Here is a 57671-nt window from a genome sequence, read left to right on the forward strand (position 1 = left end):
CTATGAAAAACAATAAAATACCTTTCGGTTTTGCAATATTAATGGCCATTATACTGGGCTCTTGTAAAGAAAATACATCGGCTGGACCAGGAACGATGGGCCCTAAGCAAGTTCCGGTTACAAAAGCAATCACTAAAACGCTAACAGGCTATCAAACTTACCCTGTTAGCATAGAAGGCACAATCAATAGCCAAGTTAGACCAAAAGTAACGGGATATATTACCCAAGTAAAAGTTGATGAAGGCCAGCAAGTAAAAGCAGGAGAGGTACTTTTTAGGTTAGAAACCGAAAGTTTATCACAAGATGCCCAAGCAGCTAAAGCTAATGTAAATGCTGCACAAGTAGAGGTAAATAAATTAAAACCACTAGTTGAAAAAAATATTATTAGTGCCGTACAACTTGAAACCGCAAAAGCAAAATTAGCACAAGCAAAAGCCAATTATAACAGTGTATCGGCTAGCATAGGTTATGCGACTATAAAAAGTCCGGTTAACGGGTATGTGGGTTCTATTAATTATAGAAACGGCGCTTTAGTTTCACCAAACGATGTCTTGACTACGGTTTCACAAACCGATAATGTTTATGCTTTTTTTAGTATGAATGAAAAGCAATATTTAGATTTTATCGCTAATGCGGAAGGAAAAGATTTACAAGACAAAATAGATAATTTTTTACCTGTAAAACTGCGTTTAGCCAATGACGAAATCTATAGTGAATCTGGAAAAATAGAAACGGTTTCGGGTCAAATCAATAAACAAACAGGTACGGTAAGTTTTAGAGCCCAGTTTCCTAATTCTAATAGAATTTTAAGCAATGGTAACAGTGGGAAAATATTAATTCCACAAAAATATGAAAACAAGGTTGTAATACCTGAATCATCAAGTTTTGAAAGACAAGGGAAGGTTTACGTATTTGGCGTTCAAGGAGACACTTCAGCGGTAGAAAAACCTATTGAAGTGCTTGATCGCGTATCTAACTTGATTGTGGTAAAAAAAGGAATTAAGGAAGGTGATTCATTTGTAGCAAAAGGTACCGGGCAGCTTAGAAACAATATGCCTATCAAACCTATGCTTGTGCCATTCGACAGTATTGCCAAGCCTATTGAAACTATATTTAAATAATTAATAGCTCAGCTCATTATGTTAAAGAAATTTATAGAGAGACCTGTATTAAGTACAGTAGTCTCCATTGTAATTGTGATTTTAGGAATTTTAGGGATTATAAGCCTTCCTGTCTCACAATATCCAGATATCGCACCTCCAACCGTACAGATTACCGCTAATTATCCAGGCGCCAATGCAGAGACCGTTCTTGAAAGTGTTATTATTCCTATTGAAGAGCAAGTAAACGGGGTAGAAGGTATGGACTATATTACCTCTACCGCCAGTAATTCAGGAAGGGCAGAAATCCAAGTGTTTTTTAAGCAAGGTTACGACCCAGACATCGCTGCAGTAAACGTACAAAACCGGGTAGCGAGAGCTAATCCTTTATTGCCGGCAGAGGTAGTACAATCTGGTGTTATCACGCAAAAACAACAAACAAGTGCGTTAATGTTCTTGGCTGTTCTATCTAAAAATAAAGACTATGACGCTACGTATATTCAAAATTATTTAAATATCAACGTGCTACCTGCTTTAAAAAGAATTGATGGAGTGGGAGATGTAACGGTTTTTGGAACACGTAATTATGCGATGCGCGTGTGGTTAAAACCTGAAAAATTAGCTGCTTATAATTTGATGCCTTCAGATATACGTGCTGCGATTAACGAGCAAAGTACCGAGGCAGCTGCAGGTAGTTTGGGTCAAAACAATGCCGAGTCTTTTGAGTACGTTATCAAATATAGCGGAAGATATAAAACAGAAGAGCAATACAAAGAAATCATTATAAAAGCCCTAGACAACGGGGAGTACCTTAGACTTGCCGATGTAGCCGAAATTGAGCTAGACGCCGAAGGGTTTAATGTTCAAGCTACCACAAATGGCTACCCAGCAGTTAATATGGCAGTCTACCAAACGCCAGGTTCAAATGCACAAGAGATTATAAAGCAAGTACATGAGAATTTAGATGAATTTGAGAAAAGTTTCCCAGAAGGATTAGAGGTTTACATCAACTTAGATTCAAACGAATTTTTAGAAGCTTCCATAAGCAAGGTAATCAGTACGCTAATTGAAGCATTTATTCTAGTTTTTATCGTTGTTTTTATCTTTTTACAAGACTTTAGATCAACGTTAATTCCTGCCATAGCAGTACCTGTTTCTATTATTGGTACCTTCTTCTTTTTAAATTTATTTGGTTATTCTATTAACCTACTTACCTTATTTGCTTTGGTTTTAGCTATTGGTATTGTGGTAGATGATGCGATTGTGGTAGTTGAGGCTGTACACGCCAAATTAGAAGAAGGGGCAAAGTCAGCTTTATCGGCTACACGTACCGCAATGGATGAAATTACAGGAGCAATTATTTCAATTACCCTAGTAATGGCCGCGGTATTTATTCCAGTAACCTTTATAACGGGTCCTACAGGTGTTTTTTATGAGCAATTTGGTATTACCTTGATTGTAGCTATCGCCATTTCGGCAGTAAATGCCTTGACATTGAGTCCGGCGCTGTGTGCTTTATTTTTAAAGACCAACCACGAAGAGCACCAAAATAAATCTTGGTTACAGCGTTTTTACCATAAATTCAATACGGCTTTTGAAGCTACTACCCAGCGCTACGTTAAAAGTTTATCTTTTCTCTACAAACACAAATGGATTACCCCATTTATATTGGTTTTGGCTGTAGCCGGAATTTACTTTGCAGCAGAAAAAACACCAACAGGATTTGTTCCTAATGAAGATAGAGGGGTGCTTTTTGCTAATATAGAGTTGCCAGCAGGTGCTTCTTTAGACCGTACTGTAGCGATTACCAATCAATTAAAAGATAAGGCCAATCAAATTCCTGGAGTAACGGGAGTAACTGTTGTAAATGGTTTTAGTTTAATTAGCGGACAAGGGAGTAACTTCGCAATTGCCTTTGTACGCCTAGCTCCCTGGGATGAGCGAACAGATGATGCTTTATCATCTGACGCAATTACCGGACAACTATTTGGTATAGGTGCTCAAATTCCAGGGGCAAAAATGATATTCTTTGCACCTCCTAGTATACCAGGATTTGGCGTTTCCTCTGGTTTTGAGTTTAAATTACTTGATAAAAGTGGGGGAAGCTTCAATGATTTAGACTTAGCTGCTCAAAATTTCTTAAGCAAACTAAATCAACGTCCAGAAATACAGTATGTTCAGAGTTCGTTTAACACTAATTATCCACAGTATGAGCTCAATATAAATGTACCTAAGGCAAAAGAAGCAGGGGTTTCAATTGCTAACATATTTAATACACTACAAGGTTATATTGGTAGTATTTATACCGCCGATTTTTCGCGCTACGGTAAACAATATCGTGTTTTCTTACAGGGCCTTCCCGAAGATCGAGCCAGTATTGAAGATTTAAACTCTATATACGTACGAAATAATACAGGTGAAATGTCACCAATTACTACTTATATCGATTTAAAACGTGTTTATGGTCCGCAACAAGCAACTCGATTTAACCTATTTAATTCTGTGGGCGTAAGTGGAGCTTCGGCTCCAGGATTCTCTTCTGGTGATGCTATTGCAGCCCTGCAAGAAGAAGCTAGTCAACTTTCAACAAAATATGGAATTGGATATTCTGGTTTAACCAGAGAAGAAGTAAATGCAGGATCACAGGCTTTCTTCATTTTCTTATTAAGTATTGTTTTTGTGTATTTTATTTTAGCAGCGCAATACGAAAGTTATTTTATACCATTTGCGGTTCTATTATCATTGCCAGTGGGGGTATTAGGAGCCTATATGGTTACCTATTTTGCAGGATTGCAAGCCAATATTTATTTTCAAATTGCATTGATTATGCTGGTTGGTTTACTAGCAAAGAATGCCATTTTGATTGTAGAATTTGCTATGCAACGTAGGCAACATGGTATGCCCATTGTGGAAGCGGCTTTAGAAGGTGCAAAAGTAAGATTAAGACCAATTCTAATGACTTCCTTGGCTTTTATCATAGGTTTATTGCCTTTGGTTTTTGCCTCTGGTACAGGTGCAGAAGGTAACCGTTCTATTGGTACAGGTGCTGTAGGCGGTTTACTAATAGGTACTATTTTAGGGGTATTTATTATTCCTATACTTTATATTTTCTTTCAGTGGTTACAAGAAAAAGTAGTAGGGAAAACCATGCTTGAAAAAGAAAAAGAAGCACAAGAATTAAACGAAAAAAATGCATAATGAAAAAAAATAGAATATACAATCTTTTGCTAATTGCCAGTATGCCCTTTTTGTTGGTTTCCTGCTTTGCAGCAAAAGATTATCAAAAGCCAGAAGTGCTTGAAGAAACTCACTTTAGAACAGATCAAATAGCTAAAGACTCTACATCTTTGGCTCAGCTATCCTATCAAGATTTATTTACTGATAGTATTTTGCAAGACCATATCAATACAGCGCTTAAAAACAATATCGATATTAGGGTGGCCTTGCAGCAAATTATCGCTGCAGAAGCTTATTTAAAACAGGGTAAAGCAGGTTATTTACCTAGTTTGAATGCTAATGCACAATGGACCCATCAAGAATTGGCAAGAAACAGTCAATTTGGTAGTTTCTTTAATGGTGCTTTAGATCAATATGAACTGAGTGCTGGCTTGTCTTGGGAGGCCGATATCTGGGGAAAAATAAGGAGCCAAAAAAGAGCATTTGAAGCTTCTTATTTGCAAAGTGTGGCCGCACACAAGGCTGTAAAAACCCGATTAATTGCCTCTGTAGCGAATATTTACTACCAATTACTTGCCTTAGATGAACAGATTAAGATTACCGAGCAAACCATAGAAAACCGACAAAATAGCTTATCAACTACCAACGCCTTAAAAGAAGCGGGAAATCTAACAGAAGTTGGGGTTCAGCAAACCGAAGCGCAATTATATACCGCTCAAGCCATATTGGTAGACTTGCAAAAACAGGTACGCTTACTAGAAAACAGTATGTCTATTCTTTTAGGGGAGGCGCCACAATTTATTCCTCGATCTGCATTAAGCGAGCAACAAATTACAACCGAATTAAAAACTGGAGTGCCAGCACAACTTTTAAGCAATAGACCCGATGTAATCGCAGCCGAAATGGCTTTTAGAAATGCTTTTGAGCTTAGTAATGTTGCTCGTAGTAACTTTTACCCATCTTTAACTTTAACCGCCAATACAGGCTTTCAGAGTTTAGATTTAAGTGAGTTGCTTGATGCCAACTCATTATTCGCAAATGTAGTTTCTGGCTTGGCCCAACCTATATTCAATAAACGCCAAATAAAAACGCAATATGAAGTAGCTCAAGCCCAACAAGAACAAGCAAGATTGCGTTTTAAAGAAGCTATTTTGCAAGCGAGTAAAGAAGTTTCAGATGCCATGTATGCCTACCAGGCTGCTGAAAAAAAGCAAATTCTAAAACAAAAAGAATTTAATGCTAACCAAAAGGCTACAGATTATTCTGAAGAACTGTTAAATAATGGGTTTGCTAACTATTTAGAAGTGCTTACCGCTAGTGAAAATGCTTTAAATTCTCAATTAGGAATGATTGATGCAAAATACAGTCGTCTTAAAGCCGTTGTCGATTTATACCGTGCCTTAGGAGGCGGATGGCAATAGAGAGAATTGTATTACAAGCAAAAAAGCAAATCGAAAAAATCGATTTGCTTTTTTTTTACCAGTTTGTATAGGGTAATTTCATTAAGGAGGCGTTATAATAAGCCTTATTACCCGTCACTTCTTCTCCTATCCAATCGGGTAAAGCAAGTGGTTGATTTATATTTTCTAATTCAGCTTCAGCTACCACTAATCCGCTATTTTCTCCTAGAAATTCATCTACCTCAAATAACTGATTTATAAATTTCACGTAATAGCGATATTTTTCAATTTTACCTGGCTCACAAATTTTCAAAAGTTTTTCTGCATCAGCTACAGCTATAGTTTGTTCCCATTCAAACCGACTCAAGCCTTTTTCATCAGATTTACCTTTAACGGTTATCCATGCTTTTTGTTCTTGAATTCGGATACGTACACTGCGTTCAGGATGCGTATTTAAATAGGCTTGAATGGTATATTTTTTCTCAAAAGCCAAAGCTTTATACCGACTATTTTTTACTAAAAATTTACGTTCTATTTCGCGCATTGGTGTGAACTGCTTTTAATGATACTTTGAAGCAACAAAGGTATTGCTAAATGCATTGTTAGCAAATCATTATTTCTTATTCTAACTTTGTAGCATGGTAAAAGAGCGCAAAATAATACATATAGATATGGATGCCTTTTACGCCTCTGTAGAACAGCTAGATCATCCAGATTTACAAGATAAACCCATTGCGGTAGGCGGTGGCGGTAAAAGAGGTGTGGTGGCCGCTGCCAGCTATGAAGCCCGTAAATTTGGGGTACGAAGCGCTATGAGTGGTAGGTTAGCTAGTAAGCTTTGCGCGGATTTAATTTTTATAAAACCACGATTTGAACGTTACAAAGAAATATCTGGACAAATACGTAGCATCTTTTTAAATTATACGCCTTTAGTAGAGCCTTTATCGCTTGATGAAGCTTATTTAGACGTTACTGAAAACTTAAAAGGCTTAAGTAGTGCGTCACAAATCGCCCGCTTAATACGAGCAGAAATAAAAGATAAAACCGGACTAAATGCATCTGCAGGCATTTCAATTAATAAATTTGTTGCTAAAATTGCTAGTGATATAAACAAGCCTAACGGGCAAAAAACTGTACCTCCCGAGGAAGTTGAACAATTTTTAGAAGATTTAGAAATAAAAAAGTTTTTTGGTGTTGGTAAAGTTACCGCACAAAAAATGTATCAGCTTGGAATTTTTAAAGGTTCAGATTTAAAATTAAAATCACTAGAATTTTTAGAAAATCATTTTGGGAAAAGCGGTAAATTATATTACCAAGTTGTAAGAGGGGTGCACCTAAGTGAAGTGAAGCCAGAGCGAATACGTAAATCTGTGGGTGCCGAGCGCACTTTTTCAAACAATATTAGTTCTGAAATTTTTCTTGAAGAACGTTTAGGCCATATTGCTGCAGAAGTAGCTCAGCGCCTAGACAAAAATAAATTCTCAGGCAAAACCATTACACTTAAAATAAAATATGGCGATTTTAGTGTACAAACCCGAAGTAAAACCCTGGCTTTTTATATTCGAGATAAAGCCCTCATTCTCGAAAATGCAAAGTCACTGTTGTACCAAGAAAAATTGCATAACTCCGTACGTTTAGTAGGAATTTCGATTACTAATTTAAAAAAAGCTGGACATGAATCCGTAAAGCAAGAACCAACAACATTTATGGGTAAACAACTTAAATTTAAATTTTAATCTGGGTAGCTTATTTACTTGTTATATTTACAACATGAAAAAAACCTTGGGAAAAGATCAACGTTTAAAAAGTAAAACAGCTATAAAAGCACTTTTTGAAAATGGAGAAACGCAGAAAAAATTTCCGCTCAGAATGGTATATAATCCTGCTTTTAAAAAAAATCAAGATGCTCCAAAAATAATGGTTAGCGTTCCTAAGCGCAACTTTAAACTTGCAGTTGACAGAAACCGTATCAAAAGACAAATACGCGAAGCTTACCGGTTACAAAAAGATCAGATTAAGCTGCATAAAAACTATCATATCTTGTTTATTTTTTTAGGTAATAGAAAGCAGACTTCTACCACTATTTCAAAAGCAATGCAGCAGCTTCTAATCGAATTTAATAAAAAAGTTTAGCTTTAAGAGCCACTAAAAATCTAATCTATACTTGAATTTTATTTGCTTATATTTACCCGACAGGTTTACTCCTGCAATCAACTTTTTAAAGCAAAACATTCATGAAAAAAGGAATAATAGGAATAACGCTGGTAGGTATTTTTATACTTACATCGGGATTTAAAAATGATTTTTTTGCTATAGCCAAGCAAATAGAACTTTTTACTTCTGTTTTTAAAGAGATAACCATGAATTATGTAGATGAAACCAATCCTGCAGAATTAATGGATACAGCTTTAACTGCTATGTTGCGTGAATTAGACCCTTACACCCAGTATTATAATCAGCAAGAGGTTGAACAAGCCCTTATCAATCAATCTGGTGAGGTGGCCAGTATTGGGGCACGTATAAAAAGTAACAAAAATAAATTAATTGTTGTAGCCTTAACCCAAGATGCCCCAGCAGATCAAGCCGGTCTAAAACCTGGTGATGAATTGGTGCGAATAAATGATATTACAATAAGTGAATATGCAGAAAATGCAATTAACTTACTCAATGGGGCGGCTAATACCAGTGTGAATATTGCGTATAAACGCCAGGGTAAAATTTATGAGGCTCAAATAAAAAGATCTGCTCGAAAAGAAAAAGCGGTACCGTTTTATAATTTAGATAAAGAAGCCAACGGATATATTGTACTTAAAGAATTTACGAGAACTGCTTCTTTTGAAGTAGGAATGGCAGCAAAAGATTTAATAGATCAAGGCGCAAAAAGACTGATTTTAGATTTACGCAACAACCCAGGAGGATTATTAAGTGAAGCAGTAAATGTTGCTAATTTATTTGTCCCCAAAAACACCTTGATTACCTATACCCAGTCTAATATTGATAAATACAATCAGAGTTATAAAACTAAAAATGAAGCTTTAGATACGCAAATACCCTTAGCAATTCTTATAAATGCCAAAAGTGCCTCTGCAAGCGAAATTGTTGCGGGTAGTTTACAAGATTTAGATCGGGCAGTGATTATTGGAGGCAAAAGTTTTGGTAAAGGATTGGTACAACGCCCTAAAAATTTAAGCTATGGTTCTCAGGTTAAAATAACCATTTCGCGGTATTACACCCCTAGCGGAAGATGTATTCAAGCCTTAGATTATAGCAAAAACGGACAGGCTATAGAAAATAAGAAGCACAAAGCATTTAAAACCAAAGCAGGTAGAATAGTTTATGATGCGGGAGGTATAACACCAGACGTAAGTTTGGCTTCTTCTTTAGTAAGTCCTGTCACCCAAGCACTACTAGACCAAGGTTTGATTTTTGATTTTAGCACTCAATATTTCCTTAATAACAAAGGGGTAAATATGGATTCTTACCCTAAAAATGCTGCTATTTTTAAAGCATTTGACCAATTTCTTAAAAAGGTTGAATTTAATTATGAGACCAACACTGAAAAAGATTTAAAAAAGCTTAAAGAACAAGCTGAAAAGGAAGGAATGGCTACTAAACTAAATGAAGCACTAAGCAATTTAGAACTTCAACTTAAAAACACAAAAGCCGAAGCTATTGAAAGACAAAAAGAAGAGATACTATACTGGATAAATAAGCAGTTATTATCGAATTATTTTTATGAAAAAGGAGCCTATGAATATTTTTCAAAACACAATTCCGAAATTTTAGAAGCCAAACGCATTTTAAGTGATACTAAAGCTTACGCCGATATTTTAAATAAAGCTTAATTTATAAATATGCGCGAGAGGTATAAAAATCAATTACAATTCTTGGGTTATCAAAAAGCTCATCATTTAATTTTACCAGATTCCTTTTACGGATTAGATTTTTTTAAACTACCCGCTAAAGAAAACCCTATTCAAGCCGTAGAATTAGCAGCACTTCCCGATAAATTGATTTTAGGTAAACGAGCAGAAGCTTTTTTTGAGGCAGAGATAAATCAATCTAACCGCTATGATGTACTAGTTAGTAATCTTCAAATAATCGATAATAAAATAACCCTAGGTGAGATCGATTTTTTACTAAAAGATTTAAGATCTGGTGATATTTCACACGTAGAACTAGTTTATAAATTTTATTTGCTTGATATACGTATTAAAAATCCGCTTGAAGCTTGGGTAGGAGCCAACCGAAAAGATTCGCTATGGCGAAAATTAGATCACTTAAAAAACCATCAGCTTCCGCTTTTACAAAAGCCTAGTGTTCAGTATTTTTTAAAAAAATTGGGGATTAACCCTAATCAAATTAAGAATCAATATGCCCACTTTAAAGCACATCTTTTCTTACCAAAGGGATATAATAAGCCCATTTTACCAGATTTAAATCCTAACTGTATTTCGGGTACTTACGTAGATTTAAATAGCTTTAAAAGTGATACGTATTTTAGAGATAAACTGTATTATTCTCCGTTTAAAAAAGACTGGAGTATAGCTCCTCATTTGGAGGTAAATTGGGAAGATTACAACAAACAATTAGAAGAAGTTGAATATCTTGCTCAAAACAAAAAATCATCTTACTTATGGGTAAAAAATAAGCTCGAGCAAATCGAGCTTATCTTTGTAGTTTGGTGGCCTATTGACTAAAAATTAGCTTACTTCGCTACTCCCCATTACGGTATAAGAGGGATCTTCAATAATATTCACCTGTATAATTTTCTCTGCATTATGTAAAAGTCTTCTACAGTCTGGACTCAAATGCTTGAGATGTATTTTTTTACCTTGTTTTAAATAGCGTTCGGTTAATTTGTTTACGGCGTCGATTGCACTCATATCTGCAATTCTACTTTCGGCGAAATCAATAATCACTTCATCAGGATCATTTTCTACATCAAATTTACTTGTAAAAGCCGTGGTCGAACCAAAAAACAAAGGTCCGTACAATTCATAATGCTTCACTCCATTTTCATCTACATATTTTCGTGCACGTATGCGTTTAGCACTTTCCCAAGCAAATACCAATGCCGATATAATAACACCAATAAGTACAGCTAAGGCTAAATTATGCAAAATAATGGTTATAAAAGTTACCACGAGCATAACAAATATATCGTGTTTAGGCATTTTTGAAAGTGCCTTAAAACTTGCCCATTCAAAAGTACCAAAAGCCACCATAATCATAACGCCAGTTAAAGCCGCCATTGGTATTAATTCTATTACAGGAGCTCCCACTAATATTATTACTAATATGGTTAAGGCCGCTACAATACCCGATAATCTTGCTCTAGATCCAGAAGATAGATTTACTAGAGTTTGAGCAATCATTGGGCAACCTCCCATTCCAAAGAAAAAACCGTTGGTAATATTGGCAGCCCCTTGTGCTAGGCATTCTCTATTGCTATTTCCTTTGCTATTGGTGATTTCATCTACAAGGTTTAAAGTAAGGAGCCCTTCGGTTAAACCTACTGCAGCCATTATTAGTCCATAGGGTAAAATTATCTTGAGTGTTTCTAAAGTAAATGGAATATCGGGAATATGAAAGGGAGGCAAACTACCGCTTACTGAGGCAATATCTACAACCTGTTTAGTATCTATATTGAAGACTAGTACCAAGATAAAAACAACCAAAATAGCTACTAAAGAAGCAGGAACAGCTTTTGTTATTTTTGGTAAAATTAGGATAATACCTATGGTTAATGCGGTAAGACCCGCCATAATTAAAAATGGTGTTCCTGTGAGCCAAGTATATTCTCCATTCATTTTAATTTTGAATTGCTCTAGCTGCGACATAAAAATAATCACCGCTAAACCATTTACAAATCCAAACATAACGGGTTGTGGAACCAACCGAATGAATTTACCTAGTTTAAAAAGCCCTACCAAAATTTGTATAAAACCTGCAATAGCTACCGCTCCAAAAACGTATTCTAAGCCATGCGATTGCATTAATGCGATTAATACCACTACGGTAGCCCCAGCACCGCCAGAAACCATACCTGGTCTACCTCCAAAAATGGCGGTAATTAATCCCATTATAAAAGCCGCATATAAACCCACTAGCGGAGGGAAATCTGCTAAAATGGCGAAAGACAGCGATTCTGGAATCATTGTCATAGCTACGGTTAAACCGGCTAATATTTCTGTTTTATAGTTTACTTTTTGCTTAAAGTCAAATAAATTGAGTACTTTTTTCATAAGGTAATGGGCTTTATCACTTGAAAATCAACCTGAAAGCTCGTTTTTTAAAATAGTTTGCAAAAGTAAAAAAAATAGATGACTTCATGGGTCTATATAGCTTAAGCTATTTATAGTAAAGCATATTGATATGCGGTATCCCATCTTCTAAGTAAGAGTCTCCTGATTTTACAAATCCTAAGGAGGTATAAAATTCTAACAAATAAAGCTGTGCTGAGATTCGAATTGAAGAGGTAGAGTAGTGTGATGCTATTGCCTTTATGGCTTGATGCATAAGTTGTTGACCAAATGCTTTTTTACGTTGATTTTTTGCAACCAAAACCCTGCCAATACTAGCTTCAGTAAAATAAAGTCCGGGTTTAAAACAACGAGCGTAAGCTACCAATTCATTATTTTTATAACCTAGTATATGCAAAGCCTGTTGATCTTTATTATCTAGATCTGGATACAAACAATTTTGTTCGAGAACAAAAACATCAGCTCGAAGTTTTGCAAGCGCATACAGCTGATTTAAAGAAAGTTGACTGAAATTTTTTTGATAAAAAGTAATAGGCATATTTAGTCTTGTACAATTATTTCTTTGGTATCGTTCTTATTAAATTCTGGTTGAAGATTAAAATGATTAATACCGTATTTTTGGTTCAGTAATACTTTTAGTTCTTCTAATATTTCATTAAAACTTGAAAGCGAAATATCGTGATGAAAATCAAGATGAGCTTCGAGATGAATTTCGGTTTCATTGAGTGACCAAATATGCACGTGATGCATATTTTTTATTTCGGGAAAACTACAAGCTGTTTTTACTAATTCTTCTGTTCGAATAGATTCTGGGGTAAAGAGCATCAAAATATTAAAAGAGGATTTTAATAAATCATAACCCATTACAATTAAGTAAACAGCAATACCAGCAGTAAGCAAACTATCTATCCAATAAAATCCGTAAAAACGCATTAATAAACCTCCTAATAATACCGCTACGGAAGCTAACATATCGGTTAATAAATGAAGATATGCCGATTTCATATTCATATTTGCTTTACTGTCTTTTTTCATCAGTAAAACACTAAACCCATTACCTAAAATGGCCACTGCGGCCAACACGATTACTATAGTAGAATCTATGCTTTGTGGATTTATAAATCGATCTATGGATTCTTTTATTAAAAGGACAGAAATAACCATAAGGCTAGCGGCATTAACAAAAGCTGCAATAATTTCTGCCCTTTTATACCCGAATGTTTTACTAAAAGAGGCACTTTTTGAAGCCATTTTGTTGGCCCAAAAACTTATAATAAGACTCACCACGTCTGTAAAATTATGTAAAGCATCAGACAATAAAGCGAGGCTACCGCTAATAAGGCCTCCTATAACCTGTGAAATGGTTATGAGTATATTTAAAAAAATAGATATTTTTAAATTCTTACCTGAAAGTACAGGATGTTTATGATCGTGGTGGTGACTCATATTATTGGCAAGCGATTTTATTTACCCGGTTTTGATGTCTTCCGCCTTCAAATTGAGTACTTAAATAAGTGTCTACCATTTCAATTGCTTGCGGTAGACTGGTAAAACGAGCAGGAATACTTAATATATTTGCATCGTTATGTGCTCGTGCTAGTTCTACTATTTCTTTGGTCCAACATAAAGCGCATCTCACGTCTGCATGTTTATTAGCGGTCATAGCAGCACCATTACCGCTTCCGCAAATAATTATTCCTAAATCTACCTTTTGCTCACTTACCGATTGAGCAACAGGGTGAATAAAATCTGGGTAATCTACACTCTCTTCGTGGTCTGTACCATGATTAATTACTTTTACTCCTTTATTCTCTAGATGATTAATAATGGCTTTTTTGTATGCCGTACCGGCATGATCGTTTCCAATTGCGATGGTCATAATAAAATTTTGTGTTGTTGATAGAGACAAAGGTATGAAGTTTTTCAGCCAGAATGATTATTTACAGGTGTGTTAATTAAAAATGATAAACACTTCAGCTTAAAGCAATTAATAATTCACTCATTTTGTTGATAAGTGCTAATATTTTCTTAAAACTAATTTTTGCTTATTCCATATTTATTTCCATATAACAGTTTATTTAGCGAAATCAAGTGAAGTTATTGATTTTTTAAAAAAAGTTTTGGGTTAGAATTTCACACTTATTAACATAGTATTTAAAAATCTTTAATAAACATTCTCTTGTGAATTGACTTTTTAACAGTTGTTAATAAATGTATCTAAAATAATATAAATCAATATTTTACTATTAACAAATGAATTAAAGATAGTTTAGAATATGTGCTTAACGAATAATCAAAAAATTGATATGTAAAATTATACCGCTATTCACAAACAATAATAATCATCATTTTTTTTTTTTAATTTAAATAAGAAGAAAATAATAATACTATAGAATGTTGATAAGTTGGCTAAAGCGAAAAAGAACCCGAATTAAACTTAAAAAAATAGATAGACTAAAACTACCTATTTAGAAAATGGCATTAATCGAAAAGAAAATACTTAGATAGCCCAAAATAAAAATGAGCATAAATAAGAAAAGATATTTTTTACTTTTAGACATCAAAAATGGATTGTTAGTAATGTATACCTCAAAAATACAATATTTTTGCATTTATTTAACATTATTGTAATGTTATTTAATGGTTAGCTTTATGTAAAGTAGTAAAGTTGTGCTATTTTTTATATTTTAAATACAAAAGTTTATATAAAATACACTTAGCATTCGTTTATATACTTTACTTTTATCCAAGTAAATAGATACTATGACAAAAAGAAAAAAGAAAAAATCCTCTCAAAATAAAATAAATAATCTCTCTCAAAAGATTTTAAGCATATTGCGGGAACATCCTGAAAAAACTTTTAATTACAAGCAAATTGCGGCTAAATTAAAGGTTAATGATGCTTCAGGTAGAAATCAAATAATTAAAAAACTCAATCAATTAGCTGGGAAAAAAGATATTTTGTCTGTTGATCGGGGTAAATTTAAGATCAATTTACAACATAATTACTACCAAGGTGTGGTTGATATGACCTCTAAAGGTGATGCTTACATAGTATTAGAAAATGAGGATAATGATGTTTTTGTACCCAATAATCAATTGAATAAAGCTTTAGATGGAGATTTGGTGAAAATTTATATCTATAACAAAAGAAGAAATAGAAGAAGTGAAGGTGAGGTAGTTGAAGTGATAGCCAGAAATAAAACAAAATTTGTAGGTACCTTGAGCAAACAAGAGAATTTTGGCTTCGTTGTAGTGAATGATCCTAAAATGTATACCGATATTTTTATAGGGAAAGATCAATTGGATAAAGCTGAAGATGGAATGTTGGTTTTGGCTGAAATAAAAGAATGGAAGAAAAAAGGAGATTCGCCTCTAGGTAGTATTGTTGAAGTTTTAGGTAAGCCAGGAGAACACGAAACAGAAATGAAAGGAATTCTGGCAACAAATGATATTGCGGCTGAATTTCCAGAAGAAGTAGAAACATTTGCGCAACAGCTAGATACAAGTATAAATACACAAGAAATTAAAAAGAGAAAAGATTTACGGGAAGTACTTACTTTTACTATAGATCCTAAAGATGCTAAAGACTTTGATGATGCTTTGAGTTTTAGAACTTTAGAAAATGGCAATGTAGAAATCGGCATTCATATTGCAGATGTTTCGCATTATGTAAAGCCCGGCACGCCATTAGATGATGAAGCATACGAAAGGGCTACTTCTATTTATTTAGTTGACCGCGTAATACCCATGTTACCCGAAGTTCTATCAAATAAAGCTTGTTCCTTGCGACCTCACGAAGAAAAATTTACTTTTTCGGCTATTTTTGAACTCAATGCACAAGCCAAAGTTATTAATCAATGGTTCGGTAGAACGGTCACCTATAGCGACGCCCGTTTTTCCTATGAAGAGGCACAGCATATTATTGAAACTAAACAGGCTAATATACCGGCAGAGATTGCAATTGAAGGCGAAAGCTATGAAGCCGATTCAAGGGTGGTTGAAGCGATATTGAGTCTAGACAAGTTAGCTAAAATTTTACGTAAAAAACGTATGCAATCGGGTGCGATTTCTTTTGATAAAGTTGAAGTTAAATTCAATTTAGATGAAGATAATGAACCTTTAGGTGTATTTTTCAAAACCGCGAAAGACGCCAATAAATTAATCGAAGAATTCATGTTATTGGCCAATAAAAAAGTAGCCGAGTTTATCGCTAAACAAGAACCAAAGAAAACTTTTATATACCGCTGCCATGATGAACCTAACGATGAAAAATTAGCTTCTTTAGAGACCTTAGTCGCTAAATTTGGTTACAAACTTAATTTGAGTAGTCCTAAAGCTATTTCTAATTCCTTAAACGGATTGCTAGAAGAAGTACAAGGTAAAAAAGAACAAAATCTGGTTGATACGCTTACCATTCGAAGTATGAGTAAAGCATATTATAGTACAAAAAATATCGGGCACTACGGCTTAGCTTTTGACGCATATAGTCACTTTACCTCGCCTATTAGACGATACCCAGATATTATGGCACATCGTTTATTGCAGCATTATTTAGATCAAAAATCGAGTCCAGACGATGAAGTTTATGAAGATCGATGCAATCATTGTAGCGATATGGAGAATTTTGCCACACAAGCAGAACGCGATTCCATTAAATACATGCAAGTAAAATTTATGAAAAATCATCAAGACGAAACCTTTTTAGGTGTTATTTCTGGTGTAACCGAATGGGGTATTTATATTGAAGTACAAGAGAATAAATGTGAAGGAATGGTACGCTTGCGCGATTTAAATGATGACCACTACGATTATGACCCAGAAAATTTTGCTGTGGTTGGGAGAAATTCTAAAAAGGTGTATCAATTAGGAGATGATGTGTTGGTAAAAGTTAAAGAAGCCGATGTAATTAAAAGGCATCTTGATTTTCACTTATTAGGTCATGTCGAATCTTAATTTTATAAGTATGAAAAATGTTATAGGAATATTTAGTATTTTATGGTTGGCAATTTTGCAACCACAAATTTTAAATGCACAAAGAAATTTTGAAGTAGATGACTTTAAAGAGGTAAAAGTCTTTAGTAAAATTCACGTACAAGTAAAAATAGCAGAAACCAATCGCGTTGAAATAAAAACTGGAAGTCCAGATGATATTTCAATATTTGTAGAAGAAGGAATTTTAAAAATTAAATCGGCCTTAAAAAATCTTTGGGAAGATGAGGATATACAAATTGATGTCTATGCTAAAAATCCGGTTACTTTAGATGCTAATGAAGGTGCTTATATCTATGCAGAAAAGATAAATCAGCCAGAGCTACATCTAAAAGTACAAGAAGGTAGTGAAATCAAAGTAGTAGATATTAATGTAAAAACCTTAAAGTTAAAAGCGGTAACAGGTGGAATTTTAATTGCCAAAGGTTTAGCAGAAGACCAGATGGTTAAAGTAAGAACAGGGGCAGAGTATGATGGCCAGGGTTTAATAAGCAAAAAAACTACTGTAGAAATTAATGCCGGGGGATTGGCGCACGTGCATGCCACAGAAGCTTGTGATGCAAAAGCCAGCACTGGGGGTAGTATCTTAATTTATGGTAAACCCAAAAACCTGAATAAAAAAGCAAGCTTTGGCGGAAGCATCTCCTTAAAATAAATCAGTTGCTTACCTTTGTATAAGATAGATGCTTCTAAGTATGATAGATATTATTCTAAAGGCCATACCCTTAGGCTTTTTTTTAGCTTTTTTATTGGGTCCCGTTTTTTTTGTTTTACTCGAAACAGCAGCCTTAAAAGGATTTAAAGCGGCTATATCTTTTGATATAGGCGTAATAGTAGCCGATATTGTCTTTCTATGCATTGCTTATTTTAGTACCAGTAAGCTTTTAAACAGTATTAAAGACGATCCTGCTCTTTTTATTTTTGGCGGAGGTATTCTTATTACCTATGGATTAATTACTTATATAAAAGGCAAAAAAGCAGTAAATACACATAATGATAATGAGGTACGCCAATTAAAAAAAAGTGATATTGCTGGGCTTTTTGCAAAAGGATTTCTACTCAACTTTGTGAATATTGGGGTGTTGGGATTCTGGCTGGGATTAATCATAATTTTTGGACCCCAATTAGATATGCAACCCGATAAATTATTGGTTTTCTTTGCCAGTGTATTATTGAGTTATTTTGTGGTGGATTTGTTAAAGATTCTATTAGCCAAAAGACTGAATCATAAATTAACCCCAAAAAGAATTATTTCTATTAAAAAAATAATAAGCTTACTCATTATAGTTTTTGGATTGGTTCTAGTGGGTAGAGGTATTTTCCCCGAAGAGCTTAATAGCTTTGAAAAGGATGTTGAATATAATTTACCTCAAGAATAATGAAATAAAAACAAAAAATGCAACAATTTAAATTGTTGCATTTTTTTGAGGTGCCGAGCGGATTCGAACCGCTGTAGATGGTGTTGCAGACCACTGCCTAGCCACTCGGCCACGGCACCTTATCATTGCAGTGCAAATGTAATGAAAAAAAATCTATAAAAACAAATTATCGTTTAGCCTTTAAAGTGATACTTACCGAAGCTACATCACCACCAAGTGGCGGATTTACTTTAGCTACACTTACTTCTGCTTTAGTAACTTGTTTTAAATCAGTAAAAATACGGTCTAAAATACGTTGAGCCACGTGTTCTAATAATTTAGAACGAATGGCCATTTCTTCTTTTACAATTTTGTTTAAATGAACATAATCTACAGTATCGCTAAGTTCATCGCTTAAAGCGGATGGAGCTAAATCTGCTTTCACTTTTAAATCTACTCTATAATCGCTCCCTATTTTACCTTCTTCTGTTAAACACCCGTGATGTGCGTAAACGCGAATGTTATTTAATTTTATAATCCCCACAATATTTTTTTTACGAAGATACAAGCATTTATTTTTTCAACTTATTTTTAAATGAAATTATTCTTTTAAAGAATGTTCTTCCAGCTAGGATGATGTTTTTTTTAGAATATTTGTATTTTAAATTATTTTGGATAATAAATTAGAAGCCATTTTATGAAAATTAATGAGGCGTTAGATAAATTACTTTTTAATAAATTCACATTTATATTTTATTTAATTATAACACCATTTAATTTATATGGATTATATGTTTTTATAAAAGATCAAGAATATAGTCATTACAATATAATCGATTGGATAATATTTACAATAGTAATGCTTATACTAATGCTATATCCAATAGCCTATTACAAAAGATCTAAAACAATCGAATAGCTTACCTCAATATCCTTGAGGGTTTAATTAAACTATCAAATATCAATAGGTAATCTACAGGTAATTTTGTTCCAAAATATAATCGGTCTAAAACAAGTGAAAGTATTTGAGACTAAATTTTTAAAATACTTTCATGAGAACAATCTAGTACGTTTTAATTTTTGATAACTTTGCTACTTATCATTTTAAAGATTATGGCAGAAGAAAAAAAATCATTGAATTTCATAGAACAAATCATAGAAGAAGATCTTCAAAACGGATATAAAAAAGAGGAGTTAAAATTTCGTTTTCCACCTGAGCCAAATGGTTATCTTCATATAGGTCATGCCTCATCCATCAATCTAAATTTTGGATTAGGTTTACGTTACAATGCGCCCGTAAATCTACGGTTTGATGATACCAATCCCATTAAAGAAGAAAGCGCTTATGTAGATGCCATAAGAAAAGATGTAGAGTGGTTAGGTTTTAAATGGGAAAAAGAATGCTATGCCTCAGACTATTTTCAGCAATTGTATGATTGGGCGGTAAAGCTTATTAAGGCCGGTAAAGCTTATGTAGATAGTCAGACATCTGAAGCTATGGCGCAACAAAAAGGAACCCCAACCCAAGCGGGTACTTCTAGTCCATATAGGGAGCGTAGTGTAGAGGAGAATTTAGAACTTTTTGAAGCCATGAAAAATGGTAAAACCAAAGAGGGGGAGCACGTATTACGCGCCAAAATAGATATGGCTAGTCCTAATATGCTTATGCGCGATCCTGTTATGTATAGAACACTACATAAACCACACCACCGTACTGGAGATGCCTGGAAGATTTATCCGATGTATGATTGGGCACACGGTGAAAGCGATTTTATAGAAGAAATTTCGCATTCTTTTTGTACGCTTGAGTTTCTTCCGCACAGAGAATTATACAATTGGTTCTTACAACAAATAAGTACAACCAATGATTTTGTACCAAAGCAGAGAGAATTTGCTCGTAGAAATTTAAGCCATACGGTAGTAAGTAAGCGTAAATTAGCCCAATTGGTAGAAAAGGGTATTGTTACGGCATGGGATGATCCTCGAATGCCTACTATTTCTGGTTTGCGTCGTCGCGGATACACACCTAACTCTATTCGAAAATTTGCCGAAACTATTGGAGTAGGTAAACGCGAAAATGTAATTGATATGAGTCATTTAGAATTTTGCGCTCGAGAAGATCTTAATAAAACTGCAACCCGTGTAATGGGTGTTTTAGATCCTTTAAAATTAGTTATTACTAACTATGATGAAGCGAAAGAGGAATGGTTAGAAACAGAGAATAACCCAGAAGATGAACAGGCAGGAACACGTACTATACCTTTTTCTCGTGAAATTTATATCGAAAAGGAAGATTTTAGAGAAGAAGCCAACCGTAAATTTTTTAGATTAAAGTTGGGTAAAGAAGTACGTTTAAAAAGTGCTTACATCATTCAGGCCAACGAAGCAATTAAAGACGAGAATGGAGAAATTGTAGAGGTGCATTGCACCTATGATCCAAAAAGTAGAAGCGGTAGCGGTACGCCAGAATCAAAACGAAAGGTTAAAGGTACCTTGCATTGGGTTTCTATAAAACATGCGGTACCGGCCGAAATTCGATTGTATGATCGACTTTTTACCGATGCGACTCCAGATGCTCATAAAGAAAAAGACTTTTTAGAATTTATAAATCCTAAATCTTTAGAGAAGATTACGGGATATGTGGAGCCGGCGCTTCAAAAAGCAAAAGAGCTGGAGCATTATCAATTTCAACGTATAGGTTATTTTTGTGTTGATCAAGATAGTTCAGAAAACCAATTGATTTTTAATAAAACGGTAGGTTTACGAGACTCTTGGGCTAAGATTGATAAGTAAATAATTTATAATAAATTTTAAACTATTAACCCATCATTAACACATAAATGATGGGTTTTCTGTTAAATTTGAGCAATTATAAATTTTAAATCTAATCATCATGGCAAATACAGGAAATACCATTTTAGCATTACTTACAGGAGCAGCGATAGGAGCAGGCTTAGGTTTACTTTACGCGCCCGATAAAGGAGTAAACACCCGTAAAAAGATTAATAAAGAAGCAAAAAAAGCTAAGGCAAAACTAGACAAGCAATTAGAGGAAACCTCTAAGAATTTAAGTGAATCTGCTCAAAAAGCTAAAACGAATTTTGAAACCCGATTAGAAGAAACATTGTCTTCTGCTAGTTATAAAGCCGACGATATTTTGGTTGCTATGGAAGCTAAATTAGAAGAATTACGCAAAAAAAATGCTCAACTTCAGAAAGAAGTAGGTGGTAAAAAAGCCAATGCCTAATTATGGGGGTAAACCATTTATCTGATCATATTAACGAACTCAACGAGAATATTAAGAATTATATAGAGAGCCAAATCGCTTACTATAAATTAGATATTTTCAAAAAAATGAGTAGGACATCCGCTATGCTAGTTAAACTGCTGGTGGTAGGTGGTATTGGACTGCTTTTTTTATCTTTTTTTTCTGTAGCTATTGCTATACTTATTGGTGAAAGTATTGGTGCGCTTAGCCTTGGTTATTTTATTGTGGCGGCTTTTTATGCTTTAGTAGTACTTTATTTTTTAACCCTAGGAAAAAATTTCTTTGATAAATTGATTCTCCAAAAATTGTCTAAAGAGTTTTTTAATGATGATAATTTAAAACAAACTGTTGATCAGGCATTAGAAAAAGAATTGAGCCAAACTAAAGAAAAAGAGCTATGAGAATTTATACCAACTATAATCAAATAGACGAAGATCTTAAAATTTTAAAATTACAGACAGAGATTGATAAAGAGAAAGTTAAACTCAGTGTCAACGAAATTAAAGAAGATCTTTCTCCTGTATCTTTGGTTACTTCTCTATTCTCTGCGGTTGTTAAGAGAGCTTTCATCATTAAAGCAGCTAGTAAACTTTTGGGTAGATAGGCTAAGACTTTATAGTAAAAAAAAACCGGTTGAAAATTTTCAACCGGTTTTTTTGAGATTTAATTTTCGTGGTCTTGATTATTATCTCGTTTTTTATTGGTAATCCCTTTGGCTTTATTCTGTTCTTTCATTTTTTCACCAATTTGGTTCGAGGCTACAAAAGAAGCAATCATATTATTTAACATATCGCTTCCAGCTTGAGGTGAATTAGGTAATAAAATCAAATTTGTATTGGTTTCACCACCTATTGATTGCAAGGTATCATAATGTTGAGTAACCACAATCAAAGCCGAAGCTTCTTGCGAATTTATTCCTACGTTATTTAGTACGTCTACAGACTCCTCTAATCCACGTGCTATCTCTCTTCTTTGATCGGCTATACCTTGACCTTGTAAACGTTTACTTTCGGCCTCTGCGCGTGCCTTAGCAACAATTTTAATTCGATCTGCTTCAGCTTCATACTCAGCTGCTACCTTTTCGCGTTCAGAAGCGTTAATACGGTTCATAGCCTCTTTTACTTTAACATCAGGATCAATATCGGTTACTAAGGTTTTAATGATATCATAACCATATTCTACCATAGCATCATTTAGTTCACCTTTTACAGCAATGGCAATATCATCTTTTCTTTCAAAAACATCGTCTAACTTCATCTTTGGTACCTCTGCACGCACTACATCAAAAACATAAGAAGTGATTTGATTTTGCGGATTTTCTAACTTATAGAAGGCATCATAAACCCTATCGCGTATAACTTGAAATTGTACCGATATTTTTAATAATACAAAAACATCATCCTTCGTTTTGGTTTCTACAATTACATCAAGTTGTTGTATTTTTAGATTAATTCTTCCTGCAATTCTATCAATTAAAGGTATTTTAATTTGTAAACCAGAGTTTCGTACGCTCAAAAATTTACCAAAACGCTCAACAATTGCAGCGCTTTGTTGTTTTACGGTGAATATTCCGGAAATAAGAATTATTAATCCGAAAAAGAATAAAAAGCCCAGTAAAAATGTTCCCATTGTAATAATTTTTTAATTTAGTTAAATATAAGTTTATTTTCCTTTACTTTGACCTATGAAAAAAATTTTATTTGCCTTTTTCTTTTTCTCTTCAGCAGTGTTTTATAGTCAAGAAAACATAGAAAAACCAATAGATTCAATCTCCCAATCTACCGATAAATTAGGACTTAAAATTGGTTTAAATTACTTTGGTTTACAGGGAAATCAATTTGAAACCCAAGACGAGCTCGGCTTTAATGTAGGACTTATTTTTAAAACTGATCTAAGTAAACATTCAGGATTTCTTTATGGAATTGATATTTACAAACAATATTTTTCTGTAGAAGCTATTGATCTTTTAGGAAGAAAAGAAAACGTTAAAAATGAATTTTTAGCAGGTCAAATACATTTTTCTTTTAATTACAGTTTGATACCCAACCACTTAAGTATTTTCACAGGTCCAGCAGTACAGTTTAACTCAAAATTAGATTATGACAACCGTTACAAAAATCATCAATTGGTTGCTCAACCCAGCTTAAGTATTACAGAATTTAAAGAAGTTAATCGTTTTAATTTTATCGCTCAAGGCGGAATTATGATGGGATTAAAAAACATACAAGTGTTTCTCAATTACCAATATGGTCTCTCCAACTTTATGGCTCCAAGCAAAGACCAACAAAACCCCGATAAAGATTTTACAGCCAACGCTAGTACTATTACTGCAGGCTTAGTATTTTACCTTAATTAAATAGCTCCTTTAAAAAACTTGATTCAGTCTTTTAAAAGAGCTATTAGAATAGAGTAGGAGGAATTTATTTTAGTTGTTGAATAGCAAATTGAATGCGATCAATAGCTTCTATTTTACCTATAAAAGCCAAAATATGGAATACATCTGGTCCCATCATATCTCCCACTAAGCTTAAGCGTAAAGGTTGCATAATTTTGCCAAAGCCAATACCTTTATCAGTAATGAATGCCTTTATTTCAGTTTGTAATTCTTCTTGTTTTTCTGCCTCTGTACTTTTTAATAATTCAATAAGCTCTTGCATCAAAACTGGTGTATCTTGTTTCCAAGCTTTTTTTGAAGCCTTAGGGTTAAATTCGGCTGGAGCCTTAAAGTAATAATGACTTAAGTCCCAAAAATCTTGAACAAAAGTAGCACGTTCTTTTATCTCATTGACTACAATTTCAATCGCGGGTAAATCAGCTTGAATTCCTTTTTGCATGAGTATTTTTTGAAATTCTTCAGCTAATTTTTCCGTAGTTTGTTCTTGTAAGTAATGATGCTGAAACCATTTGGCCTTATCAGGATCAAATTTGGCACCAGACTTAGAAACGTGAGCTAAACTAAAGGTTTGTATTAGTTCTTCTAATTGGTATAATTCTTTTTCAGAACCTTCACCTTCATTCCAACCTAAAAAGGCCAGCATATTGATTACCGCTTCTGGTAAATACCCATCTTCACGATAGCCATTAAAATATTCACCGGTTTTAGGGTCTTTCCAACGTAACGGAAATACGGGGAATCCCATTTTGTCTCCATCGCGTTTACTCAATTTCCCCTTACCTGTAGGTTTTAAAATTAAAGGTAAATGAGCAAATTTAGGAGTTTTCCAACCAAAAGCTCGGTATAATAATACGTGAAGCGCCAAAGAGGGTAACCATTCTTCGCCACGAATTACATGGGTAATTTGCATTAAATAATCATCTACAATATTGGCGAGATGGTAGGTGGGCATGCCATCACTTTTAAAGAGTACTTTATCATCTAATACTTTTGTATTTACTTGTATTTCTCCCCGAATTTCATCGGTTAGTTGTAAGGTTTCATTCTCTGGTGTTTTAAACCGAATCACATAAGGATCGCCCGCTTCTAATTTTTGCTGAACTTCGTGGGCTGACATAGAAAGCGAATTTTTAAGTGATTGTCTATTGCTCCAATTATAAATGAAGGTTTCTTTTTTTGACTCGGCTAAGGCTCTGGCTTCTGCTAATTCTTCAGCAGTATCAAAAGCATAATACGCCTTATTTTTTTCTACTAAAAGCTCGGCATATTCTTTATACATCGATTTGCGTTCGCTTTGGCGATAGGGGCCAACATTTTTTTCTTTATTAGGTCCTTCGTCATAAGGAATGTTGAGCCAATTCAATGCCTCAATAATATAGTCTTCTGCGCCAGGTACAAATCTATTTTGATCGGTATCTTCTATGCGTAATATGAATTCACCTTGGTGTTTTTTAGCAAATAAATAGTTATATAATGCCGTTCGAACACCGCCAATATGTAAAGGGCCGGTTGGGCTGGGTGCAAATCTTACTCTTACGTGGTTTGACATAGCTTTCATTTTTTGGCAAAGATACAACCTATATTGATTTTAAGAAATGCTCGGGCATACTTGTGCGTTAAAAGCCTAGTGCATGTCATGAAAAAAATATATTTTTATACGTTATAAGTTTAGGTAACAATGGAGCACTTTAGGGTAATTGAAAAGAAACTGACTCAATTTATAAGGCGGTATTATACCAATGAATTGATAAAGGGAATTTTATTGTTCTTTAGTATTGGAATCCTTTATTTTTTGGGTGTCGTTTTTTTAGAATATACACTATGGTTAAATCCGTTTATCCGGAAGTTTTTGTTTTGGATTTTTATAGGTGTTGAGGCTATTTTATTGTTTAAATTAGTGGGTATTCCTTTGCTACAACTCTTTAGGCTTCGTCAAGGAATTAGTTATGAAGAGGCTTCTCGATTAATAGGAATACATTTTACCGAAGTAGATGATAAACTGCTCAATCTTCTGCAGTTACAAAATAAATTAAGCAAAGAGGATTCTAAGTTATTGATTGCCAGTATAGAGCAAAAAGCAATAGAGCTTAAGCCTATACCATTTCAACAGGCTATTAATTTTAAAAGTAGTTTAAGTTATGCCAAGTGGGCTATTTTGCCCGCGCTTATTTTTACTATTATCTATGTTACAGATTCACTAGATTCATTCAATCAAAGCTATGCCAGGGTAGTGCAGTATAACCAAGAATTTACGCCACCAGCACCTTTTGAATTTAGTATAGATAAAAATCAGTTACAACATTTTGAAAAAGAGAGTTTTACTTTAGAAGTTAAAGTGCACGGTAAGCTTTTGCCAGAATCAGTTCATTTATTAGTTAAAGATAAAAAACAACTACTAAAAAAAATAGATCAAAATACCTTTACATTTCATTTTGATAATCTTACAGAGAATTTATCGTTTAAACTCGGAGCCAATGGTTTTTATTCAAAAACTTATGACTTGCTGGTGCGTCCGGTACCTAAATTAGTCGATTTTAAAATGCAGTTGCAATACCCTGCATATTTAAATAGATCAGAAGAAACGATAAGTGGGACGGGAAATGCCAAAGTACCAGAAGGCACCAGTATAAAATGGCTGCTAAAAACGGAGAATACAGAAAATGTTTGTTTAAAGACCAAAGATACTGTTGTTTCTTTGGCTAATGATACTGATCTTTTTCATTTTAATAGAAGAAATATTAAAGCGGCTTTATCTTATGAGGTCTTTACCAGTAATGCTTTTATAGAGGCATATGAAAGAATGAATTATAAGATTGAGGTTGTCAAAGATGAGCTTCCGCGGATTAAGATGCAACGACAAATAGACAGTTTAGAAACAGATAATTGGTATTTTAAAGGCAGTATTCACGATGATCATGGTTTGACTCAATTGGCGCTGGTTATATATCCTATAAACCAAAGAGAAGAGATAAAAGCTATTCCTATTGCCTTTACCGGAGAGAACTTTGCCGAGTTCTATTATGACTTCCCTAATGGATTGGACTTAACACCTGGAACGGCTTATCAATTTTATTTCGAAGTTAAAGATAACGATGAATTAAACGGTTTTAAAAGAGCAAGGAGCGAAGTTTACAACTATAGGGTAAAATCTGAAAAAGAGAAGGAAAAACAGTCCTTAACGGAACAAAAGCAAGCGATATCGGGAATGAGTGAATCCTTAAACGAAATGCAGAAACAACAAGTCAATTGGAATAACCTAAAAGATGATCAAAGAGAAAAAGCCCAATTAACTTATCAAGATAAACAGAGATTGAAGGATTTAGCGGAAAGGGAAAAACAACAAAATGAAATGATGGAGAAGTTTGCTAAATCACTTGAAAAAGAATTGAATAAGAATGAAAAAAATTCCTTGCTAAAAGAAGCCTTAAAAGAGCGCTTAAACGAAGTGAATAAAGACCGTAAGAAGGATGATAATTTATTGAAAGAATTAGAAAAATACCAAGATAAAATCCGTAAAGACCGTTTAGATGAAAAGATGGAAAAATTGGGTCAAAACAACCTGACTCAACAAAAAAAGCTAGCGGAGTTATTGGAATTAACCAAGCGGTTTTACGTGGAGCAAAAAGCCGAACAATTAGCTGCCGATTTGAAGGAATTAGCCGATAAACAAAATGAATTAAGCTATAAAAAAGAGGAGAATACGGCCGAGGAACAAAAGGAGTTAAATGATGAATTTGAAGAATGGCAGAAAAACATTGATCAATTGCATAAAGAGAATGATGCCTTGATTAAGCCATTAAAATTAGAACGTTCTGAAGTGTTAGAACGATCTATTAAAAAAGATCAAGAACTGGCAGAGAATATTTTAGAAGAGCAGAAGGAGAATACAGAAAATCAAGAGCAATCCCAACAGAATAGTAATCAGAGTAAAGCCGAAAAGAAGCAACGTCAGGCGGCTCAAAAAATGCAACAAATGGGTCAGAAAATGCACCAAATGATGCAGAGTGGGGCTCAGGAGCAGATGCAAGAAGATGCGGCAATGTTAGAAAGGCTATTGCATAATTTATTACGGTTTAGCTTTAGTCAAGAGGATCTAATACAGCAATCAGAAGAATTTAAAGTGCAAAACGCTTTATTAGAAGGCATTAGAACTCAACAAAAGCTAAAGGAAAATTTTAAACATATAGACGATAGTTTATTTGCATTGGCAAGCAGAAACCCCATGATTTCGCCTAAAATAGACGAAGTTATAACGAGTATAAATTCTAACGTAGATAAAGCTTTATCTCGTTTAGCCGAAAATGAGGTGAACTATGCTAGCGCTAATATGCAGTATGTTTTTAAAGGGGCAAATGATTTGGCTAATATGCTTGCGCAAAGCTTAGATCAAATGCAATCAGCTATGCAAATGATGGGTCAGGGTAAATCGGGTCAAGGTAAACCGAAACCTGGACAAGGCAAGGGTCAAGACGGAGAATTTCAATTAGAAACTATTATTAAAAAACAGGGACAACTGGGTAAAAAGGAAGGAAACAAACCTGGTTCAAAACAAGAAGGTAAGCAGGGTCAGAAAGGACAAGAGGGTCAAAAAGGTGAACAAGAAGGAGCAGGCGCACAGGGCGAGTCTGGACACTCTAATTCTGAGCAGGGAAAAGACGGAACGTCTGGAAGTCTTGGTGATTCGGAAAAAATGAGTAAAGAGATATTCGAAATTTACAAACAACAACAAGCACTGCGTTTTCAATTAGAAGATGTTTTAGAGTCCTTTAATATGGATAAAGAGACTAATCTATTACTTAAGAAAATGAAGGAGGTTGAAAAGAAGATATTAACCCAAGGATATACCGAAGAGACGGGAAGGAGAATGCGAGAAATCCAGCATCAATTAATACAAGTAAAGGGGGCTTTGGTAGAGCAAGAACAAGAAAATAGACGTACCGCAACAACTAATGAAAAGGAGTTTAGGAATGAGCTAGATAGGCTTCCCTTAAAGGCTAAAGAATATTTCCAAATGGATGATATTTTAAATCGACAAAGCTTACCTTTGCAACCAAAATACGAAGAAAAAGTACGTAATTATTTTAAGAATACCAATGATTCATTTTAATAACGAAAACGATTTTCAGCTTTCTTCTCCTCAGAAATATGAACGCTGGATTAACCAAATTATCTTATCTGAAAAGCATCGTCTAGGCGAAATTAATTATGTTTTTTGCGATGACGATTTTTTGCTTAAAATTAATCAGGACTATCTTAATCATGATACCTATACCGATATCATTACTTTTGATTATAGGGTAGGAAGGGAGTTGTTTTCAGATATATACATTTCTACCGATCGAGTAAAAGAGAATGCTGAAAAATTTGGGGTTAGTTTTGAAAATGAACTTAATCGGGTTATGGCACATGGGATTTTGCATTTATGCGGATACGGTGATGCGACCGATGCTGAAAAGAGAATAATGCGTGAAAAAGAGAATGAAAAAATTGATATGTTCCACGTGGAACATTAAAAGCGTTAAGAATGTTTGATAAAGAATATGATGTTATTGTTGTAGGTGGAGGTCATGCAGGTAGCGAAGCTGCTGCGGCATCGGCTAACATGGGATGTAAAACACTTTTAATTACCATGAATTTACAAAATATCGCTCAAATGTCGTGTAATCCGGCAATGGGGGGTATAGCTAAAGGTCAAATTGTACGTGAAATTGATGCAATGGGGGGTTATAGTGGTATTGTAAGTGATACCAGTGCAATACAATTTAAAATGCTTAATAAAAGCAAGGGTCCAGCGATGTGGAGTCCCCGAGTGCAAAGTGATAGAATGCGTTTTGCAGAAGATTGGCGGCTTATGCTAGAACAAACACCAAATCTAGATTTTTATCAAGATATGGTAGAAGGGATTTGGTTAGAAAAAGATAAATTAAAAGGAGTTAAAACAGGATTAGGATTAAAAATAAAAGCCAAATCGGTTATCTTAACCAACGGAACTTTCCTAAACGGTCTTATTCATATCGGGGAAAAAAACTTTGGGGGAGGAAGAGCAGGAGAAAGAGCTGCTACTGGCATTACTTCAGACTTAATTGAATTGGGGTTCGAAGCCGGTAGAATGAAAACCGGTACACCTCCGAGAGTGGATGGACGTTCTTTAGATTTTTCTAAAATGGTTGAACAACCTGGTGATGAGAATCCGGCTAAATTCTCTTATTTAGATGTAACACAACCTTTAAAAAACCAGCGTAGTTGTCATATGACTTATACTTCTAATTTGGTTCACGATCTGCTACGCGAAGGTTTTGATCGTTCGCCTATGTTTAACGGACGTATTGAAAGTGTCGGTCCACGTTATTGTCCAAGTATCGAGGATAAAATAAACCGTTTTGCAGATAAGGATCGGCACCAACTTTTTGTAGAACCAGAGGGCTGGAATACTGTTGAATATTATGTAAATGGCTTCTCTACTTCCTTGCCAGAAGAGGTACAATACAACGCACTTAAATCAGTAAAAGGATTTGAAAACGTAAGATTTTTCAGACCCGGATACGCAATTGAATATGATTATTTTCCGCCAACACAACTAAAGCATACTCTGGAAACCAAGTTGGTTGATCACCTGTATTTCGCTGGGCAAATAAATGGTACTACAGGTTATGAAGAAGCTGCGAGTCAAGGATTAATGGCAGGAATTAATGCAGCGCTTAAAATTCAAGAAAGAGAAGAGTTTATTTTAAAGAGAGATGAAGCTTATATTGGTGTTTTAATAGATGATTTAATAACTAAAGGTACAGAAGAGCCTTATAGAATGTTTACCAGTAGAGCCGAATATAGAACGCTTCTTCGTCAAGATAATGCCGATTTTAGACTTACTCAAAAAAGTTTTGACATAGGATTGGCTAGTGAAGCTCGCTTAAAGCGGATGAATTACAAGCAGGAAGAAGCTGATAAAATGGTTCAGTTTTTTAAAGATACTAGCGTCGCGCCAGAAGAGATGAATCCTATTTTAGAAGCGCACAATTCTGCACCTGTGAAACAAGCCGGTAAGATGTTTAAAATCTTCGCAAGGCCTAAAATGACTTTAGAGACTATGCGTTCGGTAAAAGTTGTTGAAGATTACATTGAGACGCATAAACTTGATGACGAAATTTTAGAGCAAGTAGAAATACAGGTTAAATATTCGGGTTACATCGAGAAAGAAAAAAACAATGCAGATAAATTGAATCGCTTAGAAAACTTAAAGATTCCTGATAATTTTGATTACTTTAAATTGCAATCCATGTCGATGGAGGCAAGGCAGAAATTATCGGAGATCAAACCTACAACGGTTTCTCAAGCTTCTAGGGTGAGTGGCGTTAGTCCTGCAGATATTTCGGTTTTATTGGTTTATATGGGAAGATAAACTCTATTGTTTCACGTGGAACAATTAAGGCAATGTTATGAAAAAACTAATACTATTACTGTTTTTATCGCTAAATTTAAGTGCTTGTTTTAATCTAAAAAAAGCTCGGGAAATAGAATTTTATGAATTAGAATCTCCCGAGAAAAGCGTTTTTAATTTAACCGGATACGTTTTTGAAACAAATAGCAATCTTCAAAATCAAAGACAGCAAATTGCCAATCATTTCGGAAAAAGTGCAACCGATAATTTAAATTATTTTACAACTAACAGGCTTGTTCTAGATCAATCGATAAACGTATACTTACATTATACTACAGACCATGATGCCAGGGTTAATCTATTAAATCCAATGGTAGATAAATTATTGTATGAAGATAGTAGAGATACCTGGGAGGGTGAACAAGATTATCAAAGGCTATTAGACAGAAGAAGAAAACGGGCTCGAGCAAACAATACCCATTATTATATGAGCATTTATTTGATGGATGATAATGGGAATGATGTTTTAGGTCAAGAAGGTCTAAGTAAAGAAATAGCGATCAAAAATCTAGATCAACTAAGAAAAAAATTGACCCGATAAAATTATGAACCTGCTAGAGCCTCAAAGAAAGATTTTTGAAACCAAAGATTTTACTGTTTCAGATGAAACATTTGATTTGTATGCTAATGCTAAAGAGAATATCTTAATTACTCAACCCCAACCTGCCTTAGATAAATTACCCAACTATTATAGTAGCGAAGACTATATTTCTCACACCGATGCATCTTTTAGTGTTTTTGATAAAATTTACCAGATGGTAAAACGTCATATGCTCAAAAAGAAAGCTAAGTGGATTGAAAATCTAAATCTATCGGGAAATCGAATATTAGACATCGGCGCAGGTACAGGATCTTTTTTACAATTTATGTTTACGCGTGGTTGGGATATCGATGGGGTGGAGCCTAATCAAAAAGCACGAGCCTTGGCAAACGATAAAGGTATTAAGTTACAGAAAGATTTGTCGGCAGTAAAAGGGCAATTTGACGTAATAAGTTTATGGCACGTATTAGAGCATTTGCCTGCATTACCAGAACAACTTGAACAGATAAAAAAATTATTACATAAAAATGGTAAACTGGTAATTGCTGTACCAAATTATACCAGTTATGATGCCCAATTCTACCAATCTTTTTGGGCTGCTTATGACGTACCTAGGCACTTGTGGCATTTCTCGCCAGATGGATTAATTTCGCTTCTAAAACAATTTGATCTAAAGTTGGTAAAAACTCATCCTTTAAAATTTGACGCTTATTATGTAAGTTGGCTTTCTGAAAAAAATAGAACGACCAAGAATCCTTTTAAAGCATTTTGGGTAGCTACTAAAAGTAATTATCAGGCAAAACGAACTAACGCCTATTCAAGTCTGGTATATATCTTCGAAAGTATATAAATTTTAATAATTAACCTATATAAGCCAATTTAAGAGTACTTTTTATTGAATATATCTATTACCTTGTATTTTAAATTTAATCCGCTTAAATCGCTTTAAATTAACCTTATTTTTATAGAGATACATTATAGGAGAAAGTTTATAAATAAGATTTTATTATACTTTATTTTTTTTACTATGACAAGTAAATACTTACTACATTTGCTAAAAATAAAATTAAATATGAAGAAAATAGTTTTTGCTGTCATTGGGGTTTTCGCACTGGTATCTTGTAATCAAGAAAAAACAGCTTATGTAGATAACACTGTGCTAATTCAAGATTTTTCACAGATGAAAGAAACCGAAAAACGTTTCAATAAAAAATCTGAAAAACTAAAGCGTACGCTAGATTCTACCGCGATGGCTTTTAGACAAGAAGTTGAATCTTATCAAAACAAAATGCAATCACTATCCGCGCAAGCTAGACAAGAAGAAGAGGCGGCTTTGATGCAAAAACAACAGCAATTGCAACAGAGTCAGCAAATGCAAAGCCAAGCTTTAAGACAAGAAAGCGATGAAGTAATCGATTCCCTCATTACTAAAGTAAAAGATTTTGTGGCTACCTACGGAGAGAAAAATAATTATACCTATATCTTCGGGTCTAATGAATCGGCAAATATTATGTATGCCAAAGAGGGTAAAGATATTACGCAAGAAGTTTTAAAGGCCCTGAATGAGTCAGTTAAATAAACCTATTATTGCATAATTTTATAAAAAGGTTGCCTAATCGGCAGCCTTTTTTAATTCTTGTTCTTTCTTGTGAATTAGTCGCGTAAGCTGAATAGATAAATCGGTTAAAACTAATTTATCATTTCCATTACGTTCAATATGGTAAAGCGCTTTTTCTAATTCTTTCTGAATAGGTATTATGTTACCCCCGTGAATAAAAGGGGCGAAATTTTTTAATTTAAAACCAGCAGTTTTGGGTTGAAGATGTACCAAATCGTTTGCCGAATAATTAAGCAATAAGGCTTGCCTAAAAAAGTTAAGACAGTATAATAAAAATTGCTTTTGGGTTTCTCGACCGGATTGAGCGACCTCTGTACTCCAATTAATGAGATCTTTTATAGCCGTTTTATTACCTTTAGCTCTAAAGGCAGCACGTACCCAGGTGATAAACCATTTTTCAAATAGTTCTTCGGTTTCAGATTGGTTGATTAATTTTAATGCCTTTTGAAAATCACCCTCGGCTTGTTGTGCAATTTGCAAGGCTAAATTGGGCTCGATTTGCTTTTCAATTAAAGCCTCGCTTAAAACCGCTTCTCCTAAAGGAGGAAAATGCAAAACTTGACACCTAGATTTGATGGTTGATATAATGCGGTCTTCGTGAGCAGTAAGTAAAAGCAATACGGTTTTTGAAGGCGGCTCTTCAACTAATTTTAATAGCTTGTTCGCACAATCCTTATTCATCTTGTCTGCACCCCAAATAATAAAGACTTTATATCCGCCAGAGAAAGATTTTAACGATGCGTCTTTTAAGATATTTTCGGCATCTCTAACGTTGATAATCCCTTGCTTTTTCTCCTCATCAAGGTATTGGTTCCAGGCATATTCGTCTGCATAAAGATTTTCCTGTATGAAATTTTTCCATTCGCTTTGGTAATCCTTGCTAGATTGCTTTTTATGGGTTTTTCTTATAATAGAAGGAAAAACAAAATGTAAATCGGGATGCGATAAATCGCTTACATATTTTTTTGCTTGGATTTTATTTTTCTCAGGGCCACATTCGGTTAAAATGTACTGTGCATAAGCTAAAGCCATAGGTAGGGTACCAAATCCGGTTGAACCCACAAAGAGTTGAGCGTGGGGAATAATATGCCGACTTGCGGTTTTTTGCAAGTGATTTTTAATATGATCTAAGCCGATTATAGAAGAAAAATCCATAAAGCGAAAGTACATAAATTTTTGTAATTTCATCCCGATTTAAAAATTGCCACAGGTGTTAGGACTTTGGGCTGTTTTTATATTTTTACGAAATTAAATTAATGCTAAAATAGAATGCGATGAAGACTATAGATCAGTTTAACTTTAAAGATAAAAAGGCACTTATTAGAGTTGATTTTAATGTACCCTTAAACGAGGATTTTGAGGTTACCGATACCACTCGAATATTAGCAGCAAAACCAAGTATAGGTAAAATACTCAACCAAGGAGGAGCTGCCATTCTAATGTCTCACTTAGGTAGACCCGAAAACCAAGAACAAAAATATTCTTTAAAGCATATTGTACCAACATTATCCGAAATTTTGGGAGTTGAAGTTAAGTTTGTAGAAAATTGTGTAGGCAGTAAAGCCGAAGAAGCTGCCAATCAGCTTAAAGCCGGTGAAGTATTATTACTCGAGAACTTACGCTATCATAAAGAAGAAAAACAAGGTGATTCTGAGTTCGCAAAAGCATTAGCTAGTTTGGGAGATATTTATGTGAATGATGCTTTTGGTACGGCTCACCGTGCACACGCATCAACAACGGTAGTGGCTCAATTTTTTGAGCATAAATGCTTCGGATATCTTCTAGCCAAAGAAATTGAGAGTATCAATAAGGTTTTTCAAGCCAAAGAAAAACCGGTGACCGCTATATTAGGCGGAGCAAAAGTGTCTTCAAAAATAACTGTAATCAGTCATATTTTAGATAAAATAGATCATTTAATAATTGGTGGGGGAATGACCTTCACTTTTATAAAAGCATTAGGTGGTGAGGTAGGTAGTTCTTTAGTAGAAGATGATAAATTAGCTTTAGCCTTACAGATTTTAGAAGAAGCTAAAGCTAAAAAAGTACAAGTACATTTACCTGTAGATGCGGTCATAGCCGATGCTTTTAAAGATGATGCAAAAATTAAACTGAGTGCGATTGATAATATACCTGAAAATTGGATGGGGTTAGACGTAGGGCCAGAGACCAGCAAGCTTTTTGAGCAAATAATTCAACAAAGCCAGATTATTTTATGGAATGGACCTGTAGGGGTTTTTGAAATGTCTTCTTTCGCTAAAGGAACTTTAAATTTAGGAAACGCAATTGCAAAAGCAACAAAAGAAGGAGCTTTCTCGTTAGTAGGAGGAGGAGATAGCGTAGCCGCCGTGAAACAATTTGGTTTAGCCGACCAAGTTAGCTATGTTTCCACTGGAGGTGGTGCAATGCTCGAAATGTTAGAAGGTAAAGAATTGCCAGGAATAGCAGCCATAAACAAAGATTAATTTAAACCTATCACATGAAATTTAAACTTATTGCATTATTCTGTTTTTGTAGTGTGAGCTTCTTTGGTGTAGCTCAAGATAGTGCAAACATAGCCGATCAACCGGTAACAGATAGTTTAAGCAAAGAAGCCAGTGCAAAAGAGTTGCACAACATGCTTGAAAAAGCTGTTTTAACTTATTTAAAAGATTATAAAGAGCTCAAGCAAGTCGATTCGATCTGGCAACAGGAATTAATGAACTCAGACTTGTACGCAGAAATGAATCAAGCCATTCAAGAAGGTGAATCATTAGAAAATGTGCCTAGGCAAATAAATCGGGATACTTTAATTGCACGTCTTGATCGGTTAAATGCCAAAACTCCATTTAAAATAAGTTATAATACCTCATTAGAAAAAGTAATTAATTACTATTTAAAATGGCGTAAAGAAAGTGTGCAACGCTTAATGAGTTTAAGTCATTACTATTTTCCTTTATTTGAAGAGAAATTAGATCAGTACAATATACCGCTTGAGATGAAATACTTGGCTATTGTAGAATCGGCATTAAATCCGCGTGCAAAATCTCGAGTGGGCGCAACAGGATTATGGCAATTTATGTACCCAACAGGTAAAATGCACGGTTTAGAAGTGACGAGTTACGTAGATGCTAGAATGAGTCCAGAACGCTCAACAGAGGCTGCAGCTCAATACTTATCTACCTTATACGGTATGTTTAATGATTGGGATTTAGCTCTTGCAGCTTATAATTCGGGTCCAGGAAATGTTTCTAAGGCAATAAGAAGAAGTGGCGGTCAAACCGACTATTGGAAATTACGCAACTATCTCCCTAGAGAAACAGCTGGCTATGTGCCTTCTTTTATCGCTACCATGTACTTGTTTGAATATGCATTTGAGCACGGATTTAATTCTGCTAAACCACAAATCACTTATTTTGAAACCGATACTATTCAAGTTAAACAAGCGCTTAACTTTGAGATGATTGAAGATATAACTGGAGTTGATCAAGATTTGCTTGAATTTTTAAATCCAAGTTTTAAATTAGGGGTTATACCGCAAATAGAGGGTAAGCAATACCATTTAAGATTACCTAGAAAAGAGGCTGGTTTGTTTGTGGCAAATGAAGATCTAATTTATAAATATGTAGCACAAAAACACAAAGAAGCGAATATGCCCACAAAAGAAGAACTTCTTGAACCCGTTCGGTATAGAGTAAGAAGTGGAGATTTTTTGGGTAAAATAGCAGCTCGATATGGGGTGCGTGTTAGTCAAATTAAACAATGGAATAACTTACGCAGCAATAATTTACGTATAGGACAATATTTAAGTATTTTCCCTAAAAATACTTATGCAAGTCGTTCAAAATCAAACACAACCAAACATTATATTGTAAGACAAGGAGATTCTTTATGGAGTATATCGCGTAAGTTTCCTGGAGTTAGCGTACAAGAAATTCAAAAATGGAACGATATTAGCGGTAGTCGTTTAAAACCAGGAATGAAATTAAAAATTTCAAATGGCTAAACTCTTGTAGATTATGATAAATAAGATTTTCGGGCTATTGTTAGCTAGTTTTTTAGTTTTAGGTTGTGAGGAGCAACCCAAAGATGCTAAAGCTAATTTACCCGATTCAAATGGTCGCATTAATAATGTATCGGTAGTAATAGATCATGCCTTATGGGAAGGCAAAATAGGAGAGGAAATACGCTCTGTTTTGGCAGCAACTGTAGATGGCTTAACCCACCAAGAGCCTCTTTTTACGATGAATCAGATACCGCCAAGCGCTTTTGATGGCTTTGTACGTAGTAACCGTACTTTTTTAAAAATAGGTAAATCAGCGCAAGCGTATTTTGAAATTGTACAAGATACCTTTGCTAGGCCACAAACTGGGGTATTTGTATATGCGCCTACACAAGAGGAGTTAATTAAATTGTTAGATAATAACAAAGATGCTATTGTTTCTTCATTAAAAAAAACCGAGCTAAAGGAACAGCAAAACCGAATTGCTAAATCTTTAAAACCAGACCAAGTGATTCGTGAAAAATTAGGGGTTTCCTTAAACTTTCCTACGGCCTATCGTTATGCTAAACAGGAAGATAATTTTTTCTGGATTCGTAAAGACATTCCAAAAGGTACCATGGAAATTTTGCTTTATGAAGTTCCTTTTCATACTATCGAAAAAGATACCAATATAGTAGGCAATATTATTAAAATGCGTGATAGTATTGGTAAGCAACACATACCGGGGCCCAGAGATGGGAGTTATCTAGTTACCGAAGATGCCTATGCTCCGTACTTATTCGAGACGCAAATAGACGGTAAGTTTGCCTACGAAAGTAGAGGAGTTTGGGAAGTAAAAAATGCTTTTATGGCTGGCCCATTTATCAATTTTGCGGTTAAAGATGAAAAAAACAAACGCTATGTTATTTTAGAAGGTTTTGTTTTTAGACCTTCAACCAATAAGCGAGACCATGTTTTTGAACTAGAAGCAATTTTAAGATCGGCAAAAATCAATTAAATTAAAAATGCGCATTCTTTGCTAGAATGCGCATTTAATATAAGTTTTAAGTAAAAAAAAGATTACTTTTCTGTTTGCTGAGTGTCGGTTTTTGAATTCTCTTCTTTTGAAGCATCTTTGAATTCTTTGATACCACTGCCCAATCCTTTCATTAATTCGGGTATTTTCTTACCGCCGAATATCAATAATACAACCACGACAATTAAGATGATTTGCGGTGTACCTATGGCTAAAAAATGGTTTGCCAACATAACTTTAAATTTTTAAGATAATACAAAAATACGAATTAAAATTGAATTCAAAATCGATAGCTTGATTTATTCAAGATAAACCTGCAATAATATTTTATATTTGTATAGTAAATTGGCGCCCTATGAGTAAACCCAAGAAGAGTAAAAGAATTAAAAGAAAATTACTTTACAAGTATCGGCTGGTCGTTCTCAACGAAGATACCTTTGAAGAGCAATTTGCTTTGCGTTTAAACCGACTAAACATATTTGTAGGCGTAGGTATTTCAACTATTTTAATTATAGCCTTTACCACGGTTTTAATCGCTTTTACACCCTTGCGGGAATACATACCCGGTTATGCCAGTACAAAATTGCGTAAACAAGCAACAAGCCTAGCCTACAAAACCGATTCACTACAAATTGCACTCGATCAAAAAAACAGGTATTTAGAAAGTATTCGGCGCGTGTTGGCAGGAGAGGTGAGTCCGTTAGATTTTGAAGAAGAAAACTTAGATACCGTCAATCAAATTGTTGCCGATACGGTAAATTTCAATGCCTCTGAAACCGACTCGCTTTTGCGTAAAGAAGTGGCCGAAGAAGAACGTTTTAATGTTCAAAAACAATTGGATTCTAAAGTAGAATTTTCTTTGTTTTCACCGCTCAAAGGTGAAATTTCAGAAAATTTTAATCCGCAAACAAAACATTATGCAGTCGATGTGGTGGCTCAAGAGAATACACCTGTTAAGAGTATTGCAGACGGTACGGTGATTTTTGCAGAATGGAGTGCTGCTACTGGTTATGTGATTATTTTAGAACATAACCACGGTCTGTTATCGGTTTATAAACACAATAAATCTTTAACCAAGGCACAAGGCGAAATGGTGGTGGCAGGAGAGGTCATTGCTAAGGTGGGTAATACAGGTGAATTAACCACAGGACCCCACTTGCACTTTGAACTTTGGAGTAACGGTTACCCGGTAAATCCACAAGAATTTATAGAATTTTAAACCATAGGCTATGTCCATTAAATCATTTGCAGCCAAAATATTTGCTAAAGTGGTGAAGGCACAGATTGATAGCTGGGCCAACAATCCGGTGAAAGCTCAAGAAAAAGTGTTTAATCAATTGATTAAACAAGCTCAACATACTCAATTTGGTCAAGATCATCAGTTTTCAAAAATTAAAAATCAGCAAGATTTTGCCAATTTTGTTCCCGTTAAAGACTACGAAGCCTTAAAACCTTATATAGAACGCGTAAAACAAGGTGAGCAGGATATCCTATGGCCAGGTAGGCCCATTTATTTTGCTAAAACATCGGGTACCACCAGTGGTGCAAAATATATTCCCATTACTAAAGAATCTATGCCCAGTCACATCAAGGGAGCGCGTAATGCTATATTAAGCTACATCAATGAAACTGGCAACAGCGATTTTGTAAATGGTAAAATGATCTTTCTACAAGGTAGCCCAGTGCTCCATGAAGAAAACGGTATAAAAGTAGGTAGACTATCGGGTATAGTGGCTCATTTTGTACCCCGCTACCTGCAAAAAAATAGGATGCCCAGTTGGGAGGTAAATTGTATTGAAGATTGGGAAACCAAAGTAGAAGCTATCATCAATGAAACCATTAGCGCAGATATGCGCGTCTTTAGCGGAATACCGTCTTGGTTACAAATGTACTTCGAACGCTTGCAAGAACGTACTGGTAAAACCATAACTGAGATTTTCCCTAATTTTAATTTACTGATTTATGGTGGGGTAAATTTTGAACCCTACCGACCCAAATTTGAGTCGCTTATTGGTAAACCTATAAACAGCATAGAACTTTTCCCTGCATCAGAAGGTTTTTTTGCCTATCAAGACAGTCAAAAAGAAAAAGGGATGTTATTGCGTTTAGATGCGGGAATTTACTATGAGTTTATTGAAGCCGATTCTTTTTTTGAAGAAAATCCCGATCGTATTGGTATTGCAGATGTTGCTTTAGGCGTTAATTATGTTATGATAATATCGACCAATGCTGGATTATGGGCATATAATCTGGGCGATACAGTGATTTTTACCAGTTTAAAACCCTACCGCGTTTTGGTTTCAGGAAGAATTAAACACTTTACTTCGGCTTTTGGTGAACACGTAATTGCCAAAGAGGTTGAAGAGGCACTACAACAAGCGGTAACAGAGCATAGGGTAGAAGTAAGCGAGTTTAGTGTGGCGCCGCAAACAAATCCGGAAACGGGCTTACCCTATCACGAATGGTTTATTGAGTTTAATAAACAACCTGATAATTTGACTACCTTTGCGCAAAGCATTGATGAGGCATTGCAAAATCAAAACAGCTATTACCAAGATTTAATTCAAGGTAAGATTTTGAAAACATTAGTCATTAGCCCAATAGTCGAGAACGGATTTCAAAGGTATATGAAAGCCATAGGTAAATTAGGAGGACAAAATAAACTCCCCAGACTTACCAATGATCGTCAATTGGCCGATAAATTATATGAATTAAAACTAGTAGAAACGAATGATGAATAAAATTAAATCGCAAGGAAGGTCTAGAGCTCAAGAAAGCTCTAATGCAATTGAAAGGCTATATATTACCATGCGGCATTTGTTTAACCGAGGTTTTTATAAACCTATGGGGGTCTCGGGAGAAACGCTACGAGAGGCATTGCTAACTCTTAGACCTGAGATTTATGGTACTATAGCTTCAGAAAAGGTAGAGTTAAACGGACTTATGTATGTGATGGATCGTCTGCCGGTTGGTATTGAGGAGTGCCGTTTCATTAACCTTACCAGCGATGAAGGTTATGCCAATTCTCATTTCAAACCTATTGTTCCACCTAAGCGAAGAAGAAATTGTTACCGCATAGACGAAGAGCAAATGAATATAGAGGTAACCCGCGGGAGGTCTGAAATTTATGATATTCTTACGCACCTTACTTTCTTATTTATCGAGTCGCATAAAATCATGAAACGGGTGGTTATTAATGAAGATGGTAGTGTAAATCGCGATTGGAAAAAGCTAGAAGCCGCCATCAAAAAATCAGATTTAGACCAAACAGAAATCGAAGTAGCCTTAAGTCATACCGCCAATATTTTAGGACGTACTTTTGATGAGGTTCGACGGGTTCATCCATTATTTAGTACCGCATCTCACCCTAACCGCTTTTTTCAAATTATTTACTTCTTAGGTAAACTAGCCATAGATGAGGCAGTAAACAATAACAAGCGTATAGTAACTTTTAGTCCGGTTTTACGCGAGCGTTTAGGACATCACATCCACGGTGAAATTTGGGCCAATCGCATCAAAAATTGTCTGATTGATCATAATCTATACCACAGAGACTTGCATATAATAAGTGCAAATATGCATAGTGTAATGAATACCCTATACGCACCCATAGCTTTAGCTGATGCTTGTAAAGAGAAAAGCATGTTTAAAGTGTATGAAGAGCTTAGTGATACCAAAAATAAAGCCCTTCGAGCAAAAGTAGAGCAAACCGCCTTGGAAAATGGCATGCTATTTTTACCCGATGAAAGCGGAACCAATATTGATGTTCAGATTTTTGATACGGCAAAAATACAAGACATCAACAGTAAAATATCGGCAAATAAAGACCATGCACCAGTGATTATCGTTATGGATTACGCCTTTGGTGAACAGGCTTATGAAACTATGGATGAGCTTTTAAAGCCCTTTAAAAAAGAGGATTCCTTGCAATATATGCCTGTGAAATCCATTTCTATAATGGGTAAAGCTGGTATACTTGAAGGAGGTAAAGGCGATATAATGATTCCTAAAGCTCACTTATTTGAGGGCACCGCCGATAATTATCCATTTCATAATGAACTTACTCGATCCGATTTAGAAGGTAATGATATTGCCATAGTAGATGGAGCTATGATCACCGTACTGGGTACTTCTTTACAGAATAAAGATATCTTAAAGTTCTTTTATGATTCTACTTGGAATGTGGTAGGACTAGAAATGGAAGGCGCACATTACCAAAAAGCCATCCAAGCCGCCTCTAAGTTGAGGGGTAATATTAGTGAAGAAGTAAAAGTGCGGTATGCTTATTATGCTAGCGATAACCCCTTAGAAACAGGAAGTACTTTAGCTTCTGGCGGATTAGGCACTACTGGAGTTAAACCTACTTATTTGATCACCGAGAAAATTATTGAACAAATTTTTAGATAATGAATAAAGATAATTTAGACAGCCAAAAGCAAAATGAGGAAATAGATATTTTTGATTTATTTCGCTTAATAAAAAATGCTTTTAAAAACATATATCATCGTTTTTTGCTTTTGGTTCATTTTTTACTGCGAAACGCTCTGCTAATACTGGCAGTGATTGTTATTGGTATCGTTTTGGGTTACTTTTGGAAAACCTCTAGTCAAGAATACCTCCAAACTCAAGCTACACTTAGCGTTAATGAAGAAGGAACCGATTATTTGTATAATAAAATTGATGAGGTTAATTTTTTATTGCAAAAAGACAATACCAAATGGGCAGCGCTTCTAGGAGATGAAGAATTAAAAGGTCTATCTCTTGAAGTTAAACCGGTATACCTTACCCAATTGCTATCTAACGAAGAAGAAAATTATTTAGATTATATAGAGGAGTCTAAATTACTAGAAGAGGAACAGAAAAAAGAACTTTTGCAGAATAAAATACGTGTGCATAAAGTAATTTTAAAACATCCGGCAGATAAAGAAGGTAGTTTAATTTTAGAAAAAATAATAAATCAGCTAAAAGATAATGCTTACTTTAAAAAGTTATTCCAAGAAAAGGCCAGCTTTTTAGCCGATCAAGTGCAAGCCAATAAAGAATTTATCGCTTCTTTAGACCGTTTAATAGCCAATTACGCTAATTCAAAAGATTCTCCTGCCGATGCCAAGATAGTAGTAAATGGTGCTAATTTTGACTTTGACGGACTTATTTCGCAGCGTACCGAGTTACAAATAGAAACTCAAAACTTAATCAAAGAGAAAATTCAACAAGAGGAGTTTTTAAGAATTATTGATTTGAGCATGCCTCAACCACTAAAGCAGAAGTCAATCCTACAAAAAAACAAAATGCTGCTTACCCCTATAATTTTGTTGGTAATTTTGTTTTTAGGCTATCTATTCTTCAAAATTATTGCGCAAGCTAAATCTTTGAAAACTAAATCATGAAAACAATATTAGTAACAGGAGGAGCTGGATTTATCGGGTCTAATTATATCAATTATATTCTTAGAGCCAAGAAAGAAATTCGGGTTGTAAATTTAGATAAACTCACCTATGCGGCCAATTTAGATAATATTGAACAGCCCAATCACCCCAATTATCAATTCGTTAAAGGCGATATTTGCGATGCGCAATTGGTGCATAATCTTTTTGAGGAATATCAATTTCAAGAAGTGGTTCACTTTGCTGCCGAATCTCATGTAGATAACTCAATTGCCAATCCCGCTGTATTTGTAGAAACCAATGTAAACGGAACTTTTAATCTTTTGCAAACCGCCTACAAATTATGGATGACCGCTCCCTTCCAGCATAAAACTGCTTTTGTAAAAGCCCGATTTTTGCACGTCTCTACCGATGAGGTTTACGGCACACTGGGAGAAAAAGGCTTATTTACCGAAGAGACACCTTACGCACCCAACAGTCCTTACAGCGCTTCAAAGGCAGCTTCAGATATGTTGGTGAGAAGTTATTTTCATACTTATGGGATGCCTGTTTTAACCACCAATTGTTCTAACAATTACGGTCCTTATCAACACGATGAAAAATTAATTCCAACCATAATCCGTAAAGCTTTAAAAGGAGAGCAGATTCCTATTTATGGTGAAGGCACCAATATTAGAGATTGGTTATATGTAGAAGATCACTGTAAAGGGATTCAGAAAGCCTTAGAAGACGGAAAATTAGGCGAAACCTATAACATTGGCGGTAAAAATGAACGACAAAATTTATATATCGCTCAGTACATCTGCAAAATCCTAGATCAGCAGCATCCACGGGCCGCTAAAGCTTCCTATCTAGAACTTATCACCTTTGTAAAAGACAGACCTGGACACGATTTTAGATATGCCATAGATGCTCAAAAAATAGAAAATGAACTAGGTTGGCAAGCCCAAGAAAATTTTGAAACAGGAATAGAGAAAACCATAAACTGGTACTTAAAAAAATATTTACAATGAAAGGAATTATTCTAGCCGGAGGTTCAGGTACGCGTTTGCACCCCTTAACCCTTGCCGTAAGCAAGCAATTGTTGCCGGTGTATGATAAACCCATGATTTATTACCCGCTTTCTACTTTGATGTTAGCGGGTATTCGCGAAATCTTGATTATAAGTACACCACACGATTTGCCTTTGTTTAAAAAGCTTTTAGGCGATGGCAAACAGTTGGGCTGCCAGTTTGAGTACAAAGTACAAGAGCAACCCAATGGCTTGGCAGAGGCTTTTATCATTGGTGAAGAATTTATAGGTAGAGATAAAGTAGCTTTAATTCTGGGAGACAATATCTTTTATGGTTCTGGACTAGAAAACTTACTCAAACAAAATAACAATCCAGATGGCGGGGTGGTATATGCCTACCATGTACATGACCCTGAACGCTATGGAGTGGTAGAATTTGATGAAGAGGGTAAGGTGATTTCTATAGAAGAAAAACCCAGTCAACCCAAGTCTAAATATGCCGTGCCAGGAATTTATTTTTACGATAACGAAGTGGTACAAATCGCCAAATCTATTCAACCCAGCGCACGTGGCGAATTAGAAATTACCGATGTAAACAACGCCTACCTTAAAAAGGGTAAATTACAAGTAGGTATTTTAGACAAAGGCACCGCCTGGTTAGACACCGGCACCTTTAAGTCACTCATGCAGGCTTCTAATTTTGTAGAGGCTATAGAAGAACGACAAGGATTAAAAGTGGGAGCACTAGAAGAAGCGGCCTATAATATGGGATATATCAACAAATCCCAATATAAAAAGTTACTCGAGCCATTAACAAAAAGCGGTTACAGCAAAAATTTACAATAAATGCAGATAGAAAAAACCAATTTAGACGGATGCTTTCTCTTAAAACCCCGTGTTTTTGAAGATGAACGCGGCAGTTTTTTTGAAACCTTTAATCAACAGGTTTTTGAGCAAACTACTGGCTTAAACGTCAATTTTGTGCAAGACAATCAATCTATTTCTAAATATGGCGCTTTACGCGGAATTCATTTACAAACAGGAGACCATAGTCAGGCAAAACTCGTACGGGTTATTCAAGGCGAAGTACTCGATGTGGCAGTAGACCTAAGAAAAGACTCGCCAAGCTTTGGAAAATCCTATCAAGTAAAGCTCAACCACAAAAACAATTATCAGTTATTCATCCCTAAAGGATTTGGCCACGGATTTGTAACCTTATCTAAGCAAGCTATTTTTGCCTATAAATGTGATGCCTACTACCATAAAGCATCAGAAGCCGGTATTATTTATAATGACCCTACATTAAATATAAATTGGCAAATACCTGCAGAAGAGCTTTTACTTTCTCCTAAAGATCAAGTATTACCTACACTCAAAAAAGCCAATTGGTTATGAAAATTTTAGTTACCGGGGCAGCAGGGCAATTGGGGCAATGCCTTCAGGTTGCAGCCAAAAAATATACGACTTTAAATTTTTGTTTTACCGACTCAAAAGAATTGAATATCGCTTCCGCGGAAGCGATTCAAAGCTATTTTGAAAAGCACAACTTTCATTACTGCATAAACGCAGCGGCTTATACCAATGTTGAGCAAGCAGAAACCGATATAAATAAAGCCTTTTTAATCAATGCAGAAGGGGTAAAGCACTTGGCCGAAGCCTGCCAAAAGCACCAAACTAAACTGATTCATATTTCTACAGACTATGTTTTTGACGGTGAAAAAAAATCGGCTTACACCGAAGAAGATCAGGTAAATCCAATAAACGTTTATGGCGCTTCTAAATTAAAGGGAGAGCAGTACATTCAAGAAATATTAAAAGAATACTATATTGTGAGAACCTCTTGGTTGTACTCACAATTCGGACATAATTTTTTTAAAACCATTTCACAAAAAGCAGCATCAGGCGAAAGCCTAAAAATTACCACTCAGCAAAAAGGAAATCCTACCAATGCTAATGATTTGGCGGCAGCGGTCCTTCAAATAATCCTATCGCAAAAGAAAAACTATGGTATTTATCATTACAGTAACTTGGGCGAGGCCACTTGGTATGATTTTGCAAAAGCTATTGTAGAAAGGCAAGATAAAAAGACAATGGTGCAAGCTTCAAATGCCTATAAAACAAAAGCAAAAAGACCAGTAAATAGTTGTTTAGATAAAGGTAAAATCATTGAAACTTTTGATTTAACGATACCTCAATGGGAAGCGAGTCTTACAAATTTAATAAACAACGAGTCTTAAAATAGCAAGTAGAATTCACTAAAAATAAAAGTGTATTCTTAGCTTAAACTAATTTTTACGCTCTGCCTTAAGGTTTTCTTGGCTAGGTATTAACAAGAATGTAACGCTAGAGAAGGTATTTTTCTGCTATTTTAGACAAAACATAAGTAAAAAGGTGTGCAAAAGTCTTTTGTTTATGGATTAACCCTTACTTACAATTTTAAAATGGAATTAAAAGAATACCTCCCCTTAATGATCGATGCGGCGCGAGATGCGGGCATACAGATATTAGAAGTATACAACGGAAAAGATTTTCAAATCCAAGAAAAAGAAGACTTAAGTCCGATAACCTTGGCAGACCAAAGAGCGCATAAGACAATTGTAAAGGCATTAGAGGCAACTGATTTTCCTATTTTGTCTGAAGAAGGTGCCGAAATTCCTTATGAAACTAGAAAAGATTGGGAATATTTCTGGATGGTAGATCCGTTAGACGGTACCAAAGAATTCATCAAAAAAAACGGTGAATTTACAGTCAATATTGCGCTTATACATCGGCAGAAACCTGTGCTGGGCGTGGTATATGCGCCAGTATCAGACCAATTGTACTTTGGTGGAGAGCAAATAGGAGCTTATAAATCTGAGAACACAGACCCCGAAACCGAATTGGAATTGATTACCAATGAGAGCGGAACTATTAAAATTGTGGCCTCACGTTCGCATACCAACCAAGAGACTAAAGATTTTATAGCTGAATATAAAGATGCCGAAACTCTGAGTATGGGAAGCTCTTTAAAGTTTATGTTGATTGCCGAAAGTAAAGCTGATATTTATCCGAGGTTTTCACCAACAATGGAGTGGGATACCGCTGCTGCACATGCAATCTTAAGAGGCTTGGACCTTGAGGTGATAAGCTTAGAAGATAAACAACCACTACGCTATAACAAAGAAAATTTGCGCAACCCTAATTTTTTGGTAGAGCGATAAAAAAGCTTCATTAAAGCTATTTGCCAAAACCGTTAATACCGAATATAAAAAACTAGTTGGTCCTACATTTGGTTAACTTTAAGTACATTTGCTGGGTAAAAACATCTACAATAGTATTTTGAAAAAGCAACTCATCAAAAAGCTTAAAAACACCAATCCCGATCAAAAAGATGTACTTAAGAAAGGTTTCTATTTTTTGATATTTAGAGGCGTGGGTATCATAGCCGGTTATCTTTTTACGCTCTATATTACCAATGTTTTCGGAGCTAAAGTAAACGGACTCATAAGCTTGAGCTTTAGTGTTTTCATGTTTGCTAGTATTATAGGCAGGTTGGGTATTGACGTTAATTTTTTGCGCTTTTATGCCAAGCCAGAAAACTGGAAAAAAGATCCAGGATTATTTTACCGCGTGGTAAGCAAGTCTTTTTTAGTAAGCTTGGTACTTATGGGGTTGCTTCTGTGGGCACAAGACTTTTTTATTTTGCATATTTTTAAAAAAAACCAATTAGAACCCTATTATTTTTGGAGTGTTCTAGGAATTCCTTTTTGGACCATCACCATGCTTTGTGCAGGAGCTTTGCGGGCCAAAGGATTAAACAACTGGTTTGCATTTTTCAATAATACAGGCCGTTTTTTGCTTACTATTCTACTTTTAGCTGTGGTTTATCTTTTTAGTACAGTAGCTCCCGTTATGCTTATTCAATTACATTTTTGGGCCCTGGTGGTATTGGCACTCATTGCATTTTGGGTAGTAAGTAGAGAGTTAAAGCAATTAACATTAAAATCGGGAACCAACTCATGGCGTTTTTTACGGGAATCTTTCCCTATGTTACTCTCCTCAACCATTATGGTATTTTTGGGTTGGTTAGATACTTTTATATTAGGTATTTATGAAACCGATGAAAATATTGGTATTTATAATGCAGCACTAAAACTGGCGCTGGTTACCAGTTTTTCTATTGAAGCGATTAATTCTAGTTTGGCGCCTAAAATTGCAAACGCTTATGTAAATAACCTAAAGGAAAGGTTTTTAGGCTTAATCAAATTTTCTACTCGTTTAAACTTTAGCCTAACGGTTCTTATTGTTATGATACTTCTCGTTTTTAATCAATGGTTTTTAGGTATATTTGGAGAAGAGTTTAAAGCAGGTAGTATGGTTTTAATAATTTTATGCGCTATACATCTTATTAATAGTGCTGTAGGCTCGGTAGGAATCATTATGCAAATGACAGGTAAACAAAAACAATATCAATATATTGCATTCATATCTTTAGGTATTAACTTATTGTTAAACTTTATCTTGATTCCTAGGTATGGAATAAACGGAGCGGCAGTAGCTACTGCCATTAGTTTATCGGTATGGAATGTATCTGGGTGTGTTTATTTAAAACGGAAAGAAAATATAAGAACCTATATATAACTCAGTTATTTAAATAAATGATTTTTAGTTACAATTAATAATTATATATAATCTTAATAAAACCAACCAGATGAAACACTTTAACCTTTTATTATTCATAGTTATTTTTATTAATAATATGAATGCACAAAATTGGGAATTAGAACATAGAAGTCCTTACGAATCATTTAGGTTTTTTAATACTGCTGATGGATTAGCAGCGATAGTCAATGAATCAAGCAATGAATTAATTAGTTATCATTCATCAGCTTTTTCAGGATTAATAGTAAGAGTTAAAACTAATTTAAATAATGTGAATGATGTTAATTTACAAGAATTAGATTGGATTGATCTTGAGTCCCCAATGAGAGGTGGTGGATTTAATATTACAAAAATAAATAATGAACATTATTTATTTGGTATGGGTACTAGAAGAAATGAATGCTCTGATTTCATCGGTGCTACAATCTTTGCAAAAAAAATTAATCCGTCTACGGTTACAAGCTGGCAAAATCAAAATTCTCCTATAATTAGAAAACAATTAGATTTTAGTAACTTTGATTCTAGGGCTAACAATGGGATTGCAGATAGCAGTGGGAATTATTATTTTTGTAATGCTAGTGAAAAAAATATTTATGTAATAAATATGTTTAACAATCAAAATAATCCTATCAATTTAAGTTCTATCTTTAACCTGAATAATAATTATATTAGAGAATTTAGAAAAATTTCAGATAATAATTATACTCATATTGTAGGCCTTGAAACAGGCGGTGAAAATATTGTATATATAAGAGCTGATAAAGTTTCAGGAAATTATACTGCTGCTAAATATGAAATTGACTCTATTATAAACCCTCTCCAAATTAATAATAGGGTAATAAGATTTGACAATGCATTTGACCTAGGTTTAACAAATACTGGTAATGCAGAGATGTTATTTTTAACTAATGATAATAATATATATTCTTTAAATTTTACGCAAAATGTTGGTTTAACCAAAAATGGAAAAGGAGTTTTAAAGTATAATAATTCAGTTAACCCTTCGGACAATTTAGAACTTGTTAGAGGTCTATCTTATTCAGATTCAGGTAAATGTTTTTTAATCCCAAAATCCTACTATAACACTAATAATGACAATCTTACATTTTATTTTGACGGGACCAATATTTCAAGTACTAATGTAAATATGGGCGGCATGATATTCGACAAAATTCCTACTATAAATGGTTTGTCTAATAATAATTACATTTTGACTCGTAATCATAAAAGCACTTTTGATACCGATTTCGAACGAATTAGACTTTATAAAACTAACAACAATAATATTATTGACGATTTTGAATTAAATTTAAAACTTAATTTGACTACTAAAAATTTTCCTCATGGCGGTGGTAACATAATTAATAGCTTAGCAATATTTGAAGATAACCTTCTTTATAATGAAATGAATTTTTTAAAATATAAAAATTTAAACACTAACTCGATAGATAGTAAATATTTGCCTTTAAGCGCTACCTCAATGATTCCCATTGGCAATGATGAATTTATGGGAGGCATGTATTACGGTCCTTATCTTAACAGATTTAAAATTGAAAACAATACAATTCTTCTTAAAGATTCACACTTGATTGATGATGATTTCAAAAAAATAAAATCTTTAGCATTTGATGGAAATATGGTATATGTTGGATTATATCATAATTCTACATCTAATACGAATAATAGTAATATTTATAAATTTAATATTCAAGACCAAACCAATTCTACTTTAGATAATAATGATGTTTTATTAAATATAGATGAAACTAATTTTGTTCCATCATTAAAAGTTGTTGAATATCCAAATAATCAAAAATGGTTATATGGATTGGCACAACATCATAGCAATGATGGATTAAAAAAATATAAATTATTTAGAAAAGCCTTGTCCTCAAATGAATCAGTTGAAGAAATCATACTTGAAGACGATTACGGATCTCTTAAAGATATGGCTGTTATTTCGGCTATAAATAATGAAATATATATTTATTTTATAACTCAAAAAAGTAATAGTGGAGATTTATTTAAAATTAAGATTACAAATCCAGCCCTACCTTTGCAATCTTCTAATATTCAGCATTTAAGAAATTTTGATACAAAAGTGCCTATGAATATTAAATCATTTTTATCTAAGCATTTAATAGTTACTTTTAAATGTAAGGAAATTGGCTATATAACACAAGATTCAAACTCTTTTTTATTGCCGTTCAATAACATGCCAATACCAACTGATTTTCAGTCTGATCTTGTGGTGATTAACAAAAAAAAGATATTCATAGGTACTAGGGAAGGTGTTGGAAATATTGACAATAACAAAGGAGGTGCTATTTATAAATTAGAACTCCCAGAATATATGGGGTTCTCTTATCAGTTTAGGGAAGATTGGGGCTTGCATCCATCAAATATTTTATCTGGTGATATCAACGGTGATGGTTATGATGATATAATTGCTACCACTAGTGAAAATGGATTCATTAAATGGAATATTAAATTGAATACTCAACAGTTAGATTTTGATAATGAATATAGTTTCAACCTAGCTTCTGCAAATTCTGATTTTATTTTCTCAGGCGATTTTAACGGTGATGGTTTGGATGATATAGGCGTCAATAGGATTAGTGATCCCAACTCTGTAAATATTGGAGAATGGATTATCTTTATTAATGATGGAGATGGGGGCTTTTATTCATTTAATCAGTTTCGTTATAGTTGGGGAATGCAACCTGATAACATTACTACAGGAGATTTTAATGGCGATGGGTATGATGATATAGCTATTTTCAAAATTAATGATGGTTGGTATATCAAATTAAACAATCAAAATAATGGTTTTCAATCGGGTCATATCAAATATAACTGGGCTAGTAATCCAGATTTTATATTTTCAGCAGATTTTAATGGTGATGGGTATGATGATTTGGGGATGAAAAATTCAAATTTTTCAATGGGAGACTGGATTGTAAGATTTAATAATAAATCTAACTCTTTTGAAAATCAAAAAAGGTATATTTGGGGAACATCTCCTGATTTAATAACCGTTGGTGATTATAACAACGATAGTTTTGCTGATATTGCTGGAAATAGACATAATGATAACCAAAGCATGATATTAGGAGAATGGATATTCAGATTAAATTACGGCTATTATTATACGGGTAATACCCTTGATTTTTTTGATCCAATTGGTTTTAAAAAACTACCTACTATTTCTTTGAATAATTTTAATTTTTTGGTTTATCCCAACCCTTCTTTTAATAATAAAATTCAAATTACAAGCGAAGAGTCATTTAATTATGAAATTTATAATTATTATGGAAAAAAAATTAAAGAAGGTAAGAAAAATAAGAGTTATACCGTAGAAATTAATGGTTTAGAAAAGGGTGTTTACTTTGTTAAAGCTTATTATAAAGATTCAACTTTAACTAAAAAAATTTTAATCAACTAATTTTTTGGTCTTAAAAATAGTTAAAACCATGTACTACAGTGTATTGCACTTTCTTTAGTTTCTACCCAAAGCTATCTTTTTATTAAGATAGGTCAAAGATGTAATTGTCATACCGTTTCTCGATTGACAATACATATAGTCTGGGTTACAAAATATCTTTACTAAGTACTTTATGAGAATATTTAATCCAAATTTGCAATGCTGAGGTCAATAAAATTTTGAAAGAGATAAGTTGTTCTGACTATAGGTATATTGATTTGCTCAGAGGTTGTATGTTAGTATAGCAGTAAACTCAATAAACTGAAATGTAGAACATCTCGTAATTCTGAATAAGAATTTACAAAACTAAATGACCGTTTTGTGGTCAGCCTTTTTTAGTTAAGTTATTATGTGGAGTCGAGTGCAGGATATATTACTAACTAAACGGTCAATGAGTGTTTGGAACATCATTGCTAGGATTCAAAGTGATAATTCAAATTTCATATATTGGAATAAAAGGGACTACTTTTAATTTCCAGTTTTAATAAACTTTCATAACAGAGATATTTAGCTTCCTTAATCACATTCAAAATCGTGTTCTTCGCCTATAATTAAAGATTCTGAGGGTTTATAACCAATTAAATTTATTACAGTACCAAAACTATTTTGATCTAAGGATTCACGTTTAATCATTCCCACATCCTCCATATATGTTTGCCTAAGGTTGTAACCTAAACTAAAATAAAGTCTTTTATAAATACAAGAATTTATAGAATAAAAGTTAATATTACACTCTTCTATAATTTCTACTTGTGAGTTATTATCTGAATAGCTTGTTTCATTAAAATCAATAATGGTAACTTCATTTGAATCTTCTGTTTTTATTATTTTACCATTTTCAAACCTTAAAAAATATGAATTAATTACCGTACTACAAGGATAGGCATACTCATAGTCTTCATGACCTTCGTAATAACGCTCCCACTTATAATACAATTCAGTTTCTTCAATCAAATAGTTTAGTTTATTATTAATGGTTTGTGATGAAACAATTTCTTTTTTTATTTTGTATGTCCTATAATCCAATGGATAATTATATATTTTAGTATAATACCAAATATTTCCTACTTGGAATGGAAGGTAACTCTGAGGTGATTGTATTGTCTGGAATTCAAAAGTTAATTCTGCTTGATTATATGGGTTAATTTTAGCTATTACTTTTCCATTATAAGTTGTAAAACTCTCTAAATTATTTAAAGTATATTCGTTAACATTACTATTTTCTATTATCAAAGTATCATTTAGATAAAGGTCGTAACTTATATCATCACTTTCAACTCCATTAGCCAATCCATTTTCTGAGATACTCCAAGAAATTTTAACGCTATTATCAGTAATCTCTGAAATGGATATATTGAAATCATCTGCTTGTAAAGAACTTATTTCAACATGATCATCATTTGAGCAACTAATTAACAAAGTTATAAATATAAGTAAGCATATTTTTTTAGTAATGAAATTATAATGAAATTTGAATTTTATAATCATAATGGTTTGAAAAAATTAACATATACTAAAATAAACAAAAAAGAGACTAAGCTTAAAGGTTTATATCTTTTTTTAATTTTAACCATTAATTTTACACTCTTACTAAATTTCTTAGGCGAAATTTTTAATGGTATATTTCAAATAGGTTTTACAGATGAGCTTGCAATACTATTTACCTATTTTTTGGGTTTTATACTTCTATTTGCTAAGAAAAAAATAATAATATACCAGCCAGAGTTTATCATTATAGGCGCTATCCTTAGCCTAGTGTATCTGCTTTTTTATTACAATACTTTCATTTCTTTTTTTTACGAGTACTATAAACTTTTTGTTTTTGCAGCTTTTATCCCATTAATGTCTAGTATTAATTATAATAATTTTAAAAAAATACTTACTGTCCTTAAAAAACTCTTTATTGGTGTACTTGGATTAAACTTGTTGTTCATCATACTCCAAATAGTTACAAACAATCAAGTTTTAGCCTGGGTGGGTTATAGCGAATTACGTGTAAGCGGTTGGGAGAAAGTTGGAAGATATACAGGATTATTTGATGTAGGCACCTTAGGCGCCACCGCTTTGATGATGTTAATTATAAATGAGTTGTCTGAAAAAAAAGATAAAGCTTATTTTATATTAATCGGTTTAAGCGTAATTTCAATACTTGCCTCTAGTTCTAAAACCAGTTATATAATATTTTTTGTTTGGATTTTAATCTACTTTAGAAAATACCTGATTAAGTATATTTTAAAAATCACCTTAGGTATAATACTGTTTTTAAGTATTGTAATTCCATACACCTATGAAGCCATACTTTCTAAAATTAAGCAATATGCTTATTTCATTGAAATGTTAGATATGCCGCATTTAATAAATTTAGGAGTGGTTGAAATGAGAGCTATGTTTTGGGCTCAAGCTATACATATATTTAAAAATAACCCTTTTGGGTTGGGTTTTGGTACTTTTGGAGATGCGTCCTCAAAGTATAACCCTGAAGCATATAAGATGTCTGCGAAATTATGGCCAGAAAGATATGTTTATTTATCGGATTCCTCTTTAGCTCATCTAATTGCTGAGCAAGGGGTAATCACGTTCATTTACCTTTTCCTAATTAGTGTTCCTTTTTTCAAGGCAAAAAAATGGTCTCATTTAGGATGGATGATGTTAGTATTTTATTTAATACAGATACCTTTTACAATGGGTTTTTCTGCGGGTACTTGGCCTTTTTTATTTGCTTTGGGTTATGCGATAATTTATTATGAAAATAAATTCAAAAAATATGATTAAGAAGTTTAATTACTTTTTTGTGATTTTTGTTCTAGCAATCATTAGTGTAATTAAATTTATTAATGATAATAGAAAGGATTATTTTTTCAGACATAGATTTGATCTAACTAATATAGAATATTTAGAAAGCTATACTGTTGAGGTTTTAGATTATTCTTACAACCAATTAACAATTAGTAATAATGATTTGAAACTAGAACCAAATCAGACATATGCATTAACTAATGCAGCTAATGAACAATTTATCTTTGCGTTTTCTTCCTCAGAAATAAAGGATAATAAGATATTTTTAAATAATCTTGTTTGGTATTTTAAAAAGCCTTTAGGAGATATTGAAAATGCTAAATTGTCTAAAATTAATTTGCCTACTAAAATAAAAGACGGAAGTGTTAAAGTAGCAATGTTAACTGGTCAATTTGGTTGTTGTATGATGCATGGAAAAAAGTTTAGGTACTTCTGGCAGGAAAAAAACCCGAATGTACAATTTAAAGGAACTGAAAAGGATGTTTATAGTTATTCATATTACGGTGGTGCTGCAGCTAACTCTTCCTCTCTATTAAAAGAATCTAGGGCCATAGAGCCAGCAGATGTTTACGTAATATGGACAGGAAGAAATGAGAAAAATAGTGATTTATTAGCTAATAATATTCAGCAAATACATAGAAATTTAAAAAGGATTAGTCCTGAAGCGGAAATAATTTTGATATACCCAAGTCCTAGTCCCGTTCCAGAATTAGATGAAAATATAAGCTTGAATGTTAAGTGTTTAGATGCCCTCGATTTAAAGGGTATTAAAAAAATAGATATCTACAGTTTATTTAAATCAAAAGAAAATTGGCAAAATTATTACTTTGATTATGAATATGCTTTATCAAAAAAGGCTTATTTGGAAATTGTTAATCTTTTGAATGATGAGATTTAATTTAGATGCTTTAGATTCTGCACGAATCTTTTTAATCACATTAATTGGTATTAGTCTACCTTATCACTCACCTCCACTAACATTAATAGCAATTTGCGTTGTTCTGGTTTTAGGAATTAAGGCAAATTTTAAAACGTTCTTTAATTTTGATAAATTATGGAGGACTTATCTAATTTTTGGAATAGTTTACCTGTTAAGTTGTTTAATAAGTAATTTAATAAATGATGAAGGTCTTACCAGCAAGCATCTTACTAAAAACTTCTTTTTCATCTTATTACCACTATCCTTAGGTGCAAATCGTGATATATTAAAATCATTAACCATTCGAAAGTTTTTTATATTTTTCTGTATTGCGACCATAGTTTTTGTAAGTGTAGCCTTAATAAAAACACTCTACTTATTTAAAATAGGTGTGGTTAATACAATATTTTATGAATCCATTGAACAAACAGCTAGGATTCATACCACCTATTTATCTTTATTGATTGTATTAAGTTTTCATTATTTACTAAATCAATATCTTTCATTAAATGCAAGAACTAATATTAAGTCAAGAATAATACTATTAGGTGTAATTTTCCTTTTTACGCTAAATTTTATTGTTTTAGCCAGAGTGGGCATTATAGCAATGGTATTTATTATATTATTTCATTTAATTTTTAATGCTCAAAATTCAAAATTTAAACTCTTTTTCACCACTTTAATTATTTTTGGAGTCATTGGAGCTGGATTTATAAAGTTTGGTTGGTCTGGTGAAAGAATTAAAAATTTATTCGAAGCAAATCAAAATAATAAATCAGACACCGCAAATAGAGTTATATTATGGACTAGTGCATTGGATGCATTCCAAAATAGTCCGAATAAATTGTTAGGAGCTGGTCTGGATAAAAGTCAAGTACTTTTAAATAATTC

49 protein-coding genes and 1 tRNA gene (1 of these 50 running past the window's edge) are annotated in these 57671 nt (G+C 33.9%); 38 read left to right on the top strand and 12 right to left on the bottom strand.

Annotation, left to right across the window (positions count from 1 at the left end; all coding sequences use genetic code 11):
• Positions 1 to 2: 2 nt before the first annotated feature.
• From ACFSQ0_RS08980 to ACFSQ0_RS08990, 3 genes are read left to right on the top strand one after another with little or no spacing between them, the layout of a single operon-like run.
• Positions 3 to 1121 carry an efflux RND transporter periplasmic adaptor subunit gene (locus tag ACFSQ0_RS08980; RefSeq protein WP_379047164.1) on the top strand — a complete coding sequence of 373 codons (1119 nt, stop codon included), beginning with the start codon at positions 3 to 5 and terminating at the stop codon, positions 1119 to 1121.
• Positions 1122 to 1139: 18 nt separating this feature from the next.
• Entirely contained in the window at positions 1140 to 4298 is a 3159-nt protein-coding gene (locus ACFSQ0_RS08985; protein WP_379047167.1) for an efflux RND transporter permease subunit, read from the top strand.
• On the top strand, positions 4298 to 5698 hold the full coding sequence (locus tag ACFSQ0_RS08990; RefSeq protein WP_379047170.1) for an efflux transporter outer membrane subunit: 1401 nt from the start codon (positions 4298 to 4300) through the stop codon (positions 5696 to 5698). Before ACFSQ0_RS08985 ends, ACFSQ0_RS08990 begins: the two co-directional genes overlap by 1 nt.
• Before the next feature lie 55 nt (positions 5699 to 5753).
• Here ACFSQ0_RS08990 and ACFSQ0_RS08995 read toward each other — a convergent pair whose 3' ends face one another.
• Complete coding sequence (locus tag ACFSQ0_RS08995; RefSeq protein ID WP_379047173.1) at positions 5754 to 6221, bottom strand: CYTH domain-containing protein; 468 nt, start codon at positions 6219 to 6221, stop codon at positions 5754 to 5756.
• A 94-nt stretch (positions 6222 to 6315) separates the two neighbouring features.
• On the opposite strand from ACFSQ0_RS08995, the gene dinB reads away from it, so the two are divergent.
• The 4 genes from dinB to ACFSQ0_RS09015 all read left to right on the top strand — a co-directional run bounded on the left by dinB (position 6316) and on the right by ACFSQ0_RS09015 (position 10377).
• Positions 6316 to 7413, top strand: coding sequence for a DNA polymerase IV (gene dinB, locus ACFSQ0_RS09000; protein WP_379047176.1), 1098 nt, complete (start codon positions 6316 to 6318; stop codon positions 7411 to 7413).
• Positions 7414 to 7447: 34 nt separating this feature from the next.
• Complete coding sequence (gene rnpA / locus ACFSQ0_RS09005) at positions 7448 to 7810, top strand: ribonuclease P protein component (RefSeq protein WP_379047179.1); 363 nt, start codon at positions 7448 to 7450, stop codon at positions 7808 to 7810.
• Positions 7811 to 7911: 101 nt separating this feature from the next.
• Positions 7912 to 9522, top strand: coding sequence for a S41 family peptidase (locus ACFSQ0_RS09010; protein WP_379047182.1), 1611 nt, complete (start codon positions 7912 to 7914; stop codon positions 9520 to 9522).
• A gap of 9 nt (positions 9523 to 9531) precedes the next feature.
• Positions 9532 to 10377: a DUF1853 family protein gene (locus ACFSQ0_RS09015; RefSeq protein WP_379047184.1), complete on the top strand. Its 846-nt coding sequence runs from the start codon at positions 9532 to 9534 to the stop codon at positions 10375 to 10377.
• 3 nt (positions 10378 to 10380) lie between these two features.
• Here ACFSQ0_RS09015 and ACFSQ0_RS09020 read toward each other — a convergent pair whose 3' ends face one another.
• The 4 genes from ACFSQ0_RS09020 to rpiB all read right to left on the bottom strand — a co-directional run bounded on the left by ACFSQ0_RS09020 (position 10381) and on the right by rpiB (position 13822).
• The gene (locus ACFSQ0_RS09020) at positions 10381 to 11925 is read right to left on the bottom strand and encodes a SulP family inorganic anion transporter (RefSeq protein ID WP_379047187.1); all 1545 of its coding nucleotides are present in this window, start codon (positions 11923 to 11925) and stop codon (positions 10381 to 10383) included.
• Between the two features lie 106 nt (positions 11926 to 12031).
• Positions 12032 to 12481 carry a GNAT family N-acetyltransferase gene (locus ACFSQ0_RS09025; RefSeq protein WP_379047190.1) on the bottom strand — a complete coding sequence of 150 codons (450 nt, stop codon included), beginning with the start codon at positions 12479 to 12481 and terminating at the stop codon, positions 12032 to 12034.
• 2 nt (positions 12482 to 12483) lie between these two features.
• Positions 12484 to 13389 (bottom strand): cation diffusion facilitator family transporter, encoded by a 906-nt coding sequence (locus ACFSQ0_RS09030; RefSeq protein ID WP_379047193.1) that lies wholly within the window; start codon positions 13387 to 13389, stop codon positions 12484 to 12486.
• 1 nt (position 13390) lies between these two features.
• Positions 13391 to 13822, bottom strand: a complete 432-nt coding sequence (gene rpiB / locus ACFSQ0_RS09035; RefSeq protein WP_379047195.1) for a ribose 5-phosphate isomerase B — start codon at positions 13820 to 13822, stop codon at positions 13391 to 13393.
• Between the two features lie 884 nt (positions 13823 to 14706).
• Between rpiB and rnr the strand changes: the two genes are divergently transcribed.
• Genes rnr through ACFSQ0_RS09050 form a run of 3 tightly spaced genes read left to right on the top strand, consistent with a single transcriptional unit; the run spans position 14707 to position 18314 of the window.
• The gene (gene rnr / locus ACFSQ0_RS09040) at positions 14707 to 16899 is read left to right on the top strand and encodes a ribonuclease R (RefSeq protein WP_379047198.1); all 2193 of its coding nucleotides are present in this window, start codon (positions 14707 to 14709) and stop codon (positions 16897 to 16899) included.
• 10 nt (positions 16900 to 16909) lie between these two features.
• Entirely contained in the window at positions 16910 to 17590 is a 681-nt protein-coding gene (locus tag ACFSQ0_RS09045) for a head GIN domain-containing protein (RefSeq protein WP_379047201.1), read from the top strand.
• A 40-nt stretch (positions 17591 to 17630) separates the two neighbouring features.
• Positions 17631 to 18314: a LysE family translocator gene (locus ACFSQ0_RS09050; RefSeq protein WP_379047204.1), complete on the top strand. Its 684-nt coding sequence runs from the start codon at positions 17631 to 17633 to the stop codon at positions 18312 to 18314.
• A 48-nt stretch (positions 18315 to 18362) separates the two neighbouring features.
• Here ACFSQ0_RS09050 and ACFSQ0_RS09055 read toward each other — a convergent pair.
• Both ACFSQ0_RS09055 and folB read right to left on the bottom strand, forming a co-directional pair.
• Positions 18363 to 18433 (bottom strand) — tRNA-Cys (locus tag ACFSQ0_RS09055).
• 47 nt (positions 18434 to 18480) lie between these two features.
• Positions 18481 to 18837, bottom strand: a complete 357-nt coding sequence (gene folB / locus ACFSQ0_RS09060; RefSeq protein ID WP_147861840.1) for a dihydroneopterin aldolase — start codon at positions 18835 to 18837, stop codon at positions 18481 to 18483.
• Between the two features lie 569 nt (positions 18838 to 19406).
• Here folB and ACFSQ0_RS09065 point away from each other — a divergent pair.
• The 4 genes from ACFSQ0_RS09065 (at position 19407) to ACFSQ0_RS09080 (ending at position 22165) form a co-directional block, all read left to right on the top strand.
• Positions 19407 to 21086 carry a glutamine--tRNA ligase/YqeY domain fusion protein gene (locus tag ACFSQ0_RS09065; RefSeq protein WP_379047207.1) on the top strand — a complete coding sequence of 560 codons (1680 nt, stop codon included), beginning with the start codon at positions 19407 to 19409 and terminating at the stop codon, positions 21084 to 21086.
• A 100-nt stretch (positions 21087 to 21186) separates the two neighbouring features.
• Positions 21187 to 21540, top strand: coding sequence for a YtxH domain-containing protein (locus ACFSQ0_RS09070; protein ID WP_147861838.1), 354 nt, complete (start codon positions 21187 to 21189; stop codon positions 21538 to 21540).
• 2 nt (positions 21541 to 21542) lie between these two features.
• A complete protein-coding gene (locus ACFSQ0_RS09075) occupies positions 21543 to 21962 on the top strand; it encodes a phage holin family protein (protein WP_379047210.1) in 420 nt (139 codons plus the stop codon).
• A complete protein-coding gene (locus ACFSQ0_RS09080) occupies positions 21959 to 22165 on the top strand; it encodes a DUF6327 family protein (protein WP_379047212.1) in 207 nt (68 codons plus the stop codon). Before ACFSQ0_RS09075 ends, ACFSQ0_RS09080 begins: the two co-directional genes overlap by 4 nt.
• 59 nt (positions 22166 to 22224) lie before the next feature.
• On the opposite strand, the gene ACFSQ0_RS09085 is transcribed toward ACFSQ0_RS09080, so the two are convergent.
• Positions 22225 to 23190, bottom strand: a complete 966-nt coding sequence (locus ACFSQ0_RS09085; RefSeq protein ID WP_379047214.1) for an SPFH domain-containing protein — start codon at positions 23188 to 23190, stop codon at positions 22225 to 22227.
• 55 nt (positions 23191 to 23245) lie between these two features.
• Here ACFSQ0_RS09085 and ACFSQ0_RS09090 point away from each other — a divergent pair, with 55 nt between their 5' ends.
• Positions 23246 to 23917 carry a hypothetical protein gene (locus ACFSQ0_RS09090; protein ID WP_379047217.1) on the top strand — a complete coding sequence of 224 codons (672 nt, stop codon included), beginning with the start codon at positions 23246 to 23248 and terminating at the stop codon, positions 23915 to 23917.
• A gap of 64 nt (positions 23918 to 23981) precedes the next feature.
• Here the strand turns inward: ACFSQ0_RS09090 and gltX are convergent, their stop codons facing one another.
• On the bottom strand, positions 23982 to 25505 hold the full coding sequence (gene gltX / locus ACFSQ0_RS09095; RefSeq protein WP_379047220.1) for a glutamate--tRNA ligase: 1524 nt from the start codon (positions 25503 to 25505) through the stop codon (positions 23982 to 23984).
• 129 nt (positions 25506 to 25634) lie between these two features.
• Here gltX and ACFSQ0_RS09100 point away from each other — a divergent pair, with 129 nt between their 5' ends.
• From ACFSQ0_RS09100 to ACFSQ0_RS09125, 6 genes are all read left to right on the top strand, one after another.
• On the top strand, positions 25635 to 29063 hold the full coding sequence (locus tag ACFSQ0_RS09100) for a hypothetical protein (RefSeq protein WP_379047222.1): 3429 nt from the start codon (positions 25635 to 25637) through the stop codon (positions 29061 to 29063).
• Entirely contained in the window at positions 29050 to 29469 is a 420-nt protein-coding gene (gene ybeY, locus ACFSQ0_RS09105; protein WP_379047226.1) for an rRNA maturation RNase YbeY, read from the top strand. The genes ACFSQ0_RS09100 and ybeY overlap by 14 nt, the downstream gene beginning before the upstream one ends.
• Positions 29470 to 29480: 11 nt before the next feature.
• The gene (gene mnmG, locus ACFSQ0_RS09110; RefSeq protein WP_379047229.1) at positions 29481 to 31352 is read left to right on the top strand and encodes a tRNA uridine-5-carboxymethylaminomethyl(34) synthesis enzyme MnmG; all 1872 of its coding nucleotides are present in this window, start codon (positions 29481 to 29483) and stop codon (positions 31350 to 31352) included.
• 37 nt (positions 31353 to 31389) lie between these two features.
• Positions 31390 to 31932, top strand: a complete 543-nt coding sequence (locus ACFSQ0_RS09115; RefSeq protein ID WP_379047232.1) for a hypothetical protein — start codon at positions 31390 to 31392, stop codon at positions 31930 to 31932.
• Between the two features lie 4 nt (positions 31933 to 31936).
• The gene (locus tag ACFSQ0_RS09120) at positions 31937 to 32782 is read left to right on the top strand and encodes a class I SAM-dependent methyltransferase (protein WP_379047235.1); all 846 of its coding nucleotides are present in this window, start codon (positions 31937 to 31939) and stop codon (positions 32780 to 32782) included.
• Positions 32783 to 33004: 222 nt separating this feature from the next.
• Positions 33005 to 33511: an OmpH family outer membrane protein gene (locus ACFSQ0_RS09125; protein WP_379047238.1), complete on the top strand. Its 507-nt coding sequence runs from the start codon at positions 33005 to 33007 to the stop codon at positions 33509 to 33511.
• Between the two features lie 33 nt (positions 33512 to 33544).
• On the opposite strand, the gene ACFSQ0_RS09130 is transcribed toward ACFSQ0_RS09125, so the two are convergent.
• The gene (locus ACFSQ0_RS09130; RefSeq protein WP_379047241.1) at positions 33545 to 34738 is read right to left on the bottom strand and encodes a DNA polymerase III subunit; all 1194 of its coding nucleotides are present in this window, start codon (positions 34736 to 34738) and stop codon (positions 33545 to 33547) included.
• An 86-nt stretch (positions 34739 to 34824) separates the two neighbouring features.
• Between ACFSQ0_RS09130 and ACFSQ0_RS09135 the strand changes: the two genes are divergently transcribed.
• From ACFSQ0_RS09135 to ACFSQ0_RS09145, 3 genes are read left to right on the top strand one after another with little or no spacing between them, the layout of a single operon-like run.
• On the top strand, positions 34825 to 36012 hold the full coding sequence (locus tag ACFSQ0_RS09135; RefSeq protein ID WP_379047244.1) for a phosphoglycerate kinase: 1188 nt from the start codon (positions 34825 to 34827) through the stop codon (positions 36010 to 36012).
• Positions 36013 to 36026: 14 nt separating this feature from the next.
• Positions 36027 to 37532: a LysM peptidoglycan-binding domain-containing protein gene (locus ACFSQ0_RS09140; protein ID WP_379047247.1), complete on the top strand. Its 1506-nt coding sequence runs from the start codon at positions 36027 to 36029 to the stop codon at positions 37530 to 37532.
• Between the two features lie 13 nt (positions 37533 to 37545).
• A complete protein-coding gene (locus ACFSQ0_RS09145; protein WP_379047250.1) occupies positions 37546 to 38526 on the top strand; it encodes a DUF4837 family protein in 981 nt (326 codons plus the stop codon).
• A 62-nt stretch (positions 38527 to 38588) separates the two neighbouring features.
• Here the strand turns inward: ACFSQ0_RS09145 and tatA are convergent, their stop codons facing one another.
• Positions 38589 to 38777, bottom strand: coding sequence for a twin-arginine translocase TatA/TatE family subunit (gene tatA / locus ACFSQ0_RS09150; RefSeq protein ID WP_147861823.1), 189 nt, complete (start codon positions 38775 to 38777; stop codon positions 38589 to 38591).
• A 122-nt stretch (positions 38778 to 38899) separates the two neighbouring features.
• Here tatA and ACFSQ0_RS09155 point away from each other — a divergent pair, with 122 nt between their 5' ends.
• The 11 genes from ACFSQ0_RS09155 (at position 38900) to ACFSQ0_RS09205 (ending at position 53026) form a co-directional block, all read left to right on the top strand.
• Positions 38900 to 39763, top strand: coding sequence for a M23 family metallopeptidase (locus tag ACFSQ0_RS09155; protein ID WP_379047253.1), 864 nt, complete (start codon positions 38900 to 38902; stop codon positions 39761 to 39763).
• A 10-nt stretch (positions 39764 to 39773) separates the two neighbouring features.
• Entirely contained in the window at positions 39774 to 41285 is a 1512-nt protein-coding gene (locus tag ACFSQ0_RS09160; RefSeq protein ID WP_379047256.1) for a GH3 auxin-responsive promoter family protein, read from the top strand.
• Positions 41278 to 42951: a DUF6909 family protein gene (locus ACFSQ0_RS09165; RefSeq protein WP_379048816.1), complete on the top strand. Its 1674-nt coding sequence runs from the start codon at positions 41278 to 41280 to the stop codon at positions 42949 to 42951. The genes ACFSQ0_RS09160 and ACFSQ0_RS09165 overlap by 8 nt, the downstream gene beginning before the upstream one ends.
• Positions 42951 to 43931, top strand: a complete 981-nt coding sequence (locus ACFSQ0_RS09170) for a hypothetical protein (protein WP_379047258.1) — start codon at positions 42951 to 42953, stop codon at positions 43929 to 43931. Before ACFSQ0_RS09165 ends, ACFSQ0_RS09170 begins: the two co-directional genes overlap by 1 nt.
• Positions 43928 to 44941: a dTDP-glucose 4,6-dehydratase gene (rfbB, locus tag ACFSQ0_RS09175; protein WP_379047261.1), complete on the top strand. Its 1014-nt coding sequence runs from the start codon at positions 43928 to 43930 to the stop codon at positions 44939 to 44941. The genes ACFSQ0_RS09170 and rfbB overlap by 4 nt, the downstream gene beginning before the upstream one ends.
• The gene (gene rfbA / locus ACFSQ0_RS09180; RefSeq protein ID WP_379047264.1) at positions 44938 to 45786 is read left to right on the top strand and encodes a glucose-1-phosphate thymidylyltransferase RfbA; all 849 of its coding nucleotides are present in this window, start codon (positions 44938 to 44940) and stop codon (positions 45784 to 45786) included. The genes rfbB and rfbA overlap by 4 nt, the downstream gene beginning before the upstream one ends.
• Positions 45787 to 46335 carry a dTDP-4-dehydrorhamnose 3,5-epimerase gene (gene rfbC, locus ACFSQ0_RS09185; protein WP_379047267.1) on the top strand — a complete coding sequence of 183 codons (549 nt, stop codon included), beginning with the start codon at positions 45787 to 45789 and terminating at the stop codon, positions 46333 to 46335.
• Positions 46332 to 47177 (top strand): dTDP-4-dehydrorhamnose reductase, encoded by an 846-nt coding sequence (gene rfbD, locus ACFSQ0_RS09190; protein WP_379047270.1) that lies wholly within the window; start codon positions 46332 to 46334, stop codon positions 47175 to 47177. The genes rfbC and rfbD overlap by 4 nt, the downstream gene beginning before the upstream one ends.
• A 204-nt stretch (positions 47178 to 47381) precedes the next feature.
• Positions 47382 to 48140, top strand: a complete 759-nt coding sequence (gene cysQ, locus ACFSQ0_RS09195; RefSeq protein ID WP_379047273.1) for a 3'(2'),5'-bisphosphate nucleotidase CysQ — start codon at positions 47382 to 47384, stop codon at positions 48138 to 48140.
• Between the two features lie 118 nt (positions 48141 to 48258).
• A complete protein-coding gene (locus tag ACFSQ0_RS09200) occupies positions 48259 to 49560 on the top strand; it encodes a flippase (protein ID WP_379047276.1) in 1302 nt (433 codons plus the stop codon).
• 70 nt (positions 49561 to 49630) lie between these two features.
• Entirely contained in the window at positions 49631 to 53026 is a 3396-nt protein-coding gene (locus tag ACFSQ0_RS09205; protein ID WP_379047279.1) for a T9SS type A sorting domain-containing protein, read from the top strand.
• Positions 53027 to 53581: 555 nt separating this feature from the next.
• Here ACFSQ0_RS09205 and ACFSQ0_RS09210 read toward each other — a convergent pair.
• Positions 53582 to 54553: a fibronectin type III domain-containing protein gene (locus ACFSQ0_RS09210; RefSeq protein WP_379047282.1), complete on the bottom strand. Its 972-nt coding sequence runs from the start codon at positions 54551 to 54553 to the stop codon at positions 53582 to 53584.
• Between the two features lie 6 nt (positions 54554 to 54559).
• On the opposite strand from ACFSQ0_RS09210, the gene ACFSQ0_RS09215 reads away from it, so the two are divergent.
• The 3 genes in view from ACFSQ0_RS09215 to ACFSQ0_RS09225 are tightly spaced (each overlapping or abutting the next) and all read left to right on the top strand, a layout consistent with a single transcriptional unit that may run on beyond the window.
• The gene (locus ACFSQ0_RS09215) at positions 54560 to 55837 is read left to right on the top strand and encodes an O-antigen ligase family protein (RefSeq protein ID WP_379047285.1); all 1278 of its coding nucleotides are present in this window, start codon (positions 54560 to 54562) and stop codon (positions 55835 to 55837) included.
• On the top strand, positions 55830 to 56759 hold the full coding sequence (locus tag ACFSQ0_RS09220) for a hypothetical protein (protein WP_379047288.1): 930 nt from the start codon (positions 55830 to 55832) through the stop codon (positions 56757 to 56759). Before ACFSQ0_RS09215 ends, ACFSQ0_RS09220 begins: the two co-directional genes overlap by 8 nt.
• Positions 56746 to 57671: the 5' portion of an O-antigen ligase family protein gene (locus ACFSQ0_RS09225; protein WP_379047291.1), read on the top strand. 283 nt of this gene lie beyond the right edge of the window; only the first 926 of its 1209 coding nucleotides appear in the window; the start codon lies at positions 56746 to 56748; its stop codon lies beyond the right edge, outside the window. The genes ACFSQ0_RS09220 and ACFSQ0_RS09225 overlap by 14 nt, the downstream gene beginning before the upstream one ends.

It is taken from the genome of Mesonia sediminis, assembly GCF_042684705.1.
GTDB classification, from domain to species: domain Bacteria; phylum Bacteroidota; class Bacteroidia; order Flavobacteriales; family Flavobacteriaceae; genus Mesonia; species Mesonia sediminis.

Excerpts from the sequence above, each read along its gene's own strand:
- ACFSQ0_RS09080 (WP_379047212.1), top strand. The coding sequence starts at position 21,959 with ATGAGAATTTATACCAACTATAATCAAATAGACGAAGATCTTAAAATT.
- ACFSQ0_RS09090 (WP_379047217.1), top strand. The coding sequence starts at position 23,246 with ATGAAAAAAATTTTATTTGCCTTTTTCTTTTTCTCTTCAGCAGTGTTT.
- rnr (WP_379047198.1), top strand. The coding sequence starts at position 14,707 with ATGACAAAAAGAAAAAAGAAAAAATCCTCTCAAAATAAAATAAATAAT.
- cysQ (WP_379047273.1), top strand. The coding sequence starts at position 47,382 with ATGGAATTAAAAGAATACCTCCCCTTAATGATCGATGCGGCGCGAGAT.
- gltX (WP_379047220.1), bottom strand. The coding sequence starts at position 25,505 with ATGTCAAACCACGTAAGAGTAAGATTTGCACCCAGCCCAACCGGCCCT.
- ACFSQ0_RS09125 (WP_379047238.1), top strand. The coding sequence starts at position 33,005 with ATGAAGAAAATAGTTTTTGCTGTCATTGGGGTTTTCGCACTGGTATCT.
- ACFSQ0_RS09025 (WP_379047190.1), bottom strand. The coding sequence starts at position 12,481 with ATGCCTATTACTTTTTATCAAAAAAATTTCAGTCAACTTTCTTTAAAT.
- ACFSQ0_RS09130 (WP_379047241.1), bottom strand. The coding sequence starts at position 34,738 with ATGAAATTACAAAAATTTATGTACTTTCGCTTTATGGATTTTTCTTCT.
- ACFSQ0_RS09045 (WP_379047201.1), top strand. The coding sequence starts at position 16,910 with ATGAAAAATGTTATAGGAATATTTAGTATTTTATGGTTGGCAATTTTG.
- ACFSQ0_RS09160 (WP_379047256.1), top strand. The coding sequence starts at position 39,774 with ATGTCCATTAAATCATTTGCAGCCAAAATATTTGCTAAAGTGGTGAAG.
- ACFSQ0_RS09120 (WP_379047235.1), top strand. The coding sequence starts at position 31,937 with ATGAACCTGCTAGAGCCTCAAAGAAAGATTTTTGAAACCAAAGATTTT.
- ACFSQ0_RS09030 (WP_379047193.1), bottom strand. The coding sequence starts at position 13,389 with ATGAGTCACCACCACGATCATAAACATCCTGTACTTTCAGGTAAGAAT.
- ACFSQ0_RS09135 (WP_379047244.1), top strand. The coding sequence starts at position 34,825 with ATGAAGACTATAGATCAGTTTAACTTTAAAGATAAAAAGGCACTTATT.
- ACFSQ0_RS09070 (WP_147861838.1), top strand. The coding sequence starts at position 21,187 with ATGGCAAATACAGGAAATACCATTTTAGCATTACTTACAGGAGCAGCG.
- ybeY (WP_379047226.1), top strand. The coding sequence starts at position 29,050 with ATGATTCATTTTAATAACGAAAACGATTTTCAGCTTTCTTCTCCTCAG.
- ACFSQ0_RS09085 (WP_379047214.1), bottom strand. The coding sequence starts at position 23,190 with ATGGGAACATTTTTACTGGGCTTTTTATTCTTTTTCGGATTAATAATT.
- rfbD (WP_379047270.1), top strand. The coding sequence starts at position 46,332 with ATGAAAATTTTAGTTACCGGGGCAGCAGGGCAATTGGGGCAATGCCTT.
- ACFSQ0_RS09170 (WP_379047258.1), top strand. The coding sequence starts at position 42,951 with ATGAATAAAGATAATTTAGACAGCCAAAAGCAAAATGAGGAAATAGAT.
- ACFSQ0_RS09145 (WP_379047250.1), top strand. The coding sequence starts at position 37,546 with ATGATAAATAAGATTTTCGGGCTATTGTTAGCTAGTTTTTTAGTTTTA.
- rpiB (WP_379047195.1), bottom strand. The coding sequence starts at position 13,822 with ATGACCATCGCAATTGGAAACGATCATGCCGGTACGGCATACAAAAAA.
- ACFSQ0_RS08980 (WP_379047164.1), top strand. The coding sequence starts at position 3 with ATGAAAAACAATAAAATACCTTTCGGTTTTGCAATATTAATGGCCATT.
- rfbB (WP_379047261.1), top strand. The coding sequence starts at position 43,928 with ATGAAAACAATATTAGTAACAGGAGGAGCTGGATTTATCGGGTCTAAT.
- ACFSQ0_RS09010 (WP_379047182.1), top strand. The coding sequence starts at position 7,912 with ATGAAAAAAGGAATAATAGGAATAACGCTGGTAGGTATTTTTATACTT.
- ACFSQ0_RS09100 (WP_379047222.1), top strand. The coding sequence starts at position 25,635 with ATGGAGCACTTTAGGGTAATTGAAAAGAAACTGACTCAATTTATAAGG.
- ACFSQ0_RS09155 (WP_379047253.1), top strand. The coding sequence starts at position 38,900 with ATGAGTAAACCCAAGAAGAGTAAAAGAATTAAAAGAAAATTACTTTAC.
- ACFSQ0_RS09165 (WP_379048816.1), top strand. The coding sequence starts at position 41,278 with ATGAATAAAATTAAATCGCAAGGAAGGTCTAGAGCTCAAGAAAGCTCT.
- ACFSQ0_RS08995 (WP_379047173.1), bottom strand. The coding sequence starts at position 6,221 with ATGCGCGAAATAGAACGTAAATTTTTAGTAAAAAATAGTCGGTATAAA.
- ACFSQ0_RS09020 (WP_379047187.1), bottom strand. The coding sequence starts at position 11,925 with ATGAAAAAAGTACTCAATTTATTTGACTTTAAGCAAAAAGTAAACTAT.
- ACFSQ0_RS09210 (WP_379047282.1), bottom strand. The coding sequence starts at position 54,553 with ATGATTATAAAATTCAAATTTCATTATAATTTCATTACTAAAAAAATA.
- ACFSQ0_RS09075 (WP_379047210.1), top strand. The coding sequence starts at position 21,543 with ATGGGGGTAAACCATTTATCTGATCATATTAACGAACTCAACGAGAAT.
- ACFSQ0_RS08985 (WP_379047167.1), top strand. The coding sequence starts at position 1,140 with ATGTTAAAGAAATTTATAGAGAGACCTGTATTAAGTACAGTAGTCTCC.
- rfbA (WP_379047264.1), top strand. The coding sequence starts at position 44,938 with ATGAAAGGAATTATTCTAGCCGGAGGTTCAGGTACGCGTTTGCACCCC.
- ACFSQ0_RS09015 (WP_379047184.1), top strand. The coding sequence starts at position 9,532 with ATGCGCGAGAGGTATAAAAATCAATTACAATTCTTGGGTTATCAAAAA.
- dinB (WP_379047176.1), top strand. The coding sequence starts at position 6,316 with ATGGTAAAAGAGCGCAAAATAATACATATAGATATGGATGCCTTTTAC.
- rnpA (WP_379047179.1), top strand. The coding sequence starts at position 7,448 with ATGAAAAAAACCTTGGGAAAAGATCAACGTTTAAAAAGTAAAACAGCT.
- ACFSQ0_RS09065 (WP_379047207.1), top strand. The coding sequence starts at position 19,407 with ATGGCAGAAGAAAAAAAATCATTGAATTTCATAGAACAAATCATAGAA.
- ACFSQ0_RS08990 (WP_379047170.1), top strand. The coding sequence starts at position 4,298 with ATGAAAAAAAATAGAATATACAATCTTTTGCTAATTGCCAGTATGCCC.
- mnmG (WP_379047229.1), top strand. The coding sequence starts at position 29,481 with ATGTTTGATAAAGAATATGATGTTATTGTTGTAGGTGGAGGTCATGCA.
- ACFSQ0_RS09140 (WP_379047247.1), top strand. The coding sequence starts at position 36,027 with ATGAAATTTAAACTTATTGCATTATTCTGTTTTTGTAGTGTGAGCTTC.
- tatA (WP_147861823.1), bottom strand. The coding sequence starts at position 38,777 with ATGTTGGCAAACCATTTTTTAGCCATAGGTACACCGCAAATCATCTTA.
- ACFSQ0_RS09220 (WP_379047288.1), top strand. The coding sequence starts at position 55,830 with ATGATTAAGAAGTTTAATTACTTTTTTGTGATTTTTGTTCTAGCAATC.
- ACFSQ0_RS09050 (WP_379047204.1), top strand. The coding sequence starts at position 17,631 with ATGATAGATATTATTCTAAAGGCCATACCCTTAGGCTTTTTTTTAGCT.
- ACFSQ0_RS09205 (WP_379047279.1), top strand. The coding sequence starts at position 49,631 with ATGAAACACTTTAACCTTTTATTATTCATAGTTATTTTTATTAATAAT.
- rfbC (WP_379047267.1), top strand. The coding sequence starts at position 45,787 with ATGCAGATAGAAAAAACCAATTTAGACGGATGCTTTCTCTTAAAACCC.
- ACFSQ0_RS09115 (WP_379047232.1), top strand. The coding sequence starts at position 31,390 with ATGAAAAAACTAATACTATTACTGTTTTTATCGCTAAATTTAAGTGCT.